The 57671-nt window shown below is 70.6% G+C and carries 37 protein-coding genes and 1 pseudogene (2 of these 38 cut by a window edge); 22 read left to right on the top strand and 16 right to left on the bottom strand.

Annotation, left to right across the window (positions count from 1 at the left end; translation table 11 throughout):
• A protein-coding gene (locus tag HZS56_RS01275) for an N-6 DNA methylase (RefSeq protein WP_216718745.1) crosses the window boundary here: on the bottom strand, positions 1 to 1074 show its 5' portion. It extends 912 nt beyond the left edge of the window; the window shows 1074 of its 1986 coding nt (coding positions 1-1074); the start codon lies at positions 1072 to 1074; its stop codon lies off the left edge, out of view.
• Between the two features lie 166 nt (positions 1075 to 1240).
• Here HZS56_RS01275 and HZS56_RS01270 point away from each other — a divergent pair, with 166 nt between their 5' ends.
• The 4 genes from HZS56_RS01270 (at position 1241) to HZS56_RS01255 (ending at position 11268) form a co-directional block, all read left to right on the top strand.
• Entirely contained in the window at positions 1241 to 2182 is a 942-nt protein-coding gene (locus HZS56_RS01270) for a serine/threonine-protein kinase (RefSeq protein WP_216718744.1), read from the top strand.
• A gap of 104 nt (positions 2183 to 2286) precedes the next feature.
• On the top strand, positions 2287 to 3549 hold the full coding sequence (locus HZS56_RS01265; RefSeq protein WP_216718743.1) for a serine/threonine-protein kinase: 1263 nt from the start codon (positions 2287 to 2289) through the stop codon (positions 3547 to 3549).
• Between the two features lie 142 nt (positions 3550 to 3691).
• Positions 3692 to 6955 (top strand): DISARM system SNF2-like helicase DrmD, encoded by a 3264-nt coding sequence (gene drmD, locus HZS56_RS01260; RefSeq protein WP_216718742.1) that lies wholly within the window; start codon positions 3692 to 3694, stop codon positions 6953 to 6955.
• The gene (locus HZS56_RS01255; RefSeq protein WP_216718741.1) at positions 6952 to 11268 is read left to right on the top strand and encodes an Eco57I restriction-modification methylase domain-containing protein; all 4317 of its coding nucleotides are present in this window, start codon (positions 6952 to 6954) and stop codon (positions 11266 to 11268) included. The genes drmD and HZS56_RS01255 overlap by 4 nt, the downstream gene beginning before the upstream one ends.
• An 84-nt stretch (positions 11269 to 11352) precedes the next feature.
• On the opposite strand, the gene HZS56_RS01250 is transcribed toward HZS56_RS01255, so the two are convergent.
• Entirely contained in the window at positions 11353 to 11559 is a 207-nt protein-coding gene (locus tag HZS56_RS01250) for a DUF397 domain-containing protein (RefSeq protein WP_216718740.1), read from the bottom strand.
• On the bottom strand, positions 11556 to 12410 hold the full coding sequence (locus tag HZS56_RS01245) for a helix-turn-helix domain-containing protein (protein ID WP_216718739.1): 855 nt from the start codon (positions 12408 to 12410) through the stop codon (positions 11556 to 11558). The genes HZS56_RS01250 and HZS56_RS01245 overlap by 4 nt, the downstream gene beginning before the upstream one ends.
• Before the next feature lie 226 nt (positions 12411 to 12636).
• On the opposite strand from HZS56_RS01245, the gene HZS56_RS37925 reads away from it, so the two are divergent.
• Positions 12637 to 13587 (top strand): hypothetical protein, encoded by a 951-nt coding sequence (locus HZS56_RS37925; RefSeq protein ID WP_253913537.1) that lies wholly within the window; start codon positions 12637 to 12639, stop codon positions 13585 to 13587.
• 68 nt (positions 13588 to 13655) lie between these two features.
• Here HZS56_RS37925 and HZS56_RS01235 read toward each other — a convergent pair whose 3' ends face one another.
• Together HZS56_RS01235 and HZS56_RS01230 are read right to left on the bottom strand one after the other, a co-directional pair.
• Positions 13656 to 13862, bottom strand: coding sequence for a DUF397 domain-containing protein (locus HZS56_RS01235; RefSeq protein ID WP_216718738.1), 207 nt, complete (start codon positions 13860 to 13862; stop codon positions 13656 to 13658).
• Positions 13859 to 14716, bottom strand: a complete 858-nt coding sequence (locus HZS56_RS01230; protein WP_216718737.1) for a helix-turn-helix domain-containing protein — start codon at positions 14714 to 14716, stop codon at positions 13859 to 13861. Before HZS56_RS01230 ends, HZS56_RS01235 begins: the two co-directional genes overlap by 4 nt.
• A 191-nt stretch (positions 14717 to 14907) precedes the next feature.
• Here HZS56_RS01230 and HZS56_RS01225 point away from each other — a divergent pair.
• The 4 genes and pseudogenes from HZS56_RS01225 (at position 14908) to HZS56_RS01210 (ending at position 19824) form a co-directional block, all read left to right on the top strand.
• Positions 14908 to 15448: pseudogene (locus tag HZS56_RS01225) on the top strand (ATP-binding protein).
• 83 nt (positions 15449 to 15531) lie between these two features.
• Positions 15532 to 17460 (top strand): hypothetical protein, encoded by a 1929-nt coding sequence (locus HZS56_RS01220; RefSeq protein ID WP_216718736.1) that lies wholly within the window; start codon positions 15532 to 15534, stop codon positions 17458 to 17460.
• Positions 17461 to 17584: 124 nt separating this feature from the next.
• Positions 17585 to 18781: an ATP-binding protein gene (locus HZS56_RS01215; protein WP_216718735.1), complete on the top strand. Its 1197-nt coding sequence runs from the start codon at positions 17585 to 17587 to the stop codon at positions 18779 to 18781.
• Complete coding sequence (locus HZS56_RS01210; protein WP_216718734.1) at positions 18778 to 19824, top strand: ParA family protein; 1047 nt, start codon at positions 18778 to 18780, stop codon at positions 19822 to 19824. Before HZS56_RS01215 ends, HZS56_RS01210 begins: the two co-directional genes overlap by 4 nt.
• A gap of 219 nt (positions 19825 to 20043) precedes the next feature.
• Here HZS56_RS01210 and HZS56_RS01205 read toward each other — a convergent pair whose 3' ends face one another.
• Positions 20044 to 20412 (bottom strand): hypothetical protein, encoded by a 369-nt coding sequence (locus HZS56_RS01205; protein ID WP_216718733.1) that lies wholly within the window; start codon positions 20410 to 20412, stop codon positions 20044 to 20046.
• 261 nt (positions 20413 to 20673) lie between these two features.
• Here HZS56_RS01205 and HZS56_RS01200 point away from each other — a divergent pair, with 261 nt between their 5' ends.
• Positions 20674 to 21327, top strand: coding sequence for a PASTA domain-containing protein (locus tag HZS56_RS01200; RefSeq protein ID WP_216718732.1), 654 nt, complete (start codon positions 20674 to 20676; stop codon positions 21325 to 21327).
• A 250-nt stretch (positions 21328 to 21577) separates the two neighbouring features.
• Positions 21578 to 23347 carry a hypothetical protein gene (locus tag HZS56_RS01195; RefSeq protein ID WP_216718731.1) on the top strand — a complete coding sequence of 590 codons (1770 nt, stop codon included), beginning with the start codon at positions 21578 to 21580 and terminating at the stop codon, positions 23345 to 23347.
• Between the two features lie 611 nt (positions 23348 to 23958).
• On the opposite strand, the gene HZS56_RS01190 is transcribed toward HZS56_RS01195, so the two are convergent.
• The 3 genes from HZS56_RS01190 to HZS56_RS01180 form a co-directional block, all read right to left on the bottom strand.
• Positions 23959 to 24564, bottom strand: coding sequence for a hypothetical protein (locus tag HZS56_RS01190; RefSeq protein WP_308407957.1), 606 nt, complete (start codon positions 24562 to 24564; stop codon positions 23959 to 23961).
• A 34-nt stretch (positions 24565 to 24598) separates the two neighbouring features.
• On the bottom strand, positions 24599 to 27148 hold the full coding sequence (locus tag HZS56_RS01185; RefSeq protein WP_216718730.1) for a GmrSD restriction endonuclease domain-containing protein: 2550 nt from the start codon (positions 27146 to 27148) through the stop codon (positions 24599 to 24601).
• Between the two features lie 117 nt (positions 27149 to 27265).
• Positions 27266 to 28108: a hypothetical protein gene (locus tag HZS56_RS01180; RefSeq protein ID WP_253913536.1), complete on the bottom strand. Its 843-nt coding sequence runs from the start codon at positions 28106 to 28108 to the stop codon at positions 27266 to 27268.
• A 311-nt stretch (positions 28109 to 28419) separates the two neighbouring features.
• Here HZS56_RS01180 and HZS56_RS01175 point away from each other — a divergent pair, with 311 nt between their 5' ends.
• On the top strand, positions 28420 to 34416 hold the full coding sequence (locus HZS56_RS01175; RefSeq protein WP_216718728.1) for a PDDEXK-like endonuclease domain-containing protein: 5997 nt from the start codon (positions 28420 to 28422) through the stop codon (positions 34414 to 34416).
• Between the two features lie 108 nt (positions 34417 to 34524).
• Here the strand turns inward: HZS56_RS01175 and HZS56_RS01170 are convergent, their stop codons facing one another.
• Positions 34525 to 36696: a UvrD-helicase domain-containing protein gene (locus HZS56_RS01170; RefSeq protein ID WP_216718727.1), complete on the bottom strand. Its 2172-nt coding sequence runs from the start codon at positions 36694 to 36696 to the stop codon at positions 34525 to 34527.
• A 188-nt stretch (positions 36697 to 36884) separates the two neighbouring features.
• Here HZS56_RS01170 and drmA point away from each other — a divergent pair, with 188 nt between their 5' ends.
• The 6 genes from drmA to HZS56_RS01140 are packed head-to-tail and all read left to right on the top strand — an operon-like array spanning position 36885 to position 45824.
• Positions 36885 to 40721 (top strand): DISARM system helicase DrmA, encoded by a 3837-nt coding sequence (drmA, locus tag HZS56_RS01165; protein WP_216718726.1) that lies wholly within the window; start codon positions 36885 to 36887, stop codon positions 40719 to 40721.
• Positions 40718 to 42613: an MrfA Zn-binding domain-containing protein gene (drmB, locus tag HZS56_RS01160; RefSeq protein ID WP_216718725.1), complete on the top strand. Its 1896-nt coding sequence runs from the start codon at positions 40718 to 40720 to the stop codon at positions 42611 to 42613. The genes drmA and drmB overlap by 4 nt, the downstream gene beginning before the upstream one ends.
• Positions 42610 to 43374, top strand: coding sequence for a DISARM system phospholipase D-like protein DrmC (gene drmC, locus HZS56_RS01155; protein ID WP_216718724.1), 765 nt, complete (start codon positions 42610 to 42612; stop codon positions 43372 to 43374). Before drmB ends, drmC begins: the two co-directional genes overlap by 4 nt.
• Positions 43371 to 43826: a CBM20 domain-containing protein gene (locus HZS56_RS01150; protein ID WP_216718782.1), complete on the top strand. Its 456-nt coding sequence runs from the start codon at positions 43371 to 43373 to the stop codon at positions 43824 to 43826. The genes drmC and HZS56_RS01150 overlap by 4 nt, the downstream gene beginning before the upstream one ends.
• Positions 43823 to 44914, top strand: coding sequence for a C40 family peptidase (locus HZS56_RS01145; RefSeq protein WP_216718723.1), 1092 nt, complete (start codon positions 43823 to 43825; stop codon positions 44912 to 44914). Before HZS56_RS01150 ends, HZS56_RS01145 begins: the two co-directional genes overlap by 4 nt.
• A gap of 4 nt (positions 44915 to 44918) precedes the next feature.
• The gene (locus HZS56_RS01140) at positions 44919 to 45824 is read left to right on the top strand and encodes a hypothetical protein (RefSeq protein ID WP_216718722.1); all 906 of its coding nucleotides are present in this window, start codon (positions 44919 to 44921) and stop codon (positions 45822 to 45824) included.
• A gap of 39 nt (positions 45825 to 45863) precedes the next feature.
• On the opposite strand, the gene HZS56_RS01135 is transcribed toward HZS56_RS01140, so the two are convergent.
• Genes HZS56_RS01135 through HZS56_RS01125 form a run of 3 tightly spaced genes read right to left on the bottom strand, consistent with a single transcriptional unit; the run spans position 45864 to position 48882 of the window.
• The gene (locus HZS56_RS01135; RefSeq protein ID WP_216718721.1) at positions 45864 to 46505 is read right to left on the bottom strand and encodes a DAK2 domain-containing protein; all 642 of its coding nucleotides are present in this window, start codon (positions 46503 to 46505) and stop codon (positions 45864 to 45866) included.
• Complete coding sequence (locus tag HZS56_RS01130; protein WP_216718720.1) at positions 46502 to 47509, bottom strand: dihydroxyacetone kinase subunit DhaK; 1008 nt, start codon at positions 47507 to 47509, stop codon at positions 46502 to 46504. The genes HZS56_RS01135 and HZS56_RS01130 overlap by 4 nt, the downstream gene beginning before the upstream one ends.
• On the bottom strand, positions 47506 to 48882 hold the full coding sequence (locus HZS56_RS01125) for an MFS transporter (protein ID WP_216718719.1): 1377 nt from the start codon (positions 48880 to 48882) through the stop codon (positions 47506 to 47508). The genes HZS56_RS01130 and HZS56_RS01125 overlap by 4 nt, the downstream gene beginning before the upstream one ends.
• A 197-nt stretch (positions 48883 to 49079) precedes the next feature.
• Between HZS56_RS01125 and HZS56_RS01120 the strand changes: the two genes are divergently transcribed.
• The 4 genes from HZS56_RS01120 to HZS56_RS01105 all read left to right on the top strand — a co-directional run bounded on the left by HZS56_RS01120 (position 49080) and on the right by HZS56_RS01105 (position 53609).
• A complete protein-coding gene (locus HZS56_RS01120; protein ID WP_253913535.1) occupies positions 49080 to 49940 on the top strand; it encodes a dihydrodipicolinate synthase family protein in 861 nt (286 codons plus the stop codon).
• A 117-nt stretch (positions 49941 to 50057) separates the two neighbouring features.
• Positions 50058 to 50756, top strand: coding sequence for a GntR family transcriptional regulator (locus HZS56_RS01115; protein ID WP_253913534.1), 699 nt, complete (start codon positions 50058 to 50060; stop codon positions 50754 to 50756).
• Between the two features lie 120 nt (positions 50757 to 50876).
• Positions 50877 to 52283, top strand: coding sequence for an aldehyde dehydrogenase (NADP(+)) (locus HZS56_RS01110; protein ID WP_216718717.1), 1407 nt, complete (start codon positions 50877 to 50879; stop codon positions 52281 to 52283).
• A 156-nt stretch (positions 52284 to 52439) separates the two neighbouring features.
• The gene (locus tag HZS56_RS01105; protein WP_216718716.1) at positions 52440 to 53609 is read left to right on the top strand and encodes a DUF418 domain-containing protein; all 1170 of its coding nucleotides are present in this window, start codon (positions 52440 to 52442) and stop codon (positions 53607 to 53609) included.
• A gap of 406 nt (positions 53610 to 54015) precedes the next feature.
• Here the strand turns inward: HZS56_RS01105 and HZS56_RS01100 are convergent, their stop codons facing one another.
• The 3 genes in view from HZS56_RS01100 to HZS56_RS01090 are tightly spaced (at most 56 nt apart) and all read right to left on the bottom strand, a layout consistent with a single transcriptional unit that may run on beyond the window.
• A complete protein-coding gene (locus tag HZS56_RS01100) occupies positions 54016 to 55467 on the bottom strand; it encodes a short-chain fatty acid transporter (protein ID WP_216718715.1) in 1452 nt (483 codons plus the stop codon).
• A gap of 5 nt (positions 55468 to 55472) precedes the next feature.
• Positions 55473 to 56432 (bottom strand): bifunctional Delta(1)-pyrroline-2-carboxylate/Delta(1)-piperideine-2-carboxylate reductase, encoded by a 960-nt coding sequence (gene lhpI, locus HZS56_RS01095; RefSeq protein WP_216718714.1) that lies wholly within the window; start codon positions 56430 to 56432, stop codon positions 55473 to 55475.
• A gap of 56 nt (positions 56433 to 56488) precedes the next feature.
• On the bottom strand, positions 56489 to 57671 hold the 3' end of the coding sequence (locus tag HZS56_RS01090) for a molybdopterin-dependent oxidoreductase (RefSeq protein WP_308407956.1). 2183 nt of this gene lie beyond the right edge of the window; only the last 1183 of its 3366 coding nucleotides appear in the window; its start codon lies beyond the right edge, outside the window — the gene reads right to left on this strand; the stop codon is at positions 56489 to 56491.

The following is a 57671-nucleotide window of genomic DNA, read 5'->3' as shown; positions in this document are numbered from 1 at the left end:
CCCCGGGCCCTCGGGAGTGGCTCTGAGGATCCACAACTGGAGCGAGACGCTGTGCGGTTGAGCGCTGCCGGGCGGGAGAGCCACCACGGCTCGGAGTGCGCCGGTACGCAGCAGGGAGCCTCTGATGCGTCGGCCGGCCTTGCGTGAGGCGACCGCGGGAGGCAGGACGACGACGGCTGTCCCGCCAGGCTCGAGGCGGGCGAGCAGGTGCTGCACCCAGGCCAGTTCCGGCTCGGTGCGTGGCGGGAGACCGTACGTCCAGCGCTGGTCGGTGGCGAGTTCCTCGTAGCCCCAGTCACGTTCGTTGAACGGCGGATTGCACAGTGCGACGTCCGCCCGCACATCGGCGAACGGGTCCTCGCGCAAAGAGTCGGCCGTGGCGATCTCCGCGCGGACGTCGTGGTCGTCCCCGACGAACGCCAGGCGGGCGGAGGCCAACGCGGCGAGTGAGGGGTCCCGCTCGCACGCCAGCACCCGCACACCCGGACTCGCGCACTCCTGCACGGCAGCTGCCGCCAAGTGCCCGGTGCCGCAGGCCGGGTCGAGGACAGTGAGTCCGTCGTCGAGCCCGCCGACGCGGAGGTCGAACCCGATCCGTGCCATCAGGGAGGCGAGCGGCGGAGGCGTCGTGCTCAACTGACGCACATGGGTCTCGAGCCACCGCTGGAGCAGGAACTCGAACGTCTCGCGCGCCCCCTCGTTCCGCCCCAACTTCGCTGCCTCGACCGCTAGCCGTTCGGCCTCCGCGGAGAGTTTCACCCGCGAAGAGCGTGCGCGTGGCGAACGCATGCGGTGCGCCGCCTCGGCGATGGCCAGGCCCGACTCGTCCCTGCTGCCGAGCACTTCGAACCGGGGCCACAGAAGCTCACGCCCCGCGATGCTGTCGAGCTTGCCGTTGTCCCGCAGCCACTGCTCGACCTCCGCCAGGGAGAACTGGGGACTGACGTCCGTGCCCCCGATGCGCGTGGGGAAGGAGCCGTGACGCCGCCGCCAGTTGCTCACCGCGGCACGTCCCACCCCGGCGATCCGGGCGATCTCGGCAAGGCTGACGGGTACGGAACCGGTTGTACTCATCGACAAACTCCGAGGTGCTGGGGACGTGCGTACGGGCCGGAGTGCCGACCGGTGGCAGGCGGGTCTCTGCAGTGGGGCTGCACATGAGAGGCTACTACGCTCATTGACTTTGTTCACAGTGAAGATGCCTGCGTGCGTTGTGTGGATCATGTGGAGGACGGGCCAAATGCAGAAATTCACGCCTGGGGCAGTGCTCATGGACCGCTACCAACTCACATCGGTGCTCGGCCGAGGGCTGATGGGCCACGTGTGGCAAGCACGGGACATCCGCCTGGAACGGCCCGTGGCCGTGAAAACGGTCGCCGCCGACCTGCTCGCCGTTCCCCCGAGCAGGGAAAAGGCCCTGCGGCGATTCCGGCGGGAGGCGAAGGCCGCGGCGCGCCTCCACCACCCCAACACGACCACCGTCTTCGACGCGTCGATCACGGACGGCACCTGCTGCCTGGTCATGGAACTGATCGAGGGCACCACCCTCGAATTCCTCTTCGACCAGCAGGACGACGGCCGGTTCGACGTGCCCGCGGCCGCGGCCGTCGCGGCCCAGCTGTGCGCCGGCCTGTCGGCCGCCCACGCCGCCGGTCTCGTCCACCGCGACCTCAAGACCCAGAACATCATGGTCCGCGGGGACGGCGTGGTGAAAATCCTGGACTTCGGGCTGGTGAAGGTCCTGGGCGACACCGACCCGCGGCTGACCATGACGGGCGAGAGCATCGGCAACATCGCGTGCGCCTCGCCCGAACTGCTCACCGGGCAGGACCCGCTCGACGGACGCAGCGACCTCTACGCCGTCGGCTGCCTGCTGCACCACATGCTCACCGGCGAGACCCCCTTCGCCACGGACCAGCCGGCCCTGCTGGCGACCCACCACCTCACCTCGCCGCCGCCCGTGATCGAGGACTCCGGAGTGGACGTCCCGCGCGGCCTGCGGGAACTGGTCACCGCCCTGCTCGCCAAGCGACCGGACGACCGCCCGTCCCGCGCGGCCGAGGTGTACGCGGCCCTTGCCCCCTACCTGCCGGCCCCCGACCCCCGGCTGGCCGTCCGGCCCGGCCCACCGGAGGACCCCCGCCGCCCCTTCCTGGTCCCGCAAGGCCCGAGCCTTGCGTGAAGGGTGCGAAGATGACCCCACCGACCGGGTGCACGAGCCGGCCCCCGGACACAGGGGAGTGAAGGGCGCCACGGGCGCCGGGACTGGAACTGGGGACGGGCGCGATGCGGCGAAGCCTGGGACGTTACGAGCTCACCCGGGAGCTGGGCCGGGGCGGCATGGGCGTCGTGTGGGCGGCGCACGACCCGGACCGCGGCGGCGAGGTCGCCGTGAAGCTCCTCGCGCCCAACCCGGGGGCCGCGGACTTCACCTCCCTGGAGCGCCGCTTCCTCCGCGAGGCGAGTCTCACCAGCCGCCTGCGCCACCCGGGCATCCCCGCCGTCCACGACCACGGCAGCCACGAGGGCCGGCTCTACCTCGTCATGGACCTCGTCCCCGGCCGGGCTCTCGACGCCGTCCTCGAGAGCGACGGCCCGCTGTCCGTCGAGCGCGCCGCGGCCATCACCCGGCGCACGGCCGAGGTGCTCGCCTACGCCCACGCCGAGAACGTCGTGCACCGCGACCTCAAGCCGTCGAACCTGATGCTCACCCCCGACGGTGACCTCAAGGTCCTCGACTTCGGTGTCGCCGCCGCCCTCGACCCGCAGCCCGGCGAGACCCGCTTCACCGCGGCGAACGGCACGCCCGGCACGGTGATGTACATGGCCCCGGAGCAGGCCGTGGGGGAGACGGTGCCAGCCAGCGACCTCTACTCGCTGGGCTGCGTCCTCTACGAACTGCTCACCGGCGACCCGCCCTTCGCCGCTGGCAGCCAGTTCCTGCTCTACCACCGGCACGCGCACGACCCTGTGCCACCGCTCGACGAGCGCCGCCCCGGCGTCCCGGCCGGACTGCGGGAACTGGTGGAGGCGCTGCTCGAGAAGAAGCCGCAGGACCGGCCCGCCTCCGCGACCGAGGTGGCCGCACGGGCAGCCGTCTGGGCACCTGCCCCGCCGCGCTCGCCGAAACCGGTGATCCCGCACCCCCGGCTGGCGGAGATCGACGGCGTCCGCCGGTCGGGTCGGCCCGCCCGCGCCCTGGAGGAGTACGGCGACCTCCTGGCCGACCCCGGCCTCGGCCGGGCCGATGTCCTCGCCGCCCGCGCCGGGCACGCCCTGTGCGTGGGCGGCCTCGGCCGCAGCCGAGAGGCACTGGACGAACTGAAGTCGGTCCTCGCCGAGCAGCGCAGCCTCCTCGGTCCGGACGACCCCGGCGTGCTGGACACCCGGTACGAGATCGCCGTACTGCTGGCCCGCACGGGCGAGCGCCACGCGGCCAGGGAACTGCTGAAGCGGCTGGCCGACGACGAGGACCGGATCCTTCCCGCTCCCGCACCCCGGCACGGGCGGGCCCGCACCCTGCTGGACCGGCTCGGCCGCATCGCGTGACCTGACTTGACCGGACCCCGATGGTTTCGTAATCTATGTTCACAGGCAATGCTGCGTGTTACGCTGCGACCGCGCCGCCCGGAGGGGAGACAGGACACTGTCTACGGACGGCCGCAGGAGACACCCGAGGGGAACAGCGCCCATGACGCCAGCAGCCCAGCGCGACACCGAGCGGACAGAGGCCGAACAGCTCCCCGAGGAGGGCAACCTCGTCGAGGTGCGCGGCCAGTCCTGGGTGGTCGCCCGCGTCGAGCCGTCCCAGGCCCCCGACGCTCCCGGGGCCGGCGACGGCGTCGAGACGCGCAGGCCCGCCACCCTCGTCCACCTCCAGTCCGTCGCCGACGGCCGCTTCGGCGACACCCTCTCCGTCATCTGGGAGGTCGAACCAGGCCGCCGTGTCCTGCCCGCCGGCTCCCTCCCCGACGCCTCCACCGGCGCATACGACTCCCCGAGCCGCCTCGCCGCGTTCCTCGACGCGGTCCGCTGGTCCGCCGTGGCCTCCGCCGACGCCAAGACCCTCCAGGCCCCGTTCCGCTCCGGCGTCGCCGTCGAGCCGTACCAGCTGGAGCCGGTCTCCCGCGCCGTCGGCGCACCCCGCGTCAACCTCCTCCTCGCCGACGACGTCGGCCTCGGCAAGACCATCGAGGCCGGACTCGTTGTCCAGGAACTGCTGCTGCGCGGCCGGGCCCGCCGCACCATGGTCGTCTGCCCGGCCGGCCTCACCCTCAAGTGGCGCGACGAGATGGCCGAAAAGTTCGGCCTCGAGTTCACCATCGTCGACTCCGAGCACTGCGCCCGCCTGCGCCGCACCCACGGCACAGCGGCCAACCCCTTCCGCGTCCACCCGCTCACCATCGTCTCCCTGCCCTGGCTGCGCGGCCAGAAGGCCCAGCGGCTCCTCGACGAGGTCATCGGCGCCCCCGAGGAGAGCACCGACGGCGAGCACAAGCGCTTCTTCGACCTCCTCGTCCTCGACGAGGCCCACCACGTCGCGCCCGCCGCACCCAAGCAGGTGTACGCCGTCGACTCCCAGCAGACGAAGCTGATCCGGCGCCTCGTCCCGCACTTCGAACACCGCCTCTTCCTCTCCGCCACCCCGCACAACGGCTACCCCGAGTCGTACACCGCCCTTCTCGAACTCATCGACGACCAGCGCTTCGCCCGCGGCGTCGACCCCGACAGGGAGGCGCTGAAGGACACCGTCGTACGCCGCCTGAAGTCGACGGTCACGAACGCCGACGGCACGCCCCGCTTCCGCACCCGCGTCACGCGCGAGCTCTCCGTCGACTACACGCGGCAGGAGCGGGCGATCCACGAACTGCTCGGCTCGTTCGCCGAGCTGCGCCGCAAGAAGCTCACCCCGAAGGCCCGGGGCGGGCGCCGGGCGGCCGACCTGGTGACCCTGCTGCTGAAGAAGCGCCTCTTCTCCTCCCCGGCCGCCTTCCTGCACACCGTCCAGGTCTACCTCTCCCACCTGGAGGACACCGGCGGCCCCGCGCGCGGTCGCTCGGCCGCCGCCGAAGTCCCCGAGTGGCTCGAGGAGTTCGCCGACCTCGTCGCCGACCTCGACGACACCGGCCTGGTCGACGCCGAGGACGATGCCCTGACCCGCTCCACCTCCCTCACCCCCGCCGAGGACGGTCAGGAACTCGACCTGCTCCAGGAGATGGAGCGCTGGGCCCTCACCCACGAGGCCGCCCCCGACTCCAAGGCCGAAGCCCTGATCCGCGAGATCAAGGCCATCTGCCGGACGTCCGACGGCAAGCACTGGACCAACGAACGGGTCGTCGTCTTCACCGAGTACCGCGACACCCAGGAGTGGCTCCACGACCTCCTCCAGCAGGAGGAACTCACCGACAACGGCCGCGTCGAGCGCCTGCACGGCGGCCTGTCGACCGAGGAACGCGAGCGCATCCGCCTCGGCTTCCAGACCGAGCCGTCCCGCGCCGAGGGCAGGGTCCGCATCCTCCTCGCCACCGACGCCGCCGGCGAGGGCATCGACCTCCAGAACCACTGCCACCGCCTGGTCAACTACGACATCCCCTTCAACCCCAACAAGCTCGAACAGCGCATCGGCCGCATCGACCGCTGGGGCCAGAAGAAGGACCCGGAGATCGCCCACTTCATCGGCTCCGGCTGGCAGCAGGCCCAGGCCGGCTCCTACGAGGCCGACCTGGAGTTCCTCTCCCGCGTCGCCAAGAAGGTCGCCCGCATGGAGCAGGACCTCGGCTCCGTCAACGCCGTCCTCGCCGACGCCGTACAACGACGCATGACCGGCGACAGCGCCCCCGTCGACATCGAAAACGCCAAGCCCAAGCCCATCAAGGGCCGCCGCACGGGCGGCGACGTCGCCCCCGAGCAGAACGTCACGGCACAGACGAAGCGGCTCGCCGACCAGTACGAGGAGACGGTCGGCACGCTGGGCCTGACGCCGGTCAACGTCAAGCGCGTCGTCGACACGGCCCTGGCCCTCGACCACCAGCCGCCGCTCCTGCCGTCCACGGTCCGCGCCGAGGACTTCGAACCGGGCGACCTCTTCGACGTACAGCCCCTGTCCGGCAGTTGGGAGCGAGCAACCCGTGGCCTCGCCCACAAACTCCGCGAGGGCGAGCAGCGCCCCCTCGCCTTCTCCCCGTCCGTAGCCGCACAGGGCAGGGACGACGTGGTCCTCGCCCACCTCAAGCACCCCCTCGTCGCCCTCTCGACGCGCCTGCTCACGGCGGCCGTCTGGAACGCCGACTCGGTCGGCCTGAGCCGCGTCACCGCCGTCGTCACCGACGACCCGGCCGTCACCACGACCCTCGTCTCGGCGTACGCCCGTTACGTCCTCGTCGGCACGGACGGCACCCGCCTGCACGAGGAAGTCCTGTACGCGGGCGGCTGGTTCGGCGACACGGGACGCTTCCGCCGCTGGGAGTCGGTGGGGGAGCAGGGCCGAGTCCTGTCCCAGGCCCTCACCCAGGGCACGGAGGCGGCCCCGCACCTGCGCAGGGAACTGACGGAGGCCTGGCCCAAGCTCCGCGACCCCCTGTACCGCTCCCTGGAGGCACGCGCCGCCGAACTCGGCCGTCAGCTGGAGAGCCGCCTCGCCGACCGCAGGACGGAAGAGGAGCGCCGCATCACGGCCACCCTCGACCGCTTCGAGGCCACCCTGCGCGCGAAGCTCAAGGAGGAGGGTGACGGTGAAGGCGAACAGCTCGCTCTCCTCACCACCCACGAACTGACCGGCCACGAACGCCGCCAGTTCGAGGAGGACCGCCAGCGCTGGGACTACCGCCTCAAGGGCCTCCCCACCGAGCGCGAGCGTGAACTCGCCGCCATCGCAGCCCGCTACCGCGAGCCCCGCTCCCACCTCTTCCCCGCCGCCGTCGTCTTCGTGATCCCCGCAAAGGAAGCCCGCCGATGAGCCCTCGCCGTGCCATGAGCCGTGGACTAGCCGCCGCCAAGGCCCAGGCCGCCGACGGCCGCCGGCAGCACCAGGAGTGGCTGGACCTCACCGAGGTCTCCGGCCCCTTCCTCACGATGCCCGTCCTGCTGCGCGCCTGGCCCCAGCTCGACACCCTGGAGAAGGACGAACGCGCCCGCCTCCGCGCCCACCACGCCGACTGGCAGACCGACACGGTCGCAGGGCGGGACGCGTGGGTGGTTTACGTCCTGCGCCGCCTCCTGGGCTGGGACGACGCCCTGACCTTCCGCGAGGGCGACTCCGAGCACCACGGCCTGGACCGTCTCACCCTGCGGGTTGCAGAGCACAACACAGAGGTCCGCCCGGACTTCGCATTGGTGGAACCGGGCACCGACCTCGCCGCCGAGCCGGACGCGGACTCCGCCGCCAAGCGCGTACGACTGCTGGGCGTCACGGTCCCGGCGGGTACCGCGCCCACTGCGCGAGCGGGGGGTGGCGGCGACTGGGCGGCGGCTCCGGCCGACCGCCTGGCGCGTCTGCTCCGCCACCACGGCGTCCCGCTGGGCCTGGTCACCGACGGCCGCTGGTGGTGCCTGGTCTGGGCCCCGCTCGGCGGCGTGACGACCACGACGGTCTTCGACTCCATCGGCTGGAACGAGGCGGCGGAGCGCAACGTCGTCCGCGCGTTCGCGTCCCTGCTGAGCCGCCGCCGCTTCTTCGAATACGACGATGCCGAGACGTTGGTGGGGCTGTTGAAGGCGAGCCTCGCGGCCGGCGAGGACGTCACCGAGGCGCTGGGCGTCCAGGTCCGGCAGGCGGTCGAACTCCTCGTCGACGCGATCGGGCGGGCGGACGTGCGTGCCGTCGAGAACGGCGCGGCAGGACTGCACGCGTCGGGAGTGCCGGCGAGCGACATCTACCGCGGCGCGGTCGCGGTGATGATGCGCGTCGTCTTCCTCCTCTTCGCCGAGGAGCGCGGCCTGCTGCCGGCCGACAACGAGGTGTACGCCCGCTCGTACTCGGCCCGCTTCCTGCGCGACGAGCTGAAGGCACGGGCGGACGAGGAGGGAGAGACGTCCCTCGAGCACACCACCTCGGCCTGGCACCGCCTAATCGCCCTCTTCCACGCCGTGCACGGGGGAGTGGACCACCCCGGCTCCGGCTTCCGCCTCCCCGCCTACGACGGCTCGATCTTCGACCCGGACAAGTACCCGTGGCTGGAGCGCACCACCCCGCTCCTCCTCATCGACGACCGTACGGTCCTGCACATGCTCCAGGCCGTGCAGGAGGTCCGCGTCGGCAAGGGCAAGGACCGAGAAGTCCGCACGCTCAGCTTCCGCGCGCTGGACGTCGAGCAGATCGGCTACGTGTACGAGGGCCTGCTGTCGTACGACGGACGCCGGGCCACCGAGCACATGGTGGGCCTGATCGGCCCGGAGGGCCTGGAACACGAGGTCCCGCTGCGTGAACTGGAGTCCCTGGCGGCGAAAGCGGGTGGCTCGCTGTCTGTGCTGGCCAAGTCCATCCACGAGAAGTGGAAGGACCCCAAGCCTCCCGCGACGGCCGGCCAGTTGGAGAAGAAGCTCGCCCCACTGGGCACGGAGGAGTCGGCGGAGGCCCGTCGCCGCCTGAACGCGGTGACGAAGGACCCGGCGCTGACGGAGCGCCTGCTCCCCTTCGTCGGCATCCTCCGCGACGACCTGCGAGGCCTGCCGACGGTCATCCCGAACGGCACCCTGTACGTCACCGAGTCCTCACTGCGGAAGAACACGGGCACGCACTACACGCCCCGCTTCCTGGCGGAGGAGGTCGTGCTGCACGCGCTGGAGCCCCTGGTGTACGAACCGGGCCCCCTCCAGACGGCGGACACGGGGGAGTGGCGCCTGAAGTCGGTCGACCAGATCCTGGACTTGAAGGTCGCGGACATCGCGATGGGCTCGGCGGCGTTCTTGGTGGCGGCCTGCCGCTACCTCGGTGACCGCCTGATCGAGGCCTGGGAGAACGAGGGTCGCACGGACGCGATGGTCTACCGGGCAGGGCGTGCGGTGGACGCCGTGACGGCGGCCGACGCCGAGCAGGACCCGGTGGTGGTCGAGGCCCGCCGCCAGATCATCGAGCACTGCCTGTACGGCGTGGACATCAACCCGATGGCCGTGGAGATGGCCAAGCTGTCGCTGTGGCTGGTGTCGATGGACCCGGAGCGCCCCTTCACGTTCCTGGACGACCGATTGGTGTGCGGCGACTCGCTGCTGGGCGTGCATAGCATGGAGCAGCTCCAGTCCGTCCATATGAAGCCGCAGGGGCAGACCGACGTCCTGGCGGAACAGGCACGGCAGTTGGTGGACGAGCTGACGCACGAACGCCTGGCGATCACCGCCATCAAGGGCGTCGACCTGCCGGCGCTCCAGAAGAAACGGGAGCGGCTGGAGGAGGTCAACCGGCATTCGCGGCGACTGCGGTTGGTGGGTGACCTGATCGCGGGGGCGGCGATTGCTACTTGTGCTTCGGGTCGGGTGCCTTGGTACGAGGAAGGGGGCGGGGAGCGGGTCCGGGATCTGTTTCCTCATGCGGCGTGGATCGTCCAGCGGATTATGGAGGAGGGGGTCGAAGACGACTCCGAGGTGGTGCGGGCGGCTCGGGCGACAGCGGAGGAGTGGCTGGAAGCTGAGTTGCCGGAGGGGGGCTTGGTTCGGAAACCCGTTCACTGGCCACTTGCGTTTCCCGAGGTATTTTCTCTAGGGAAGGGATTCGATGCGATTGTAGGAAATCCTCCGTTCTTGGGTGGCAGTAAAGTTACAGGGGCGTTCGGTGAGGCTTATCGTGAAGAGCTCATCGAATACGTGGCTAGTGGGAAGCGAGGTAATGCTGATCTCGTCGCCTACTTCGCCCTGAGGGTTCATCAGCTACTGAATGTTAAGGGGCAAGCGGGGCTCATTGCAACGAACACGCTAGCTCAAGGCGATAGTCGCGAAGTGGCGCTAGATCAGTTGGCGAGTGGCGGTACCACTTTTCGGCGAGCGGTAAAAACTGCGCCATGGCCAGCGAGTTCGGCGGTGCTGGAATACTGTGCGATTTGGACAACTGGCTCTATGGGGGGTGACGCTATTCCCGTTCTGGCGGGTGTTCCAGCACTTAAAGGTATTTCAACTTCACTCACTCCTGTAACTCGCGAGTCATCGCTGGTTGAGCCTCTTGCGGCCAACGCTGGGATTTCTTTCACTGGGAGTAAGGTCGATGGTATCGGTTTCACCTTGCCGCGCGACGAAGCTGCGCGATGGATCGAGGAAGACGAACGATACAGGGAAGTCCTCTTCCCGTTCATCAACGGGAAGGATGTTAATAATCGGCCCGATCATGTATCGGATCGATGGATTATTGACTTTCATGACTGGTCGGAAGGTCGGGCTAAAGAATATCCGCTGGCGTACGCCAAAGCGCTTCGTGATGTGAAGCCTGAGCGGGACAAGAATAATCGCAAGGTCTATCGCGACTATTGGTGGCAGTACGCTGAGAAGCGCCCCGCGATGCTCACTGCTATCTCTGGCTTGCCAAATTGTATCGTGATGACTATCCACACGCCGACCGCTATGCCGGTTCTCGTGCCGACAGGGCAGGTATTTTCGCATGCACTGGCTTTGTTTGCATCCGGAGATCGCGCACTTCTCGCTCTGTTGAGTAGCGCTCCGCATTATTGGTGGGCCTTGGATCGTGGCTCAACAATCAAGGGCGATTTGCGTTATACGACCACCGATGTTTTCGAGACTTTGGTTCGTCCCCCTCTGTCGGAACGACTTCGTGAGGCAGGGGAGCGACTGCACTCGCATCGGCGGCAACTGATGCTCTCTCGTGGAATGGGGCTTACTGACACCTGCAACCTGGTCCACCAGTCAGAGTGTCAAGATCCAGAAATCATCGAACTCCGCCGAATCCATCAGGAGATCGACGAGGCCAGTGTTGAGGCATACGGTTGGCGAGACCTTCTGGATGACTCCGGGCACACTTCACCGGCTGACCCGACCCACGAGACCTTCCCCCTCGATCACGGCTTCCACGAGACCGACCAGGGGACCCGCTACACCATCGGGTTGCTGGCTCGGACCGAGATCATTGACCGGCTGCGTCAGTTGAACCACCAGACCTATGCGGACGAGGTGCACCTCGGTCTGCACAAGGGAGTGACGGAGAAGAAGGCCAGGGAGAAGCGCCCCGGCCTGCCCCCGCCCTCCCTAGAGGCCGTCCGGAAGCGCAAGGAACAGCTCGCTGCGCGAGGTGGGTCGGATTTCGGTGAGGGCGCCGAGGGCGCCCTCTTCTGAGTCGGCGGAATGACAACGGGCTGGTGCACGTCACCTCAAGTGACGTGAACCAGCCCGCTGTTCGCTCGGGAGTCCTGGTCGGCGTTATCCCGCTGTGAGCTCGACGAACGTCGCCCACTCGTCCCGGCCGACCCGCAGCATCGGTCCGTCGCCCGCAACCTTGGAGTCCCGTACGTACACGGCGTCGAGACCGGCGGCCACTTCCACGCAGTTGCCGCCCCCCGAGCCGCTGTAGCTGCTCTTGAACCAGCGCAGCCGGTCCACGTGCTCGGGTACCTGTTCCACGCTCATGTCTCCTCCACCAGCCGTTCGATCAGCCGCGCAGACTCGACGCCGTTCAGAGCCTGCGATCGCAGCTTGCCATACCGCAGCCCGAAGGCGCTGACCTCTGCTGACTCATGGACAACGCACCCGACTTCCTGGGACTCGATGTATCCGAGGTGCTGGTGCCCACTGGTCTCCAGCACCACGAACGGCCCGTTCAGACCTGAGTGGAACCCGGGAGCGGCCGGCATGACCTGCACCTCGACGTTGCGCAACGCACCGACGTCCAGCAGGCGTTGCCATTGTCCGCGCATGACATCCCTGTCACCAACCGGATTTCGCAGGGCCTCCTCGCCGATGATGAAGGACAGCTCCGCGAGCGGCACCCGTGTTAGCAGCTTCTGCCGACCCAGCCGCGCCTCCGTGTGCTGGTCAACGACTTCTTCGCCGAGCGGCGGGCAGTGCCCAGCAAACAAGGCTCGCGCATACCCTTCCGTCTGCAGCAGCCCCGGAACCAGCAGTGGCTCATGTTCGAACCTGCTCACCACCTCCGCCTCGATGACCGCGAAGTTGCGGAAGAAGCGCGGCAGCTTCGCCCGATCCACTTCGTCCTGGAGCACCTCCAGCACTCCACCCGCCTCCAGCACCCGGTCCGCCGCCCGCGTGAACGTCGCCTTCGCCGGCCGCCGCCCCTGTTCGACTGAGGCGACCTGCTCCAGCGAGTAGTCGATGGCCTCCCCGAGCTGCTGCTGGTTCAGCCCGGCCCGCTTCCTTAGATGCTGGAGCAGCCTCCCGTACGCCGCCCACGCGCCCGGCAGATCGCCCCCGCCCTCCTCCTTCGCCGCCTGACCGCTCCGCGTCTCCCGTACCGTGCTCATGCCTCACGCCCTTCCGTCCCGGAACGCACCCCGCCCACCGGCTGCCGCAGCCACGCTCAGCCCGCAGCCGGGGGACCTTGTCCAACGCGAGTCGTAGCGGCGTGGGCACGGCCCCAGGCCCGTACAAGGCTCGTACGGAAACCCGTATGACACTGTTCCCATGACCAGTAAGGTGGGGACCTTCGGACGGCGTCGGCCTCCGGAGTACCTGAGGTGACCGATCTCGATGACGCGCCATTCGACAAGTCATCACGCCGACGCCGCAGTGCACGAGGCATGGAGCGTGCCCGCCGCCGACCTCGCGCAAGGGCGCAAGGCACTGTGGTGGAGCGTCGGCCCGGCCGGTGAACTCTCGGTACTGCTCGTCCACCGGCGGTACTTGGAGCACATCCCCTACATCAAGGGGTGGGTTGGTTGGCAGCCGAAGGGCCCGTTCACCGGCGAGCTGGTCACCGTGACGGGACAAAGAGAGCGGCGCATCACGGTGGAGAACATCCAGGGCCGCCCCAGCCACCTGGCCCTGCTTCCGGACTCGCGGTTCCTGCTGGTGAGCGGACGTACGTCACGGAACAAGACCGACGGCCTCTGGGCACCCAACGCCGTGGTGTACTCCGCGTCAGGCACGCCGGACGGAGAGTTCTGCGTTGGCGACGACATCCCCGCACTCGTGACCGACCGCCACGGACGGGTCTGGACGACCTACGGGGACGAGGGCATCTTCGGGGGGCACCCCGAGTCCGGTGCCGGCCTCGCGGGCTGGGACACCGACGGCCGGGCGATCTGGCGTCTGCAGGACCGACTGCCCAGCTACCCACTGGAAGGCTGCACGGCCGCGACCGACGGTGACCAGGTGTGGCTGGTCTGGTACGCGGGCGGTAGGTTCGGCACCTTCCTGACCCGCATCACCCCGTCCACCGGCGAAGTGACGACCTGTCCCAGCCCCGTCCGTGACCCGGATGGTTTCGCGATCCGCGGCAACCAGGCGGTACTGACCCACCGCCACCACAACCAGCGCACCGTTGAACTCACTCGCGCCGAACTCGACGGCGCCACCTGGACGGTGACTGATCACCGCGTACTCGATGTACCCGGCCGGGTCGTCCTCCGATGCGGCCAAGGCCGTGACGGCATCCTCTGGCTCCGCACCGGCGACACCTGGCTGCGCATCGAGGCGTGACGGCCTCGACGCTTCGGCGACTTCCTCGGTGGCCGGTGTTTGTGCGAGTACGGCGGAAGCCGGTGATGTCACACGGCCGCGAGCGCCACGAACGCGGCCCACTCGTCCCGACCGACCCGTAGCACGGGCCCGTCGGCTACGGCCTTGGAATCCCGCACGCACACGGCACCCGGGCCGACGGCCACCTCGACGCAGTCACCGCCGTTGGTTCCGCTGTGGCTGCTTTTGAACCAGACGAGGCCGCCGGGCTGCTCAACGTGCTGATCGATGCTCATAGCTCCCCTGCCAAGCGCTCGATGAACCTGGCAGACTCCTCGGTGTTGAGGGCCTGTGAGCGCAGCATTCCATACTGGAGGCAGAACTCGCTCACCTCGTTCCGGTCAGAGCGGATGTTCACGATTCCCTGGGCCTCGATGGACACGAACTGCCGTCGTTCGACGGTCTCCAGCAGGACGATCTGGCCGTTGACCCCACTGTGCGCGGCCCGCTGGGTCGGCATCACCTGAACTTCAACGTTCCGCATGCGGGTGTGGTCCCGCAGCCGCGCGAGTTGCTCCCGCATGACGGCCCTACCACCCACCATCCGCTGAAGGGCGCCTTCTTCGAGGATGAACGAAAACACGACACACGCATTCCTGCGCGTCAGCAGGGACTGCCGGGCGAGCCGGGCGCTGAGGTGCTGCTCGATGGCCTCCTCTTCGAGGGGCGGGAAGTGCGCTTCAAGAAGGGCACGGGCGTACGCCTCCGTCTGCAACAGCCCCGGCACCAGCATCGGGTCGTACGAGAAGCGGCTGACCGCCTCTGCCTCCAAGGAGGCGAAGTCCTGGAAGAACAGCGGAAGTTTCGCCCGGTCCACGTCCTCCTGGAGCACCCGCAGCGCCCCGCCCGCCTCCAGCACCCGCTCCGCGGCCTCCGTGAAGGCCGCCTTCGCCGGTCTCCGCCCCTGTTCGACGGAGGCGACCTGCTCCAGCGAGTAGTCGATCGCCTCGGCGAGGGCCTGCTGGGTGAGGCCGGCCCGTTCACGGAAGAGACGGACCAGCTTGCCGTAGGCGCTCCAGGCCGCCGGACGTTCCGTGTCCGGTCCGCGCCGGCCGGTGGTCCCGCATTCTCGCTGGGTGGTCCTGCCCATCGCGCTCCCTCGTTCCGCGCAGCGTCCCGTCGTGAGCGACAACGACCGACCCGGTGTTCCGGCCACGCGCCCGCTCCCGTACACCTGCCGTACGAACCCGTACAGCGGCCGTACCGCATGACCGGGTACGGAGGTCCGACCTCGTCTCCGCTGTCCGCTGTCCGCTGTCCGCGTGACGGGACGGTAACCCTGTGAAGCCGACCAACATCAGAGTGGATCCGCCCGCCGGCGCCCCACACCTCACTGTCCGTCTCAGCAGCACCGCACGCGGAGCCCGTCTCGCCCGTCGCCTCGCCGGACAGCAACTCGCGGCCTCGGGCATCCCCGTACGACTCCGAGACGTCACGGGCCGTCGCCCTCGTCACGGCCGAGCTGGCGGCCAACGCGGTCACCCACGGTCGCACTCCCGGCCGGGACTTCCGCCTGACGCTGTTCCACCTGCCCGAGCACGGCACCGTCCGCGTCGAGGTGACCGACACCCGTCCGGGGCACCGCCCCCGCGACCCTGCGGCCGAACCGGCGGCGCCCGACGCCCCGTCGGGGCGTGGACTGCTGCTCGTCGCGGCGTACGCCGAACGATGGGGCTGCGAGGTGCGGGACGCGTACACGAAGACCGTCTGGGCCGAAGTGGCCCTCTCGCCGGCGTCCGTGTCGCGTCCCTTCCGCCGCGCTGCCGCGGAGGAGGACCAGGCGATGGCGGATCCGTCACGGCGATCTACTCTTGTGAACTGAGTGCATGGGGAAGATACTGTTCCCGTTCGCGTCGCCCGTGCCCGGCTGGGTGAAGACTTCCCGGGCGTTCCCTGCGAGGTTCCATGCTCGACCACCGTCTCGTACAGACAGCCGTGATCGGCAACAGCAAGTCCGACCACCCGGTGATCCTGCCCATGGAAGCCTCGGAGCTGGAGGTCTGGCGCCGGCGCCACCTGAAGTACACCTACTGGTGCGGCTATGAACTCGGTGGATGCGGCGGCAAGCTGATGGACCGCCTTTACCACGACAAGGTGTGCCACTTCGCCCACGTGGCCGGTGGACCCACCTGCGGACGTGCCGCCACAGGCGAGTCCAGTGCCGACCACCTGTTCATCAAGCGGAGCCTGCGCAGGCTGCTGGACAGGCACGGACAGCGGGGCGAAGTCCGGACCCGTGACCTCGGCTCGGGTCCCGGCGGCGCGGTGGACCTGCACCTGCCCGCCGCCCGCCGCAGGCTCCGCTTCCAGCTCTCGTCCCTCGACTACCGGAGCTGGCGCACGGCGAACCTCGACCTCGCCGGCGACGTCGACGAGGTCGACTGGTTCTTCGGCGCGGACGGGCCACTCACCGAGGAGATCCTCGCCCGTAACGGCTACACCCTGCGCTTCCGACTGGAAACCCGGGGCGGTGAGCGCCGCGTGTACATCGGCACCCGGACGCACGACCGGCCATCCGTCCGCTGGGACCCTCTGGAGGACTGCCGGATCGAGCAGGCCGGCCTGCTGGCCCCCTCCGCCGGGGCCACGCTGCCACTCGCCAGGCGGACGGAGCCGTTCACGTTCCCCCTCGCCGGCCCCCTCGTCTTCGCGCTGGACGAGGGAGCCGCCGTCCCCGACGGGTCACCGTTCGCCTCCGAGGGGCGGCGCCTGGTCATGGCGGACGTCAGACCGGCGGGCAGCCCCGTCGTGCGCGCGATGCTGTCCCTGCCCGACGACACCGCACCGCCGTCCGCAGCGCACGTCTACCGCGCCGTCGACCGCGCGAGCATGCTGGTTCGTGAAGGCGTCGACGGGTGGGCCGTCCGCCTGGACCGCTTCGTACGCCTCGACGCCCACGAGGTGGCCCGCACGGGCCTCGCCGGGGTGCTTCCCGCGCCGCCCGAGAAGAAGCCGGTGCCGGCACCCGGAACACGTAAGCCGGATCGACCGGCACCCGGCGCGCCCCCGCACGCGGTGCCGTCGGCGGCGGTCCGGAAGCAACAGCCGAAGGCAGACGCGGTGGCCCTCACCCGGGACCAGGCCGTCGTTCGTGTCCGCGAGATCCTCACAGACGCCGCGGCGGAAGGGCGCACGCTGCGCTGGCCTGACCTCCGAGCACAACTCGGCAAGCCGCTCCAGGGCATGTCGGAGCGCGAGCTGGTCGACTTCCTCGTCGAGGTCGACAGCCCGCTCTGGGACTCCAAAGCCGTCCTGTCGGTGCTGCTGCTCGGCGACAACGGCGGCCTCCTGTCCTCCCTGCCCGCGGTACTCCACCAACTCGGAATTGGGGGCGCCCAGGGCCTGTCGACCGATTCGCCGCCCCTGCACGCCTGGGTGAAGCAGGAGAGGGAACGGGGCATCGCACTGTATGGAACGTCACCACGTCTGGTGCCACGTCGGCGTCCCGTCACCGCTCCGACACGCACTCTCACCGCGCAGCAGTGGAGGGACGTGGGCGCGTCACTCAGAGGCGTTCAGCAGCACAAGACCAAGCAGGAGCAAACCACTGCCCGGCACGCGACTGCCGGAGAGACACGACAGGTCCGTGCGCTGTACGACCGCGTGGAGCGGAAGATGTCCGACCTCGGTGGCGCGTACAGGAGGACCAAGCGGACGAAACGATTGATGCGCCTCGCTCGCGCATGGCTGGCCCTCACCGCTCCGGAATCGGAGCTTCCCGCCAGCCGCTCCCCGGAGCATGGGCAGGCCCTCAGGACGAGCGCTGCCGAGCTGTTGGCAGAACTCAACGCAGTCGCAGCGGAGCTGCAGGCGGTGAAGACTTGGCAACGGTGATCAGCCGGCCCGCGAGTTCACCGAGGAGGCCGGGCCAGAAGATTGACGGCCGAGCAGGTGGTCCACGTCTTGAGGGAGCCGACCCGGCGTTCCCACGTACGAGAAAAACGGCAGAATACCCGGTGTGAACGCACACGACGCAGACCTGGCCGACGTCCTCGGAACCCGTGAGAGCGCGACCCTGGAGTTCAAGCGGACTGCGAAGAGGGAGGGTAAGCGCGGTGACGCCATCGGCAATGCGGTCTGCGCGATGGCCAACGATCTCGCCGGCAAGGGCGGCGGTGACATCCTCATCGGCGTCGCCGACGACGGGACCCCGGTCGACGAAGTGGACGTCGGCGACCGCGCCCTCCTGGCCCTGACCGACCTCCGGGACGACGGCAGGATCCTGGACCGGCCGTCCTTCACCGTGCAGGCCGCGGTCTATCAGGGCAAACCGGTGGTCCACATCCACGTGGAGGCATCGGCCGCGCTGCCCGTACGCTTCGACGGCGTCGTTTGGGTCCGGCCCGGTCCGACCACTCGCAAGGCCACCCGTGAGGACGAGCGGGTCCTCACGGAGCGCCGGCGGGCCGGAGACGGGCCGTTCGACAAGAGGCCGGTGCCGTGTGCGAGCCTCGACGACCTGGACCTCGATCTGTTCCGGACGGCCTATCTGCCCTCAATGGTCGGTCCCGAGGTCATTGAGGAGAACGGGCGGCCGGTGCGCCAACAGCTCTCCTCGCTGCACCTCACCACCCCGGACGGACGGCCGACCACCCTCGGAACGCTCATCGTCGGGCTCGATCCGAGCAGCCACATTCCCGGTGCGTACGTGCAGTTCGTCCGCTACCAGGGCGTGGACCTCGACGCTCCCGTCGCCGACGACCAGGAACTGCGCCAGAACATCGTGGGGGTCGCGTCCCGGCTCGAACCCCTTCTCCGCAGCAACATCCGTACGCGTCTGGTGGAGGAGGGCTTCCGCGAGACACCGCAGCCCGACTACCCGCTGGAGGCGCTGCGTGAAGTGACGATGAACGCCCTGATGCACCGCAACTACGAGACCTCGTACGCGCCCGTGCGTATCGCCTGGTTCGACGATCGGATCGAGGTGACCAATCCGGGAGGACCTTACGGGCAGGTGAGGGACGACAACTTCGACAGGGTGAACGACTACCGCAACCCGTCCCTTGCGGCGGCGATGAAAGGGCTCGGCTACGTGAACCGGTTCGGACGGGGGATCGGGCGGGTGCAGGCGGCGCTCGCCCGCAACGGAAACCCGCCGGCCGAATTCCAGGTCGACGATTCGTCGTGGGCCGTCGTCCTCCGGAGGGCCTCATGAACCGCACGTCGATCGCACTCTTCAACAACAAGGGCGGGGTGGGGAAGACGACTCTGACCTACCACCTGGCCCACATGTTCCGCAGGCTCGGACTGACGGTCCTCGCCGTCGACTTGGACCCCCAGGCGAACCTCACCTCGATGTGCCTGGACGAGAACGAGATCGAGGAACTCTGGGACAATAAGTCCGAGCTGATCGCCCAAGGGGCGGTGTCCCCGGCCCTGCCCGGCACCGGTCGGGTGCGCAACGGGCAGACGATCGCCGACGCGGTGCGTCCCATCCTGGAAGGAACGGGCGACGTCGCCCCCATCGAACCCGCCGAACTCCAGTCGGGCCTCTGGCTGCTGGCCGGAAGCCTCGACCTCAGCCGTTTCGAGGACAAGCTCTCCAGCGAGTGGTTCAAGACGTTCGCGGGTGACATCGCGGCGATCCGTACCACCACAGCCTTCCACCGCGTGGTGGAGCAGGCGGCCGAGGAGATCGGCGCGGACATCGTCCTGATCGACGTCGGGCCCAACCTCGGGGCGATCAACCGGGCGGCGCTGATCGCGGCCGACAGCGTGCTCATGCCGCTCGCGGCCGACCTCTTCTCCCTGAAGGGCCTCAGTAACCTCGGCCCCACCCTGCGCGCCTGGCGCAGGGACTGGCAGCAACTCGTCCTGCCCCGCGTCCCCGTCGGCTTCTCCGCACCACGCGCGGAGATGCGCCCTCTCGGCTATGTGATCATGCAGCCGGAGATGCGGCTCGACAGACCGGTGAAGGCCTACGAGCGGTGGTTGCAACGCATTCCGTGGGTCTACTCGGCGGCCGTGCTGGACGAGGGGGCGCCCCAGGCCGATGAAGACCAGAACCGCATCGCCACCCTCCGTAACTACCGCAGCCTCATGCCGCTCGCACACGACGCCAGAAAGCCCATGTTCGACCTGAAGGCCGCGGACGGCGCACTCGGCAGCACCCAGAAGTACGTGCAGACCTGCTACCGAGAATTCCGTGGTCTGGCGGAAGGCGTCCTGGCCCGCGCCGAGGAACTCTGCGGCGGGTGAGGGTCCCGAGGCGGTGGGCGCCGTTCTTCCGCAGCCGCCACCGCAGGCGGTGTGGCCCGGTCCGCACCGCCAGGGTGGCTCGAGCCCGTTGTGGGGGCGCGGAATCGGACACCCGGACGTGGGATGGGGGCGTTGGTTCAACTCGGAGCCGTGCTCACTCACAGATCGCTCCCCTCGTACGGGACTGCGGCGGTCTGTCCCACACCTGCCGGCAGGTCCTCAGCGAAGGGAGAAGTGACTCGCGAGCCGGTTGATCTCCTTGATCCACAGCTCCATGTCGTCACCCGGTCGCTTGTACGGCGCACGCCGGGCCAGTTTGAAGAAGCCGCCGGACGGCCGGCCGGTCTCCCGCAGGACCACGAGTGCCGAGAGCAGGGGCAGTGACCCGTCCGGACTCTCCCGGACGGAAGCGGCCTCGAGCAGGTAGGGCATGGGACCCTCGAATGCGGGGACGTGGTGGCCCCTCCGAGCCAAGTCGGTGCTGAGATCGCCGTACGTCAGCGGTGCCGCCCCGGCGCGTGCCCGCTCCCGCAGGATGTCGACCACGGCGTCCAGCGCACGCTCGTACTCCAGCGTGTCCTTCTTCATAGCCCTCTCCCACCCTGGTGTTCGGCTCTGAACGGGCTCAGAGCCTATGCGCCCCGCGCGCCGAAGGGCAGGGGTGCACGGGAGATGTCCAACATGTAGTTGTGAACTGAGTGCACGAACTGCATACTGGATGGGTCGGTGCCGCAGAGCTGGTCCGACTCACCGGTGGAGCACCTTTCCGGGGGCGACCCGCGGGGCAACGCGTCCCATCCGTGTCCGCACAACGGGCCACTCTCATCTGCAACCGCTTTGGGGTTCAACATGCGCATCACCCGTGTCTCCGCAGCCGCGACGCTGCTGCTCGCAGCCCTCACCGCCTGCGGTCCGACCACCGACCCCGGCACGGTCGACGCTGCATCCACCGCGCCCTCGGCTCCCCGGGCGTCGGCCATCGGCCCCGGCGAGTCGGCCGAGGAGCCTGCGGTCGACGCCGAGTCCACTGCGAAGCTGCCGGACATGGCAGGAAAGGGGCTGCAGAGCGCTCAGGACGAGGCACAGGCCGTCGGCTTCTACCACCTCACGTCCCACGATGCGCTCGGCCGGGGCCGCAATCAGATCCTCGATCGGAACTGGAAGGTCTGCTCCCAGAGCCCCGCCTCCGGCACGCAACCGACGGACACAGAGGTAGATTTCGGTGCCGTCAAGCTCGAGGAGAGCTGTCCCGCGGGCGGTGACCAGGGCGAGCCCGAGGAGGCCGGCTCCACCATGCCGGACTTCACGGGTAAGTCCGTCAAGGTCGCCCGCCAGGCGCTCGACGGCTCCACCGGCATCAGGGTCAACGACGTGTCCGGCCAGGGCCGGATGGTGCTCGTCGAGTCCAACTGGCAGGTCTGCTCGACCGCTCCCGCGGCCGGGGCGAAGCTCGACGGGCAACCGGTGACGATCGAGACCGTCAAGTTCGGCGAGAGCTGCTGACCGTGTGCTGGTTCCGGAGCAGGTCGGTACCTTAGTCATACTTCGCGAACGGCTTCGGCGGCCTGCAGAGGTGCTGGTCGGAGTCGAATCACGGGGTGGGGGTGGGGGGATGTGCTGGTGCGCGGTCAGGCTTGTCCGGACTCGGCGCCGCCTGGATTCGGGCCGGACCGTAGGTTGCCGAGCCATAGACTTTAGCCAGGGAACGCCGACGATGTCTGTCCGTCGCGCGTCCTCGTGGGGAGGAGATCGTATGCAGGAATCTGAGGACTCGACGGGGAGCACCCGGCCTGAGGAGAACGGCTGGGGAAGTACCGCCGACTCACCTGATGTGGACGGTTTGACGTCCGACTCGGACATCGACCCGGCGACGGTATCGACGGTCCTGGTGGAGGTGCTCCCAGGGGTGGCTCTTGTCGCCGGTGAGGTCCCGCCGGAGCTGAAGCCCGATCTGATCGACTTCGGGATCGTTCCGGCTGCCGACCGCAAGCAGCTCTCAGAGATCCTCGCCTCGATCGGGAACGCGGCGACCGTGGTCGGCAACCTCGGGAACGCGTTCGCCGGCGTGCAGGGGCTCTACAGGATCGACGCCACGACGCAGGCCCTGCTGAACGGCGGCGCGAGGCTCGCCGTCAAGGACGGCGGGAATCTCGCAGCGGTGATGGTGGATGGCCGCATCATGCGTCAGGCCCGCCTCTACTCCGTGAACGCGGTGAGCAAGGCGCAGACCGCGGCCTCGATCGGGCCGGCGCTGGCCATGGTCGCTCTTCAGATGATGCTGAGCGAGGTCTCGGGCCTGGTCAGGACCAACCTCGCGGTGACAAGCCAGGTACTGACCACCATCCGCAAGGATCAGTGGGCCGAACTGACAGGGCTCGTCGCCGCCATCGATCGCGCGGTGGACCAGGCGCGGGAGATCGAATCGGTCCCGACGTCCCTGTGGGAGGACGTCGCAGGGAGTGGAGCGCAGCTGCAGAAGCAGCTTGAGCGCTTCCAGGGGAACGTTCGCGACCACATTGAACAAATCGGCCGGCCTGACGTACGCAGCCACCGTGAGTATCTGCAGACGAACGCCGAAGCGATCGCCTTCGACGCCCACGCCCTCCTTTCCTCCCTCAGGGCATGGACCGGCTACCACGCCCTGCGCGCCGCGAGGGCAAGGGCCGCTGGACGTGAGGACGCGGCCGAGGCGCAGTACGCCGAGGTCGTCGCGCGCGACACCCGCACGGAGTTCGACTCCGCTCTCGCCGAGGCAACGCGCCTCGTCGACGCACTGACGCGGGAGCTGCGGATCGCGGCCGAGCTCCCCGGCCCCGATGCATGGCCGCTGTCAGGGAAGCGGAAGGACGTGAAGGCAGCCCGCGAAACCTCCGCCCGTCTTCTGGAAGCGATCGAGCCTCTTGCCGATGCTCTTCATCCACCAGCGGCTCCGCTCGAAGCTCCGGGCGTCGTCTGCGCGCCCAAATCATTGGAGCTCAAGCCGTTCCTTCGCATTCTGCGATGGTTCATCGAGGATGGTGAGAACCTGCGTGTCCTCGGCTTCCCCGACCAGCCCGACGCCCTCAGTCCCGTTTCTGCGCTCCTTGGCGGGGCGAAGGAGAAGTTGGCGGTAGCGAGGGACAAGACCGCGGTAAGGGAACTGGTCGCTGTCACGGATCGCCGCATCATCACGGCCAAGACGAACGCATTTCTTGAGCAAGGCGAGATCGGTCAAGACATTCCGATCGACCGAGTGCGATACGTTCGAGCAGCGACCACACAGGACAGAAGCGGGCGCTTGGCGATCGACCTCATCACGCGCGACGAGAACATCCGGTGGCTCTTCCCCGCCGACATCGATGACACTCAAGTGGACGTGCTCGCCGCCGTGCTTGCGGAGTCGATGTCGATCCCGGACGTGGAACGCGACGCGCTTCAACAGCGGCGCCATGCCCCCATCGAGCCGGGCAGTGCGGGCGTGAGTACTGGCACGAGGTCTGCGGAACCGGCTGGAGCCCAGCCCACGGCCCACGATGCCCAGTAGGGCCCGAGCCGATTGACCACTTCGTGGCCGGGGCCGATGGAGAACCGGCGTGGACGACCCACGCCCTTCTCCCTCGCCGGGCCCTTCGAGCACGACGGAGCCGCAGGACGCGCCGACCCGTGCGCGTATCTCACCGTCACAAGTCCGGGAAGCCAGGAGCCCACGTAAGCCGTATGCCGGCGGATCGGGCCAATGAGGACCACCGAGGGCCCGCCGGCCGCTTCTCCAGCACCAGGACGGGACGCAGGCGGCGGTCGGGGTGGGCGGTCCGGAGCTGGTTCGCGTAGTCGAGGACCTGCCCGATGCCCAGGCGGATCTGCTTGATCCTCCCGCGCTCCCGTCAGGCTCTTTACCTCGGCGATGAACACGTTCCCCCCCCGCGTGACCACCCCGCGTCGAACGCGGGAGCGCCCGATGCATGAGTGCGTACGTCGATGCCTTCTTCGCGAGAAGTCGGTCTTGGCCGTCGCGCCGCGCTCCTCGGCCAGTTGCGCACAGCGCGACCTGAACGTCCACTCGCCGTCGACGAGCACGCGCCCCGTGAGGCAGATCGTGTGGCCGGCGAGGCCGCGGACGGTTCCTTGGCACGTCCTGCCCGGTACCACGCCCCCTCAGCCGCCGTCTGAGCCCAACCAGCCGATGTGACGGAGCACAGGCACGGCACGGAAGTGGACGAATCCGAGTACCGGCGTCTCGTCGTCCTCGGCCGGGAAGAACAGGGCGTGCTGGAGGGGCTTCTCGTCCTGTGGGTCGTCCAGATCGACGAGCGGCAGGTCCGGGCGGTCGTGAGCGGGCTCCAGCGTGACGCCTTCCCGTGCGGTCAGCTCCCGCAGTGTGAACAGTCCCATCCGGTCGGCGAGGTCCTCGGTGGTCAAGGACTTGTTGATCCGCGGCCTGTCGTGCTCGTCGACATACGTCGGGTACACCATGACGCGGAGCTCCCGCCGGCCCGGCGTGGGAGCGACGCCGGAGCGCAGCCGGCCGTGCAGATTCGACAGGGCCGAGGGCATCTCGGGCATGACCTGGGGTTTCTGGAGCACCAGGTCCCGTTCGCCGTTGCGCCAGTGGTTGTCATGGATCTTCAGTGCCGGACGTCCGGGGAGGTGCAGCTCCCACTCGACGGCGCTCGCCACCGACGGCTCGCCGGACAGCGTCGTGCCGGTCTTCGTCACTCGGCCACCGCCGCGCGTCAGCTCGAGCGCACTCAGTACATGCACGGGTGTCTCTCTCATTCGTGATGGTCGCTTTCGCTCAGTCCCGCTGGGCCAAATCCAGCGCTGCCGTGTGCACGAACCAGTCCAGCACCCCGCAGATCTCTTCCTCGTGCTCCGCGAACACCCGCACGGGGAAGGACGGACGCAGTTCCAGCTTCGCCTCGGGCAGGTCGATTCCCTCGATCTTGTTGAGGCGGTTCAGCAGCTCGCGGCGCTGTTCCGTGTCGTCGAAGGGGCTGCGGTCCTTGAGGTACTGGAAGACGACCTCGACCGTTCCGCTCACCGGGTAGATCGCGACCGGCCAGATCAGATGGGGCCGGCGACTGGTCCCCGCGTCCAGCATCGGGAAGCAGCTCGTCTCCTCGTGTCTGCCGTAGGTGACGTGACCGCCCTGCAGGCGCCAGAAGTCGAGCGTGCTCAGAACCCCGGCGGACGCCTCAGGCGAGTGCTCCTGCAACTGCGTGCGGAAGCGCTCGGCCGCCGCCGCGTCCTCCCCGTCGGGAAGCGGATCGTGCGATGCGGGCTGCGTGACGTCCTTGCCCAGCAAGGTCGCCAACTCCGCCGCGCTCAGGCGCTGCGAACCGTGGGCCCGGCCCGACGGGTCGAACCTCACCCCTTCGCTCATCAGCAGCTCCCGTGGCGGCTTCCGGTCACTGCCGTCCGCCCACCGGAACGCCGGGGAGATCTTGCCGTCCGCGGTGAGGACCCGATAGGCCCCGATCACCGTGGGGTTGGACCCCAGATGCGTACCGACCGGAACCGGGTGGCTGCCGATCAGCTCGGCGACGTCGCCGTACGTCGTCCATGTGCCGCTCGGCATCGCCACCAGGGCCGCCCGTAGTTCCGCCCAGCCGGACCACTCCTCGCCGGTCGGCTTGACTCCGCCGATCGGTCCGGGCCACAGCTTCACCGCCCGCTCCGTCAGACGGTCGGCACGGGCCAGGATCTCCGCCTTGCCCCAGCGCTGCTCCGCGGCGATCTCCTGGTTCATACGCAGGGCACTGGAGTCGAGGAGTTGCTGCTTGCGTTCGAACGGGCTGTTGGACAGCTTCGTGTTGTCCCCGGTGAGGGTGAGATTGCCCAGAGTGTGCACCAGCAGGTCGTGCAGTTCCTGGGGGGTCTGGTTCGGTTCGGTCTCGTCGGCGAGCAGGTCGAACCACGAGGCGGCCGGTCGCTGCGGGAGCACGTGCTCGACGCTCAGGGACGCCTTGGCGAAGTCGACGGGCTCGGTGGAGCCGTGGCTCTCCTCCAGACGGCGCAGGATGTAACTCCGCTGCGGGGGACGGCCGCTCCAGTAGAAGGGCTTGCTGCGGACGGCCTGGCGCAGCTCCTCGTCGCTCGGCCAGCGGCGGCGCCGCCCGGACAGGAACCGCCGGACCGCGTCGGCGGCGGGGCGGTCCGTCTCCAACTCCTTCGGGGCCTCCATGAAGATGCGGTTGAGGCCAGTGGTCGATGTCTGGCAGATGAGCCGCCGCACCAGATAGGACTCGACGTACCGCAACGCCTCCGCCGCGTCCTCGGATGTCGTGCTTCCGCCGTCGACGAGGTCCAGCAGGTGAAGGGCGAGCGGGTAGTGGGTCTGGCCGCCCCAGGCGGTGAGGCGCTCCAGTACGGCGCGCAGGGCGGGTGACCGCTCACGCCGGGGTTCGATGATGCGGAGGAACCGGCGCCCGCGTTCCGCCAGTTGCGCGACCTCGCGCTGCAGCGCGTCCTCGTCGCCGGCCAGCGGTTGGAGCCGCTTCTGCTGCTCCCGGTAGATCTCGCTCTGCTTGGTCTTGTGGTGGCCACGCACCACCAGGTCCAGCCAGACGAGGAGTTCGAGGCTTTTGGGGCCGAGTGTCTGCTGCATCGGCAGCCACAACTCCGAATAGACCCGCTCGCCCCGCTTGGGCAGGAGCATGAACACGTAGTTGCGCAGCAGGTCGCTCTGGCTCAGGCCGACCCCCGTGTTGTTGATCGACTCGAAGATCCGGTAGACGTTGTCACCGGGTTCGGCTGTGATCTCCACAATCGACAGCAAGTCCTTCAGGACGGTCTCGACCGTCGCGATCCACCGGTCGTCGCCGGCGGCCTCCCGGCCCTCGGCGAGCGCGCCGAGGAAGAACCGGTAGGCGGCACCGATGTTGTCGCCGCCACCGGCTTCGGCGCGGGACTGGACACAGGCCGTGTATGCCTCGCGGTCGGCCTGCGTCGGCAGCAGACGATAGTGGTCGAGGCCCTCGTGGAACTCGTTCACCAGAGTCTGTCGGTGGACCCGGTCCACACCGCGCGCGTCGCCGTGCTCCTTGAGATGGTCGCGCAACGCGGTGAAGGCCAGCATCAGGGTCGTCAGTCGCTGCTGTCCGTCCACGACCAGCCACCGCTGGACACCGCCGGCCTGGATCTGGCCGGGGGCCAGCACCACGGAGCCCAGGAAATGCGGGGCGGTGACCTCTCCCGACAGGTGCTGCTCGACGAGCTCGCCGACATCCTCCCAGAGACGCTTCAGCTGTTCCCTGCCCCAGCTGTACGTGCGTTGGTAGAGGGGCACCTGGAACTGCTTGTCGCCCTGGACGAGCTTGAGGAAGGTGATCTCCTGCGCGCGCATGCGCTTCCTTTCCTGCCGGGTGGGCGCGGTCTGACGGCTTGTCCGACGGTCTCCAGGCCCTCACGGTTCCGTCAATCTACAGTGAACTTAGTCAACGGTGGTGGCTTTCGGGGCTACTTACGGTTGACGGAGTACCCCGTGGCTCACGACTGCGGTCGTCTGCTTGGTGATCCGGGGCATGGTCTCGTTGGGGGACCGGCGCAGCAGCTTGATGGGCCGGTCCTCGGCCCACGCGTTCCACGCCTTGAGGTAGTAGAGCAGGTGCTCACGTGAGTCGTCGCGGCGTCGGTGGGCCTTTCCCGTGGCGAGGCTGAGCATCGTGTTGCGCAGGGTGAGGCGGGGGTCGCCGGGCTCGAGTCGTGCGCCGGTGACGATCCCCTCCTTCCACGAGGTCTGGTCGATGTCGGACCGGGCCTCCGTGGTCACGTACCAGCCGATGGTCGCCGCTGTGACGGTGATGCGGCAGGCCCGGTTGAGGGCGATGCCGTGCTGCAGTGCGTCACGGATGCCGGGGTGCTGGTCGAGCATGGTCAGCAATTGATCGTTGCTGGTTACGGACGATCCGCCGCTCCAGGCAGAGTTGGGCGCGTTCAGATACAGGTGGAGCCCGCGCAGGGCTGCCGCCAGGTGCGTCGAGTTGGCCTCTCCCACGAGTGCGAGGGCGTCCCGGCCGGTGCGCTTGCGTCCGGTGTCCATCACCGTGAAGGAGCTGCGCGGGACGCCGTGGGTGACGGTCAGCGGCACCGTCGCTCCCGCCTTGGTGATGGCCGCCAGGCGGTGCTGCCCGTCGATCAGCACGCCGTCCTCGTCGAATGCGATGCCCTGGTGTGTCAGCTGCCACTCGCCTCGCTGGATCCGGCCGGCCAACTGCTGTACGGCGCTCTTGCTGAGGGGCCGGTTGCTGGTGTTGCGGGTAAGCCACTCCGCTGCCAACTCGGGACTGACCTGGAGTACTTCCATGTGCATGGCGTACGGCCTCTCTTCTCTCGGGATGTGGGGCAGGATCTCGGGCGAGTGCGACGCTTGGATCCATCATGGGTATTGCTGTGAACAGAGTCAATGAGGTAAATCTACTGTTGCTTGAGATTCGATGCAGTTGTCCCGAAGGTGCCCGACGGGTCCGTACTTTCGGCGCCACTGGTACTCTCGCGTGCGCTCAGTTCACACTCGAGTCGGCGTGCCGGGGGGTGCGTAGTGTGGTGCTCGGGTTGGTCGGGGCGGGATGACATCAAGTGGCCACCCATGTGGCCCTGAACAGCAGGGGGTGGCGCGTGAGTCAGGGTGAGAGTGGCCTCGGCGACGGTGTGTGGCCGGTCGGCTCGGACTATCAGTACGGCGACGGGCTGCACGTCCGCGTCGACGACGTGGTGCCGTACGAGCTGGTCGATCCGGAGGAGTCGGACGGGTACCGGAAGGGCGACGACCTCGTCCGGTGCACGCTCCGCCTGAGCAACGGCACCGCCCGGCCCATCGACGTCGAGGGCATCACCCTGCTGGTGCGCGGCGGGCCGTACGGCAAGACGGGACGGCAGGTGGAGGACTACCGCGGAGAGCTGCTCGACGAGGGACTCGAGGGCACCCTGCGCAAGGGCCGCCGAGCCTCCGTGACCTGGGCCTACAGCATCCCCGCCGGTACCATCGCCGAGCTGGACATCGAGGTGCGGTTCCCTTACGCGCACGAGCGCGAGAGCATCACCTTCACCACGGCGAGGGCCGCGGTGTCCGCACCGGCCGGGTCCCGCACGACGGCCGTGCGTACGGCGTCGGAGGTGCTCCCGGACCAGGGAGCGCTGTTCGGCGAGCAGCAGCCGTCCCTGTTCACCGACACGGAATCGCCGGACGACCGCTACGGCACCGATGGCGTGCAGGGAGGCCGGGCCGCCGGCCGACTCGAGCTCGGGGCCGTACCGGCACGACCCTCGGGCTCCGACCGGCCGGGCGCGCCCACCACGGCGCAGCCGGCGGTACCGCGGGCGACCGCCGCGCCCGCCAGGCCCCCGGAGTTCTCCCCCGACGAGCTCGACGCGGCCCGCGTGCGCCAGATCTTCCGGTTCCTCGCCGAGGCCGAGGAGTCGAAGGCACGGCCCGTCCGCACGCTCGACGGTGCCGCCGGTACCGTGTGGTTCGAGGAACTGCCGGACGCTCCCGAGGTCGCCGTGATGCTCGACGGTGCGCTCGGCACCGACATGCCGGCCTGGCTGACCCTCGGCCGTCCGGATCGTGAGGACGCCCCGCACCCCAAGCCGCTGCTCGCGCCCTGGATCGACGAGAGCCGTGTCCGGGACTTCCAGCAGACCCGCGCTCCGCATCTGCGCCGCAGGATCGAGCCCGAATTCCCCGACTGGTCCGGGGGCATCCCGCTCGACAAGACCTACCACGAGCTCGACGACCACCCGAAGCGGGAGAAGATCGAGAAGCTGTACGCCGCCTGGGAACAGGAGTGGCTGGCCTGGGCCGGGCGGCGGCGCGCCATCGACCCCGTCGTCAAGCTGTACGACCGGCTGCACAAGATGCACGAGGACGCCGCCAACCTCGGTGAGGCCTACGAACTCGTCCTCGGGCTCGGCAGGCTCACCTGGCAGACGGCCGGCGGCCAGCGCGTGGAACGCCACCTCGTCACCCATCGGGCCACCCTCCACCTCGACCCGGCCACCGGCACCCTCACCGCGGCCCCCGACCCCACCGGTCCGGGCCTGGAACTGGAAGAGGGCATGCTGGAGGGGGCCCAGCACGTGCCGGGTCCCGTGCGTGAACAGATCGTCGGCGTCCTGGAGGAGGGCTTGGACGTCACCGACCCCGCCCACCTCGATGCCGTGCACACCGCCCTCCGGAGCTGGGGCAACGCGGCCCACAGCGCGGCAAGTTACTCGCCGACCGTGGAACGCGCCCGGCCGCGCACGCTCGAGGTGCCCCAGGTGGGGCTCACTCCCGCACTCGTCCTGCGGGAGCGCAACCGCCGTTCGACGATGGACGCCCTCAAGGCCATCGCGCGACAGATCGACTCCGGCACGGCTCCCAACGAGCTGCTCGGCTACATCGCGGGTCGCGACGGGGCGCTGACCGCCGCCGACCTCGCTGCGGCCGAGGACGACGGCGCAGACGCCGGCACCGGCGAGATGTACTTCGCGCTGCCCGCCAACGAGGAGCAGCGGACCATCGCCGAACGGCTGCGCGCCAACCGGCTCGTCGTGGTGCAGGGCCCGCCCGGCACCGGCAAGACGCACACCATCGCGAACCTGGTCACGGATCTGCTCGCCCAGGGCAAGCGGGTCCTCATCACCAGCCACACCCCGCGCGCCCTGCGCGTCCTGCGGGACAAGCTGCCCGAGAGCATCCGCGACCTGTGCGTGAGCCGCACCGAGGACGGCGCGGCCGCCCAGCGGGAGCTCGAGGCGTCCGTGCAGAGGATCCTCAGCGAGTACGCCGGTTACGACCCCAAGGCCTCGCAGAGCGAGATCCGCACGCTCCAGGCACGACTCGCCGCGGCCCGGTCGGCCCAGCGCGCCATGCTGCGTGACCTCGCCGTGCTGCGCGAACAGGAGACCCACCGCTTCGAGGCGGAGATCGGCGACTACACCGGAAGCCTCCAGGAGATCGCCGAGCGCCTCACCGCCGAGACACAGCGGTACGACTGGCTGGGGCAAGTTCCCCGGGAACAGCCCTCCCTGACCGCCGACGACACGCTGAGGCTGCTGCACACCACGCGAGCCTTCACACCACACCATCGGGCCCTCGCGGCCGAGGTACCCAGCTCTTCCGAACTGCCTGGCCCGGGTGACTTCGAGGAAGCCGTCACGGTCGTGCGCTCCGCGGACGAGGCACACGAGGCGGTACGGCAGGACCCGATGAGCCGGCAGTACGACACGGCCGTGCGAGATCTGAGCGAGGCCGGACAGCAGCGTCTGACGACCGCCCTCGACGCGTTCTCCACCACCAGGGCACGTGCCGCGTCCCTCGCGGCCGCCGCCGGCGAGTGGGCCGGAGTACTCCTCAGGGAGGTGACGGCCGGGCAGGACTGGCAGACGCGCAGCCGGCACGCCGCCGTCACCGGCGCCCTCGCGGCGCTCGACACCTCGCTCGCCACGCTGGGCACCGCCATGGTCAGCGGTCTGGAGCAGTACGATCCGGCCACCGCGCTGGGCCAGGCCACCACCCTGCACGACGGCCTCGCCCAGGGACAGAGGCTGCGCGGTCCGCTCGGCACCCGATCGAAGCTGGCCAAGGCCGTCGGCGCGTTCGTGCAGGCCGTGCGGGTCGATGGGCGGTCTCCTGAGGACGTCGCCACCGCGACGGTCGTCGCAGCCCGTGTCCGGCTCGAACTGCTCCTGTCTCAGGTGGAGTCCGAGTGGGGAACCCCCGCCGGTGCCTGGCAGGGACACGGGCCGCGCCTGGCCCGCCTGCGACAGGACGCCGACGTGCTGGAGGCACTGCTCGCCGTCGCCGCCGCCCGCACCGACGTACTCGCCGCCGCCGCCACCTCGCCCGAACTCGCCGTCGCCGCCTGGCACGACGCCCCGGTCGAACACGCCGTACGGGCCCTGCTGCGCGCGGCGACCACGCTGCGTGCCGCCGGGCAGTCCCGCAAGGTGATCGCGGACACCGGTGAACTGCTGCGTACGTGGAGCGACCGGCCCGGCGCGGCACCCGCCGTCACCCGGGCACTCGACGCCGTGCGCGCCCAGGATCCGCAGGGCTACCGGGAGTTCAGCGACGAGATCGCCGAGGTACGTGACGCCGCCCGGCTGCGGGCCGACCAGCACGCCGCACACACCCGCGTGCGCGAGGCGTTCCCCTCGCTCGCCGAACGCGTCACCGGGTCCCCGCAGGACACCGCGTGGGACGCCCGGCTGCCGCTGCTCGCCGAGGCCTGGGCCTGGTCGGCGTGGCGCGAGCGGATCGAACGGCTGACCGACCCGGAGGCCGAGCGCGGCCTGCGCCGACGGCTGACGGAGGCCGACGACGAGGCGCGCATCATGCTCGCCCGGCTCGCCGCCGCCCGCGCCTGGCACCGCTGCCTCGGGCTGCTCACCGGCGACCAGTCCCGTGCCCTCAGCGCGTACCAGCAGGCCGCCCGCCGCATCAAGGGCAAGTACCAGCACCGCTACCGGCGCGACGCCCAGGCGGCACTGCGCAAGGCCCAGACGGCGGTGCCGGCCTGGATCATGCCGCTGCACCAGGTGGCGGAGACCGTGCCCATGGACCGGCCCGGCATGTTCGACGTCGTCATCGTCGACGAGGCCAGCCAGTCAGGCCTGGAGGCCATGCTGCTGAGCTGGCTCGCCAGCCGGATGGTCGTCGTCGGCGACAGCAAGCAGGTCAGTCCGTCCAACGTCGGTCTCAAGCAGGACGAGTACTTCCATCTGCGGGACCGGCTGCTGACCGCGCTGGAACCGGACGTGCGCAGTCTCTTCGGTCCCGACTCCAGCTTCTTCGACCTCACCGAGGCGCTCTCCGCGGGCCGTGGCACGCTCATGCTCAAGGAGCACTTCCGGTGCATGCCGGAGATCATCTCCTTCTCCAACGACCTCTGCTACACCGGCCGACTCCAGCCGCTGCGGCAGTACGGCGCCGACCGGCTGCCGCCCGTCCGTACCGTGTACGTCGAGGACGGCGAAGCCGTCGGCGGCAACGACCGGCTGATCAACGCCGCGGAGGCCGACGCCCTCGTCGACGCGGTCGTGCGCTGCTGCGCCGACCCCGCGTACGAGGGGAAGACCATGGGCGTCATCAGCCTCCGCGGCGCCAAGGGCCACCTGACGGAACTGGAGAACCTGCTCGCCGAGCGCCTCGACTACGAGCAGCGTGAGGAGCGGCGCATCCGGGTCGGCGACGCCGAGGACTTCCAGGGCGACGAGCGGAACGTCATGTTCGTCTCCTGCGTCAACTCGGCGACCACCGCGGCCGGGACCGTGCCGGGCGGCTTCAACGGCAAGACGTACGAACAGCGGCTCAACGTGGCCGCGTCCCGCGCCCAGGACCAGGTGTGGGTGTTCCACAGCGCCCGCCCGGAGCAGTTCCACGAGAACGACCTGCGCCGGAGCTGGCTCGACCACCTCACCCGGCCCGCGGAGGAGGACACCGCCGCCGTGGAGGGCGAGGTACGGCCCGATGTACGCCATGAGGCGTTCGACGGCCTGTTCCAGCAGAAGGTGTACCTGGAGCTGACGTCCCGCGGCTACCGGGTGCGGCCCGGTTACCGGGTCGGCCGCCACACCATCGACCTGGTCGTCGAGGGCGGCACCCGCAGGCTGGCCCTCGCCTGCGACGGCGACACCTTCGCCGACGGCGAGGACGCGTCCACCGCGGCCGCCCGGCAGCGGGATCTCGAACGCGTCGACTGGACCTTCGTCAGGATCCGCGGCAGCCGCTTCCACCTTGACCGGGAGCAGGCTCTCGCCCCGCTCTGGGTGGAACTGGAACGGCTGGGCATCGAGCCGCTGCCCGAACATCCGGAAGTGCCCGACTGCCCGGCCGAAGTCCCCGGTTCCCCGGCCGAAATGCCCGGCTCCCCGGCCGAGGAGGCGGACTTCCGGCTGCCGCCGGCCGCCGGCCGGGACGAGGACGACGGCGCAGGGGGGTCGCGAGAGGGCGCGCTTGCGCAGGACCCGATGCCGTTGACCGAGACGGCGCCCGGCGTGGCTCTCCACGCGGCGCCGGAAGCGGCACCCGACGTGGCATCCGTCGTGGCGGCGGAGGCGATCGCGTCCTCCGCCGCCGGGCCCAAGGACCCGCGCGCGCCCTGGCCGGCGCCTGCGGTGGACGCGGCCACGCAGCCAGCGTCCCGCTCCGGACGCTCCGTCGCCCGGAGCGCCTTCCCCGTCCAGGAGATCCCCGCCGCCGCGTTCCACCGGCTGGTGCGCGAGATGCAGGATCTGCAGGTCGCCATCGACACTCCCGACGAGACACCCGTGGACGCAGACGCGGCGAACCTCGCCTTCCTCCGGAAGACGTGGGCCGATCAGCGGGAGCGCCGGACGAAGAGGCTCGGCTTCCTGCGGGCCTTCCTCGACGCCGTGCGCGTCGGCCAGGAGGAGGGAACGCCCAAGGCGGTGTTCCCTGGTGCGTTGCTCGTCCTCGAGTTCGACGGTCAGGCCGACGAGACGACCCTGTACACCGTCGCGGAGCTGCCCACCGACGACGCGGACGTCATCTCTCCGTCGTCCCCGCTGGGGCACGCGCTGATGTGGCAGCCGACGGGCCGGGAGATCTCGTACGACGCTTCCCGGGGCGCGGCCCACTCGGTCGTCGTCCGGGAGATCCGGGTCTGACGCCGCCCGCGGGGCTGGAACGGGAGCGCGCAGACGCCCGCGACGACAGCCTCGGTGCCTCTGACCCGAAACAGGGGCCGAGGCGCCGAGGGCCCGCCGGCACCCGTGTCAGCCGGCGACCGGATCCAGCATGGGGCTGCGCTCACCGCTCCACGAGATCGCCAGCGCGTCGCGGGCCCGCGTGCACGCCACGAACAGCAGGCAGTGCTCGGCCAGCAGATCCGACTGGTGCTGGACGGGATCGGCCTCGGCGGGCGTCACCTGTGGGGCGAACGGCAGCACGCCGGACGTCACGCCCACCACCGCCACGCACCGGAACTCCAGTCCCTTCATCGCGTGCATGGTGGCCACACGCACGCCGGACACTTCCGGCCCGGGATTGTCCCTGACCGCCACCGCGGGGACGCGCTCCCGGCGCAGCCGCGTGATGACGGCGTCGACCAGTGTGTTGAACCGGGCGCACACCGCCACCTCGGACGGCTTGACCCCGTCCTGTTCGATCCAGGCGCGCACCTGCTCGACCAGCGCCCGCAGTTCCTCGTCCTGGCTGCCGTGACCGCGCGCCACCGGGACGCGGCCGTGCAGCTGGGACCGGTAACCGCGCAGGGAGTCCCGGCCGCCGTCATCGTCGTCGTCCTCGCCGAGCCGGCCCACCGGTTGCCCGTCGAGGAGGGACGCGGACCAGCGCAGGATCTCCTCCGTACTGCGGTAGTTGAGGCGGAGCCGGGAGGTGCGTCCCCGGACGTTGACGCCCAGCGAGCGCAGCGAGACGCGGGAGTCGTAGATGCGCTGGTGGGGGTCGCCGACCAGGAAGATGTCGTCGGCCTGGACGGCGACGCAGGCGCGCAGTACGCGCCACTGCGCCGGATGCAGGTCCTGCGCCTCGTCCACGATGACGTGGCGGTAGCGCGGTGCGCTCTCGGCCAGGACGCGCGCCGCCCGGTCGCACAGTTGCGTGTACGTCGCCGAGTCGCGGGAGGCGAGGTCCGCCGTGAACCGTTCCATCACCCGCCACAGCCGGGCCCGTTGCACCCGCCCGACCTGGGTGCCCCGGCCCCGCCGGACACAGCGCAGGTACTCCTCCGGTGTACGCAGGCCCTGCGCCAGGACGACGTTGCGGAACTCCTGGGCCAGGAACTGCTCCGTCCAGGGCAGTTCCTCGCGTGCCACGGCGCGGGTCCAGGCGCTCTTCTCGGCGGCGGCCGAGAGGAGTTTGGGGGAACCGCCCCTCGCCTCGCGGACGGCCCGCGCGGCGAGTGAGTCCACTGTCGTGATGTCAACGCGCTCCAGCAGGTGGGCGTCCGCGTCGCCGAGCAGCAGCGCGAGGCTGTCCCGCAGGGCGGCCGCCATCGCGTTGGTGAAGGTGGTCAGCAGGATCCGGTCACCTTCGCGGCCGGTGCGCAGCAGGTGCCGTACGCGGTGCAGGGCGACCACCGTCTTGCCGGTGCCGGGACCACCGGTGACCTGGGCGGGGCCGTTGAAACCGGGGTGGTAGGCGTAACGGCGCTGGGCGGGGTGGAGGAAGATCCGCCAGCGGGCGAGGTCCTCGGCGAGGATGCGCTCCAGCTCGCCGGGGCCGGTCACCTCCACGATGCGGTCGGGTGTGTTGAGGATCGCCTCGGTGAGCGTGACCGCCTGCCGTTCCTCGGCCGTGCGCACGGTCTGCCCGCGCGGGGCGATCAGCTGTTCCCAGACGTCCTCGGGGGAGTTGCCGTCGGCCAGGAACCACAGAGCCTCGTACTGGTCGGCCGGCATCATGGGCGGTGCCATGACCGTCAGGTCGTCGACCGTGACACAGACGCGGGCCAGCCGCAGCACCTGGTCGTCGATGCCGAGATCGCGCAGAACGGTGTCGGAGTGCGCTTCGAAGAGGCGGGCGGGCGGGGTGTCCGCCTTCGTCTCGAAGTAGGTCTCCATCTGCTCGAGGGCCTCGACGTTGCGCACCTCCAGGCCGCCGGTTGCGCCGTTGACGGAGTAGGCGCGCTTGCAGGCCCAGTTGATCGCCTCGTCGTGCTGCGCGACCCGGAGCAGCATGAACAGGTCGCTGCCGTCGTCGGGGGCCAGGAGGACGCCCCGGTAGGACTTGGTGACGCGTATGGTGCGGATCCGGGGATCGCGTGCCCGCTCGAGCTTCTCCAGATGCATGCCCTTGCTCGCGTGCAACTGGGGGACGGTCATGCTCCGGAACATCTGGATCGCGTCGGTGAGCTCCTTCTGGACCGGCCTCTGCAGCGAGATGAGGTCCGTGACGAAGTCGTCGGAGAGAGCGAGTCGGGGCATCGGCGTCCTCGGTGACGGGTGGGCGACGGTCGGGACCAGCCTAGAGACTACGGCCGACCGGAATGACCAAGCATCACATATTCGTTGTGTGAACTGAGTCAACGGTCTATTCTTCAGTGCTGTCACACCTGTGATCCCGCTCGTGCTCCACTCGTGCTCCATCGGATCCGTCCGGAAGGACCCACCGCATGCCGGCCCAGCCTGCCCAGGCCGCTGTCCCACACCCGCTCGACGAAGTGCCCCAGACGTTTCGTGCCGGGGACTCGTACGACGTGCGGGACGGACTCGTCACCTACGTCCGCCGCGATCTGCTGGGCCCCTGGGACGGAGCGACCGAAACCCTGCCGAGCGCCTCGTCCGGGCCGCGCGACCGGTATCTCGTGGGCATGCTCGGTCCGCGGCCCCAGACCGGCACCGCCGACCGGATCGCCCTCGTGGCCGCGCAGAGCGCGGACGGGGAGTCGGGCGACGAGCAGGAGGGCGACGACAGCGAACTGCAGGAGCGGCTGACCCCGCAGGCCGCCGGGCACATCTGGGCCTCCTCCATGGGGCTGTCCTTCACGGTCCCCGCTTCCGTCGGCACGCTCAGCGTCACCGCCCGCTGGGGCCGCTACACGCAGTCGGAGGAGGCCACCGACCGCGGCACGACGCGCAGGGTCTGGTCGCGCGAGCCGGTCGAGCACCCGGTGGACATCGACGTGACGGGCGCGACGGACCACACCGTCGGACTCGAGGAGGGAGAGGCCGTCCTCGACGTACAGGTGCGCCGGCACACCGGCCGGGCCGGCACCGAGGACCTCCGGGTCGTCGAACTCGCCCTGGTGAACCGGCAGGAGGACAGCCGTGAGGCCCGGGACGCCCGCTGGCTCTTCCAGACGGAGATCGACGTCACCGCCTTCCCGGACGACCAGGCGGCGGTCTTCTGCCCGGTCGATGACCCACTCGACCCCGCCGGCCGCGGCAACGGCACCGAGGACGCCGAGGAGGACAGGCTCCGGCTCCTCTACCGGGACAGCCTCAGCCACGCCAAGGGCCGCAACGTCGCCGTGCACGCGCAGGTGCGCGACGGCGAACGCAACGCGCACCGCCTCACGACCGCCTGGCTGCCCGAGTACGACGTCCGGGCCACCACCGCACCGACCGTCGGGGAGCAGGACCTCCTCCGCGGGCTCGAACTCGGCATGGACGAACTCGCGGCCCTCGCGGTGCCCGCCCGCCGGACCGAACTGAGCGCCGCTCTCGCCCCGCTCGCCGACGGCTACGGAGCCTGGCTCGAACAGCAGCGCGCCAAGGCCCGTTCGCTCCCCGACGACCTGCGCGCCTCGGCCGACGTCGCTATCGACCAGGCACTGGAGATCTGCGACCGCACAACCCTCGGCATCGACCGGCTAGTGGCCGACGACACCGCTCTGGAGGCCTTCCGGTTCGCCAACCGGGCCATGGCACTCCAGCGCCGCAACACCGCGATCGCCACCGCCCGCGCCGGACGCGAGGACGACCACGCCTCCTACCAGGAGGCCCACGATCGGATCCACGCGCAAGGCAAGCAGGCAGCCAGCTGGCGCCCCTTTCAGCTTGCCTTCGTCCTGCTGAACCTCGACTCCCTCAGCCGGCCCGGGCACCCCCATCGCGGCACCGGCCGCGAAGCACTCGTCGACCTGCTGTTCTTCCCGACCGGTGGCGGCAAGACCGAGGCCTACCTCGGCCTCGCTGCGTACACGTTCGCGCTGCGGCGCCTGCAGGGCACGATCGGCTCCGGCACCGAGGCACGCAGCGGTGAGGCGGGCGTCGGCGTCCTCATGCGCTACACCCTGCGCCTGCTGACCGCCCAGCAGTTCCAGCGTGCCGCCGCCCTGGTCAGCGCCTGCGAAGTGCTGCGCCGCGAGGAGTTCGCCCGGGACGCCCGCTGGGGCGCCACCCCGTTCCGTATCGGACTGTGGGTGGGAACCTCCGTCTCGCCCAACTGGTTCGGCGAGGCCAAGGACCAGATCGCCGAGGCCCGGGAGAACGCGAGTGACAAGCACGCCCGCGTCCTGCAGGTCCTCACCTGCCCGTGGTGCGGCACCGGACTGACCGCCCGCTCCCACATGGAGTACGACGAGGCGCGGCGCCGCGTCCTGCTGTACTGCCCGCGCGGGGAGGGCGAGGACCGCTGCCCCTTCTCCCGGCGCACGTCGCCCGGCGAGGGCATCCCGGTGCTCACGGTCGACGAGGAGATCTACCGGCTCGCCCCGGCCCTGCTGATCGCCACCGTGGACAAGTTCGCCCAGCTGCCCTGGAACGGGTACGCCGGCCTGCTGTTCGGCAGGGTCACCGAACTGTGCCCGCGGCACGGCTACCGCCACGACGACCTCGACGCCAAGACCGGCTGCGGCAGCCGCCACAACGCCAGGGGAGACCTGCCCGGCGTCACCGCACAGCCGGTGACGCGCCTGCGTCCCCCGGACCTGATCATCCAGGACGAGCTGCACCTGATCTCCGGCGCCCTCGGCACCACCGTCGGCCTCTTCGAATCCGCCGTCGATCAGTTGTGCACCTGGAGCGTCACCGACGCCCAGGGGCTACGTCACGAGACCGCGGCCAAGATCGTCGCCTCCACTGCGACGACCAAACGGGCCGCCGACCAGGTGCGGGGCGTCTTCGGACGCAAGGTGGCCGTCTTCCCGCCACAGGTCCTCGACGTCGGGGACACGTTCTTCTCCCGGCAGGTCGAGCTGAGCCGCGCCGCCCCCGGCCGGCGGTACCTGGGCGTGTGCGCGCACGGCACCCGCCTCAAGGCCGCCGAGATCCGGGTCGCCGAGATCCTCCTCCTGGCCGGACAGCAGCTCTTCGACGACTACGGCAAGCCGGCCGATCCGTACATGACCCTGGTCGGCTACTTCAACGCGACCCGTGAACTCGCGGGCATGCGGCGCTACATGGACGACGACATCACGACCCGGGTGCGTTCCAACGGCAGCCGCCGGGGCCAGAACACACTGGCCGACCGCATCGTGAGCCGCACCGGCATGCTCGGCATCCAGGAACTGACCTCACGCATCTCCTCCTCCGACATCGGTGCCGCACTCAAGCGCCTGGAGACCGAGTTCGATCCCGAGCGGGACACCTCCGACCGCCGACGCGCCTTCCTGCGGGAGTACGCGGTCGCCGCGAAGGAGAAGCGGGAGCCCCGGGCCGCCATGACGCCGCTCGCCCGGCAGGCGGTCGACGCCGTCCTGGCCACCTCCATGCTCCAAGTGGGTGTCGACGTCTCCCGGTTCGGACTGATGCTGGTCGTCGGCCAGCCGAAGAACACCGCCGAGTACATTCAGGCGTCCTCGCGCGTCGGCCGTGACGCCTCGCGGCCCGGTCTCGTCGTCACCCTCTACAACTGGTCACGCCCCCGCGACCTCGCCCACTACGAGGACTTCGAGCACTACCACGCCACCTTCTACCGCCGGGTCGAGGCTCTCTCCGTCACCCCATTCACCCGCCGCGCTCTCGACCGGGGGGTCGCCGCCACCTACGTGGCGGCGCTGCGTCAGGCGTCCCCCGACACCTCACGCAACCTGGACGCCCAGCATGTCGATCTCGACGGGTCGCTCGCCAGGGACGTCGAACGCCGGCTGCTGGAACGCGCGGAACGGGTGGGAGACGACCTCTCCCGTCAGTACCTGAGCGAACGGCTGGACCGGCTGAAGGACGAGTGGCGCCGCAAGCGGGACGAGAACAGCGCGGCTCTCGGCTACCGCAAGGAGAAGCACAAGACCACCGTCGTGAACGGGCTGCTCCGACGGGCGGACGGATCCCGCTGGACCGAACTGACCGTCGGCATGTCGATGCGCGAGACGGAGAACGAGATCAACCTCCTGCTGCCCGGCGGCGGAGCCTCCCTCGAAGACCCCTCGGGCGGCGGCCCGGACTGGGACTTCGGAGCGGCCGACACAGACACCGGCGCCGACACCGACTCCGACCTGGCGGCGACCGTGGACAGCGACGAGTACGGACCCACCACCGCGGACACGCCCAGGAGGGCACAGCGATGACCACTCGGACGAACCGCAGGGTCGGAGCTGTCCGCCCCAGTCACCTCATGTTCACCGCCGGTGTCGGCTCCCTCGTCGACCTGCCGAACTTCTCCGTACTCGTCAGGGGACTCGACGCCTGGAGCTACTCCGGCATCACCGACTACGACATCGACGAACCCCGGCTGCGCGCGGCCGTCAACCGCTCGCTCCAGCGCTACGGACGCGGGCAGATCGAGCAGTTGCGCGCCGCCCCGTGGCTGGAGGGGGCGGACACGGATCCCATGGGCTGGGCGGCGCAGGGGGTCGGAGTGCCCGCCGCACCGTTCCCGCAGTGGCTGCGCTGCACCGCCTGCAACGTCCTCGCCGCCATCGACTCCGACGAGTTCACCTTCCTCAACGGCAACGCGCGTGCGCCGCACGAGGCCAAGTTCGTCCACGACTGCAAGCGGGGCAAGCCCCCGCTCGCCGTGGCCGCCCGCTTCACCCTCGTGTGCACGGAGGGCCACCTCGACGAGTTCCCCTACACCCCGTACGTCCACCACGGGCAGGCCTGCGGCAGGATCCCCCGGCCCAAGCTGCGCATGAAGGACCACGGCGGCAACCAGGCCGCCAACGTCACCATCGAATGCGTCGCCTGCGGCGCCAAGCGCAACATCCGGGAGGCCATGGGCGAACGCGGGCGCCGCCATCTGCCCCACTGCCGCGGCCGCCATCCGCACCTGGGCACCTACGCGCCGAACGGCTGCGACCAGAAGTCGGTACTGATGGTCGCTGGCGCCTCCAACCAGTGGTTCCCGCTCACCCTCAGCGCCCTTGCGCTGCCCAAGGCACAAGGGGGCGACATCGACAAACTGCTCGACGACCACTGGCCGGAGCTCGAGAAGGTGGAGGACCGGAGCGAGCTCGCTTTCATGGCGCGGCTGCCCCAGTTCGGTTTCCTCAAGGAGTTCGACGCCGACGCCGTCTTCGCGGCCGTCGCGGCCCGCAAGCAGGGGACCGAGGGACCGGCTCCGTCCGCCCCTGACGTCCAGGCCGACCTCTTCCGACCCGAATGGGAGGCTCTGTCCGGCCCGGTCCCGCCGCCCAGTGACGACTTCGCCCTCAGACCCGTCTCCGTCCCGGCGCCGCTGGGCGAACTCCTCTCGGACGTCCGCCAGGTCGAGCGGCTTCGCGAGGCGCGCGCCCTGATCGGTTTCACCCGGCTCGACGCCCCCGACCCCGAGTCACCTGAGATCGCCACCCGCGTCGACCTGTCGCGGGGCACGCAGAACTGGGTGCCGGCCAGCGAGGTCCGCGGAGAGGGGGTCTTCGTCCGGGTGCGGGACGACCTCATGACGCAGTGGGTGGCGCGCATGGAGAAGTCGCCGCAGATGGAGGCGCACCGGGAGGCCTACGGCCGGTTCCGCACCAACCGGAAGTCGGACCGCAAGACGAGTGACTTCGACCCGTTCCACGGTTGGCCCGGGGCTCGCTACATCGCCCTGCACACCCTCTCCCACCTGCTGATCCGCACCATCGCCCTCGAATGCGGTTACAGCTCGGCCTCCCTGGCCGAACGGATCTACGCCGGCGACGAACAGAACCCGAGGACGGGAATCCTGATCTACACCTCCGTCCCGGACTCGGAGGGCACCCTCGGTGGCCTGGTCTCCTTGGCCGAGGAACGCGAGTTCGGCCGGATCGTCCGCAGGGCCCTGGCCGACGCAGGGCACTGCTCGGCCGACCCGCTCTGCTCGGAGCGCCTGCCCCACGACCCGGGTGACTACCTCCACGGGGCGGCCTGCCACGTCTGCCTCTTCGTCTCCGAGACCACGTGCGAGCGTGCCAACCGGTTCCTGGACCGCCGCTTCCTCGTTCCGCTGTCCGGGGACAAGGAGCAGATACTGACACCGGTCGGTCTGCTGCCGTGAGCCGGCGCGAGTTCGAGACCGCGGCGGAGTCCGCCGTCGCGGTCCTCGGCCTGTCCCGGAGCAAGGACCTAGCCGGCCTGCTGGCACGTCGAGGAAGCAGGGAGCGTGCCCGGGCCGAACTCACCGGCCCCGGAGCCGACATGGCCGTGGCAGAGCTGTACGACGCGATGGAGCGAGCCTCGGTGCCGCTCGCCGAGGCAGCTGCCTACGTGCGGGGCTATGTCGCGGCCATGCTGCGGGCCCGGGACAGGGTACGGGTCCGCACGGTGTGGAGCGGCCCGTCCACGCCGGGCGTACCGGTGCGGGCGACCGCCCAGGTGCTGGCCGACGTCATCGACGAGGCCCAGGACGAGCTGCTCGCCATGACCTATGCGGCCCGCCCGTACCCAGCTCTGACCCGGGCTCTCGCATCGGCTGTGGCACGGGGCGTGAGGATCCATGTCGTGGTCGAGACGCTGGCCGGCGCGAACGGACTCCTGGGGGGCCGGGAACCGGCCGAGGCGTTCAGGTCCGTTCCCGGACTGAGCGTGTGGCACTGGGCCCGGGACCCCGACGGCCACCCTCACTCGCGCCAGCACGCCAAGCTCGCGGTGGCCGACCGCCGTACGCTGTTCCTGGGCAGCGCCAACCTGACCGAGTCCGCGGTCCACCGCAACATCGAGGCAGGAGTGCTGGTGAACGGGGGCGAAGCACCGCGACGAGCGGCTGAGCACATCATCGAGCTGCAACGTCTGGGCTCGCTGAAGCCGTTGCGGCCGTGAGCAACCGTGCGGCGCGACGCGTGGGGCCGACAGCGATCGCCGGTGGCCTCGACGACCTGCTCTCCCTCGGTGTCGACGACTTCCTCATCGACGCGGCCAAGCACGTGGCCGCCGCCCACCTGGCCGTCACGAGTACCGACATGTCCTTCGAGTGCGAGTACATCCGCAAGGGTGAGTCGGGCAACGGCACCTGGCAGAGCGGTGTCAACCGGGCCGCTACGGCGTATTCCACCAAGATCACCCTCTATGACATCGGGTGCAACTATTCTTTGGCCCTGCAAGAGTTGCCCGTGAGCAAGGTGACACGCGTGGGCACGTGGGGAGGGGGTGATCGGGGGAAGGTAGTGTGTTCAAGGCTCGAACGGCCCTCCACGCGACCCGTGGTGGCGACCGCGGTGGCAGCCGTCCGTCTGAGCCGCCCGCTCGCGACGTCTGGAATCTGGAGAGCATGAACGTGTCGACCGGCGGCAGACGCTCACGGACCCGGGGCGCCACCGCGGCCCTCGTCTGCGCGATAGCCCTGTTCCCCGGCCCCAGTTACGCGGACCCGGGCGAACCCGGCTCGCCGAACGGCAAGTCGATCGAGGACATCCGCGACGAACTGGACGGCCTTTACCACGAGGCGGAGATCGCCACCGAGGCGTACAACGCCGCCAACGAGAAGGCCACCGAGCAGGAGAAGCGGCTGGCGTCGCTGCGCAAGGACCTGACCCGCGCCGAGAAACGGGTGGAGAAGCTGCACGCCCTCGCGGGCGCCGCCGCCCGTACCCAGTACCGCGGCGGCGATCTCGCCGCCACCGGCATCCAGTTGCTGCTTGGCGACCACCCCGAGCAGGCCCTCGACGAGGCGTCCCAGGCACGCCAGGCCATGCGGGGCGTGGCCAACGTCGCCGAGACCCAGGAGGCCGCCCGCAAGGAACTGGACGGGCAGACCGAAGCGGCCGACAAGGAACTGGGCAAGCTGAAGAAAAGCCGTTCGGACAAGGCCGCGTCGAAGGAGAAGATCGAGAAGAAGATCGCCGCGGCCGAGCGGATGGAAGCGGGACTGGAGGAGGAACAGACCCGCAGGCTGGCCGAGTTGGAGGAAGAACGGAACAGGCAGGCCGAGGCCGAGTGGACCGGCCCCTCGAAGTCCGGTGGCGGCGGTGGCTCGACCGGCACCGGGAAGGGCGGCGGGACACCTGCGAGCGGAGCGGCCGGCAAGGCCGTGGGCTTCGCCATGGCGCAGATCGGCAAACCGTACGTGTGGGGCGCCGTGGGCCCCTCGTCGTACGACTGCTCCGGACTCACCTCCGCCGCGTGGGCCGCGGCCGGCCACCCCATCCCCCGTACCTCGCAGGCACAATGGGCGGGGCTGAGCCGCGTGAGCCTGTCCTCCGCCCGGCCCGGAGACCTGATCATCTACTACAGCGGCGCCACCCACGTGGGCATGTACATCGGAGACGGACAGATGGTCCACGCCCCGCGGCCGGGCCGCAGCGTGACGACCGCGCCCGTCGCCATCATGCCCGTCCTGGGCGTCGTACGACCCGGAGCCTGAGCGGATGACCCACTCGCTGACCCCCCGTGACGAGGGCAACCTGCCCGTGCTCGGCGCCACGCCGCTGATCCGGCTCGACGCCTACGTGGCGGAGGACGGGTCGACGGTGGTCAACGGTCACCTGCTGGAGATGGGCGGCATGCGGCCGCCCAACGAGGCGATCCTCGACGCCGTCGCCATGTTCGCGCGCACCCTGCGGGCCCCCGTCGCGGCCACCGTCATCGACCGCACCGTGCAGCAGGTGGCGCGGCTGCGGGTCCACCCCGACGGCTCCAGCCGGACCATCGCCGACGAGGAGGACCTGCCGCCCGGTCGCGAGCGCACCGCCGCCGAGGAGGAGTCCTTCCCTCCGCTGGCCCGCGTCGAGCGGATCATCCAGCACGCGCAGCGCGAGGAGCTGCACGCCGCGTTCGTCCTCGCCAGCGCCCTGCGCGAGCACCTCACCCTGCGCCGGGGCGCGGAGGACGAGCTCTCGCTGGAGGCGAGGGCGATCGAGGCGTACCTGGCGTTCCTGCGCGGCGACTACATGCTCTCCACCGTGCTCGCGCTGACCGTCGCCCGCATCCGCTGCCGTACGGACATGACCCGCGCCGCGCCCGAGGTGGCGCGCGCGACCGCGGCCTGGCAGCGGCTGTTCGACGAGGGCCAGGTCGCCACCCGCGGGCAGGAACTGCTGCACATGTGGGAGCGGCTGTCCGAGGCGAACCTGCTGCAGGACCCCGCCCACCAGGCCATGGCCCAGGCGGTGCGTCACCGGCTCGCGCACGGCGACCGGCCCGTGCCGCCTCCCGCTCCCGCCACCGCGGCGGCCCTGCCCCCGGGCGGTCAGGGACCGGCGGCCCCCGAGGACAAGCCCCTCAAACCCACCCGCCGAGGACTGCGCCGCTTCACCCGCCGAGCGGCCCGCTGAAAGCGGTCCGGTCGGGTCCCGCGGCCGGCCGCCGCGCGGTCAGTTCGGCGGCGCCTCGTCCGGCAGGCCGGGCAGGTGATCCGTGAGCTCGCCCGGTGCCCGGCCGTCGGCCCGCGCGCGGGACCAGAACAGCAGGGCGACACCGAGGGCGCCGGGGTCGGGGTGACCGACGGCGCGCTCGCCGACGTAGGAGGCGCGTCCGCGGCGGGCGCGCAGCGCGGCGGTGGACCGGGCGCCGTCGAGGGCGGCCACGGCCACGTCCCGGGCATCGGCCCCCGCCTGGAGGGCGTCCCGGGCGGGAGCGAGGGCGTCGACCATCGTGCGGTCGCCCGGTTCGGCCTCGCCGACGCGCTGGATCGCCGCCAGGCCCTCGCGGACCCCGGTGACCCACGCGTCCTGGCCGGGAGAGGCCGCGTGCGCCCGGGCCAGCTCCTGGAAGAGCAGACCGATCAGGGGGCCGCTGGTGCCGCCGACCTCGTCGAGGAACACGGCGGCGGCCACGGTGTAGGGCGGCTCGTCCGGGTGGGCGTCGAGGGCGCCGGTGACGCGGTCGAGCCCCTCGCAGAGGTTGTCGCCGAAGTCGCCGTCGCCGGAGAGCTGGTCCAGTGCGGTGAGCGTCTCGTAGGCGGTGTGTGCCGCGTCGGCGTAGGTGCGCAGCACGAGGCTCGGATCGGTGGTCATCGGACGGCCTCCTGTGCGGGGAAGGCGACGGTGCGGGCGGGGGCGTGCCAGTGGGCGGCCCAGTCGTCGCGCAGGGCGGTCAGGGTGAGGGAGAAGCCGCTCATGTCGAGCGCGGGCACGTAGGAGCCGACCAGGCGGCCGGCCACGTCCAGGCCGCGTTCGCCCAGCAGCCGGGAGACCCGGGCGTGGACGGCGTGCAGCTCCAGCAGGGTGGTCGCCCCGAGGCCGTTGACGAGCAGCAGGACGGACCGGGCCGTGTCGGGCAGCGCGTCGGCGACCTGGTGGGTCATGCGGTCGACGAGCTGCTCGAAGCCGGGGTGCTCCACGGTGGTGGCGGCGCGCTCGCCGTGGATGCCGACGCCGTACTCGAGGGTGCCCTCCGGCAGCGGGAACGCCGCTCCGCCGCGTGCGGGCGAGGTCTGGGCGCGTGCGGCGACCGCGAGGCTGCGGGAGGCCGCGGTGATCCGGGCACCCAGCTCGGCCAGCTCGTCGAGTCCGGCGCCGGCGTCGGCGGCGGCGCCGAGGAGCTTCTCCACGATCACGGTGGCGCCGGTGCCGCGGCGGCCGGTCGCGGTCTCGTCGCTCTCGGTGGCGAGGTCGTCGTCGACCAGGACGCGGGCGACGGGGATGCCGTCGGCCCGCAGGCGTTCGGCGGCGATGCCGAAGTTGATGCGGTCGCCGGTGTAGTTCTTGACGATGTGCAGGACCCCGTCCGGGCCCGCTACGGCCTTGGACGCCTCGTAGACCTGCCGGTTGTGCGGGGAGGCGAAGACGCGGCCGGGCGCGGCGGCGTCCAGCATCCCGGCGCCGACGAATCCGGTGTGCAGCGGCTCGTGGCCGGAGCCGCCGCCGGAGACGAGCCCGACGCGCCGGCCGGGGTGCCGTTCGCGGGCGGTGACGTAGAGCGGGTCCTCGTGGAGGGTGAGCAGCCCCGGGTGGGCCAGGGCCAGGCCGCTGAGGGCCTCCTCGACGGGCTTTTCGGAGGGAAGGAACAGGCGGTTCACGAGACCTGGGTCCTTTCGGCGCGGTGACTGGGATCCGGTGCGGTGTCCGGTGCGGTGTCCGCCCCGGACAGGGCGGGTCCGGGCGTCTCGCCGGCCCGCAGCCGGGTGGCGGCCAGACCGGAGAGGACGGCGACCCCGACGCAGTAGGCGATCAGCCACGACCAGTGGCCGCCGGCCACGGACAGCAGGGCGGTGCCGATGAGCGGGGAGAGCCCGCCGCCGAGGGTGGCGCCGATCTGCTGGGTCACGGACAGCCCGGTGTAGCGGACGTTGACCGGGTACAGGTTGGCGAACAGCGCGCCCTGCGCGCCGTACATCGCGGCGTGTCCGACGCCGAGTCCCAGCGTCATGCCGACGGCGTAGCCCCAGAACTGGCCCGTCTCGATCAGGAGGAAGAAGGGCAGGGCGAGGACGGCCTGGAAGGCCGCGCCGAAGACGTACACCTTGCGCCGGCCGATGCGGTCGGAGAGTGCCCCGAAGTAGGGGAGCGTGAAGCACTCGACGGCGCAGGCGATGAGCACGGCGAGGAGGACGGGTCCCTTGGCGAGGTCGAGTTCGGTGGTGACGTAGGTGATGGCCACCACGTAGTAGATGTTGAACAGACCGCTCTCGGCGATCTTGGCCAGCACGGAGAGGACGACCGTGGCCGGCTGGCGGGTGAGGACCTGCTTCACCGGCAGGCTCTGCACCTCGCGGTCCTCGCGCATCTTTTCGAACTCGGGGCTCTCGGTGACGTGCAGCCGCATCCAGATGCCGACGCCGACCAGGAGGATGCTGGCGAGGAACGGCAGGCGCCAGGCCCAGGAGTCGTAGGCGCCCGAGGGCAGGGTGGAGTCGAGGACGGTGACCAGGCCCACCGGGATCAGGACGCCGGCCGGGGTGCCGATGTGGACCAGTGAGGTGAAAAAGCCCTGGCGGGAGCGGGGACTGTACTCCAGGGCCATCAGGACGCCGCCGCCGTACTCGCCGCCCATGCCGAGGCCCTGGACCAGCCGGATCAGGACCAGCAGGATCGGCGCCGCGATGCCGATGCTGTCGTAGGAGGGCAGCAGGCCGATCGCGAACGTGCCGATGCCCATCATGAGCATGGTGATGATGAGGACGTTCTTGCGGCCGAGGCGGTCGCCGAAGTGTCCGAAGAGGATGCCGCCCAGCGGCCGGGCGGCGTACCCGACGAAGTAGGTGGCGAAGGCGGCGAGGGTGCCCACCAGGGGAGAGGCGTCGGGGAAGAAGATCTTGTCGAAGACCAGTGCTGCGGTGGTCGCGTACAGCGTGAAGTCGTAGTACTCGACGGTGGTTCCCAGGGCGCTGGCCGTGACGACCTTGCGCAGGGAGGTCTCCCGGGAAGCGGGTGTAGCGGCCGGTTGGGGCATGCTCGCTCCATTGCGATGGCGGCTCGGACGACACGGTGGGACCTCCCCTCAGTGTGGGAGAACGGGCCGTGTCCGGAAAGCGGTGGTTCTGCTGGGGCAGTACCGCGTGCTAGCATCTGATGCATCAGACATTACATCCGCACTTTGATTGCGGCAATACCCGGGAGGCGCACGTGAAGGACGTCAAGCTCGGCGGGATGATTTCCACCGTTGTCACGCCGTTCGACGAGAACGACCAGGTCAACCTCGACCTGCTGCGCGGCGAGGTCAAGTACCTCCTCGACCAGGGTGTGACCGCCATCTGCGCCTGCGGCAGCACCGGCGAGGGCCAGACGCTCTCCCTGGAGGAGAGCGCCGCCATCTGCGCCACCGTCGTCGACGAGGTCGACGGTCGAGTTCCGGTCATCGGTGGCGTCATCCAGAATTCCACCGCCCAGGCGAAGCGCTACTCCCTCGCCCTGAAGGAGGCGGGCGTCGACGCGCTCCAGGTCACTCCGGTGCACTACGTCTTCGCCCCCTCGCCCGAGGAGACCGTCGCCCACTACCGCGAGATCGGCGAGGCCACCGACCTGCCGATCGTGCTGTACAACGTGGTGCCCTGGGCGCTGGTCCCGGTGGACACCATCGAGCTGCTGCGCGACGTCCCGCAGGTCACCGCCGTCAAGCAGTCCGGCGGCGACATCCACCTCCTCGCCGACCTGCTGCACCGGATGCGCGACCGGTTCACCGTGCTCGCCGCCCTCGACGACCTGCACTACCCGGCGTTCGTCATGGGCGCCCACGGTGCCCTCGCCGCCATCCCCACCGTCACGCCGCGCCTCAGCGTCGAGCTGTGGGACGCCGTCCAGGCCGGCGACCACACCAGGGCCCTGGAGCTGCACGAGCGGATCCTCACCGTCTGGCGGGCCATCGACGCCCCGAACCTGCCCGCCACCATCAAGGCCGCCCTCGAACTCCAGGGCCGCTCGGCCGGCCTGCCGCGCCGCCCGTTCCGGCCCGCCACGGACGCCGAGCGCGAGCGCATCCGCACTGCCCTGGAAGCCGCTAGGCTGATCTGACCGATCTCCATCTGATCGATCAGATGCTGTGTTTCACCGGCGCCGGAGCCGCGTCGTCCGGCGCCGGAGCGACCGTATGGAGAAGACCGGAGCGACCGTTGGAGAAGAAGGGCGATCATGGCCACCCCCTCCGTCCGTAGCCGCAGCGGCCCCGCGCCCCTGGTGGTGGAGTCGATCTCCGAGCAGCTCTACACGATCCTGTGCGAGCGGATCACGACCGGTGTGTACGCGCCCGGCTCCCGGATGGACCCCCAGGCCATCGCGAAGGAGTTCGGCGTCTCCCGCACCCCGGTCCGCGACACGCTCGTACGCCTGGAGCACGACCGCCTCGTGGAGACCCGCCCCCGCTCCGGCACCTTCGTCACCCGGCCCTCGCGCCAGGACGTCCACGAGGTGTGCCAGCTGCGCAAGGGCCTGGAGTGGCTGGCCACCGGCGTCGCCGCCCGGGCGATGCCCCTGGAGCAGATCACCGACCTGCGCGAGGAGGCCGTCGCCGCGCTGCGCGCCGCCGAGCGGGGGGACTACGAGCCGTTCTTCGCGAGCGACACCCGCATCCACCGCGAGATCATCACGCACACCGACAACAGCCGCCTGATCGCGGCCCGCGAGTCGGTCGAGCCGTTCGTGTACTGGCTGCGGGTCCTCGGCGCCACCGGCCCGCACCGCCTCGCCGGCTCCACCCGGCGCCACCTCGAGATCCTGGACGCCATGGCCGCCCGCGACATCGCGACCGCCCAGGAGGCCGCCGCGCTCCACCTCAGCGAGGTCGAGGAGTGGACACTGGCCGACATGGCCTCCCACGACATCGTCACCTGAGCCGTCGGCACACCGTCACCCGAGCCGTCGGCACACCGTCACCTGTTCCGTCGACACATCGACATGCTGACCCGTCGACGGGTCGCCCCGTCGCCCCGTCGACCGTTACGAGGTCCCCTCATGAGCACCACCCTGCCCGCGACCGCCCCGACCCTCGACACGGTCCTCGCCCGGGCGGCCACCGCCGCCGCCCCCGCCCGCACCGTCCCGCCCGCGGAACGCGCCCGCCTGCTGACCGCGGTCGCCGACGCGCTCGACGTCGCCACGGACACCCTGGTCCCCGTCGCCCAGCGGGAGTCGCACCTGCCCGAAGCCCGCCTCACCGGCGAACTCGCCCGCACCACCTTCCAGTGCCGGCTCTTCGCGGAGCGCCTCGCGTCCGGCGCCCTGGACGACGTCCGGGTCGACCACGCCGATCCCGACTGGCCGATGGGCGCCCGCCCGGACATCCGCCGCACCACCGTGCCGCTCGGCCCCGTCCTGGTCTTCGCCGCGAGCAACTTCCCCTTCGCGTTCAGCGTCCTGGGCGGCGACACCGTCAGCGCGCTCGCGGCCGGCTGCCCCGTCGTCGTCAAGGCCCACCCCGGCCACCCGGAACTCTCCCGGCTCACCGCCTCCGTCGCCACGGCGGCCCTGGACGACGCCGGAGCCCCCGCCCACCTGCTCCAGCTCGTCGAGGGAGAACGCGAGGGCGCCGACGCCGTACGGGACCCCCGCATCAAGGCCGTCGGTTTCACCGGCTCCACGCGCGGCGGCCGGTACCTCTTCCAACTCGCCGCCGACCGCCCCGACCCCATCCCCTTCTACGGCGAACTCGGCTCCACCAACCCGGTGGTCGTCACTCCGGCGGGCTGGGCCGACCGCGCCGCGGACATCGCCACCGGCTTCGCCGCCTCCTTCACCCTCGGCTCCGGCCAGTTCTGCACCCAGCCCGGCGTCGTCTTCGTCCCCGACGCCGACGCCTTCCTCGCGGCCCTGCCCCCGCTGACGGCCGGCCCGATGCTCGGCGACCGCATCGCCGAGGCCTACGCGACCGCGCTCGACGAGCTCGCCGCCCGCGACGGAGTGACCATGGCCCGGCGCACCGGCGGCGACGCGGACCTGCCGGAGATCGCGCTCCTGCGCACCACCACCGAGGCCGTGCGCGCGGACCCGTCGCTCATCTCCACGGAGGTCTTCGGCCCCGCCTCGCTCCTCGTCGAGTACGGCAGTGTGGACGAGGTCGAGACGGTCCTCGCCGGGTTCGACGGTGCGCTGACCGGCACCGTCCAGGGCGGCCACGCCCTCGACGAGGACGGCCGGCGCCTGCTCGAAGCGCTGGCCGGGCACGCCGGACGCGTCATCTGGAACGAGTGGCCCACCGGCGTCACCGTCAGCGACGCCCAGCAGCACGGCGGCCCCTGGCCCGCCTCCACCGCACCGACCACCACGTCGGTCGGCACGGCGGCGGTGAACCGCTTCCGCCGCCCGGTCGCCTACCAGAACGTCCCGCAGCAGGCCCTGCCGGCGGAGATCCGCGACCGGTAGAACGGCGGCCCGCACGGGGCGTCACGCGCTCGGGCCGGCCCGACGCCAGGGTCCGTCGGTGGGGCAGGCCCCGCCCCGGCCGGTGGGGCAGGCCCCACCGCGGGCTCTCGGGCACACCGGCTCGTGCCGGGCCCCCGCCGTTCCTAGCGTTGTCGCATGACGGACACCCTGCGACCGCGCACCGCACCCCGGTTACTCGATGTCGACGCGCTGCGCGGGTTCGCGCTGTTCGGCATCCTGGTCGTGAACCTCGCGTATTTCGCCTCCGGTTACCCGTTCCACCTCGTCGCCGATCCGGCACACGGCTCCTGGCTGGACCACTCCGTCGAGTTCGGGGTCCGGTTGCTGTTCGAGATGAAGTTCTATCTGCTGTTCTCGTTCCTGTTCGGCTACAGCTTCACCCTGCAGCCGGCCTCCGCGGCCGGTGCCGGCGCGAACTTCACCGCGCGGTTCCTCCGCCGGCTCGGCGGGCTCTTCGTGCTCGGCGGTCTGCATGCGGTGCTGCTGTTCCAGGGCGACATCCTGACCACCTACGCGCTCCTCGGCCTCGTTCTGCTCGCCGTGCGCCGGATCAGGCCGAGGACCGCGGTCGTCGCTGCGGGAGCGATCGTCGGTTTCATGGCGGTCGGGATGGCCGTGGCTGCCCTGGGCGGCGTCGAACTGGTCACCGACCAGAACGTCGCGCTCGCCGACGGTCGCGCGTCGACCGATGCGCTGGCCGGCGGCCTGGGTTCGGTGATCGGCGAGCACCTGCGCTCGCTGCCTGCGATGGCCGGAACTCTCGCGGTGCAGGGCCCGCTCGCGTTCGCCGCGTTCCTCGTCGGGCTGGCCGCCGGCCGGCGGAAGCTGCTCGCCGAGGGAATCGGCAGGCACGCGGTCGCGCTGCGCCGACTGGAGGCGGTCGGGTACCCGGTCGGGCTCGCCGGCGCTCTGGTGTTCGCGATCGGTGGCGGCACCGCCGACCCGGCCGGGCTGGCGGCGAGCATCCTGACCGCGCCGCTGCTGGTCGGCGCCTACGTGGCGACCCTGCTACGGGTGTTCGCCACCCCGCGCGGCAGCCGGCTCGCACGGGCGCTCGCGCCGGCCGGCCGGATGGCGCTGTCGAACTATCTCGGTCAGTCCCTGCTTGGCGTGCTGGTCTTCACCGGCGCAGGCCTCGGGCTGACCGGAGACACGCCGCCGGCGGTCGTGCCGGTCGTCGCCGTCGGCATCTTCGCGGTACAGCTGGAGCTGAGCCGTCGTTGGCTCGGGCGGTACCGGTACGGCCCGGCCGAGTGGGTACTTCGGGCCGTCACGAACGGGGAACGCCCACGGATGCGCTGCTGACCCGTGGCCCACGAGCCGCACTCCCCGACACGGTCCGGGTCGGGGTGGCGCCGGGGGTGGTTCCGGCGGCGGGGTGAAGTGCCCGGTGCCTGGTGCCCGTCCCGGCACCGGGCTGACACAGTGCCCCGACCGCCCGACCGCCCGACCGCCCGACCGCCCGACCGCCCGACCGCCCGACCGCCCGACCGCCCGGCTCCGGCCGCCCCGACGGCCCGGCCCCGACCAGCCGTCCCGGTTGCCCCGGGCCGCCAGGCGAAGCGAGGCCCGGTGAGACGCATGCTTCGGCATCACCGGGACAGACCTCCACGGAGCCGACGGGCGGCAGCGGCCAACACGTCGCCGTCGCCGGGGACATGAGCGGCCGGGTCCGGGCCGGCGCTGCCGCCACCGGCCCGGTGCGCCCCGGTCAGGGCTGGACGGGGGGTGTGTAGGGCAGTGTCAGGGACAGCAGGGTGAGGAGGCCGAGTACCAACGGCAGGAGCGCCACCAGGTAGAGGAAGGTGTAGCCGATGATGTCGCGGGCCTTGAGCTTCAGCACGCCGAGCAGCGGCAGCATCCAGAAGGGGTTGACGAGGTTGGGCAGGGCCTCGGCGGCGTTGTAGATCTGCACCGTCCAACCCAGGTTGACGTGCAGGTCGTTGGCGGCCTGCATCACGTACGGCGCCTCGATGACCCACTTGCCGCCGCCCGACGGGATGAGGAAGCCGAGGACGACGGAGTAGACGCCCATCGTCACCGGGAACAGGCCCGCGGAGCCCGTGCCCGTGAACATCGACGCGAGGTAGTGCGACAGGCTGTCGCCCGAACTGTTGGTGGCCTCGGTCATGATGGCCGCGATACCGGCGTAGAACGGGAACTGGATCAGCACTCCGCCGGTCGCCGGCACGGCCTTCGCGACCGCGGCGACGAACCGGCGCGGACGCCAGTGCAGCAGCATGCCCAGCGTCAGTACCAGCAGGTTGTAGGTGTTGAGGGCGGAGATCGCGACGATGGGGTTCTGGGACGTGAACTCCTGCACGGCCCAGCCGCCGACGAGCGCGACCACGACGAAGGTCAGCAGCGGGCTGTACTCCAGCCACTCCCCGGGCCGGGTGCGCGGCCTGTCCTCCTCCACCGGGTCGGACGGGTCGATGCCCAGGTCGGCGGCGGTGCGCACGCTCTCGCCGCGCGGCGCGGTGACGTAGGCGACCGCGATGCAGGTGACGATCACCGCGGCGGCGAGGGTGAGGGACTGCCAGGTGAAGATTGTCTGGCTGAAGGGGATGACGCCGGTGATGTCGAGGAGTGAGTCGGTCAGGCTCTCGGGGTTGGCCTGCAACTGGGCGGCGGAGGAGCTGAGTCCGAGCGCCCAGCTGCCGCCCAGGCCCAGGTAGGCAGCCGCGGACGCGGCGCGGTAGTCGACGCGCAGGTCCTCCCGCTCCGCGAGCCGGCGCACCAGCAACCCGCTGAAGATGAGGCTGAAGCCCCAGTTGAGCAGCGCGGAGGTGAGGCTGACGGTGGCCACCATGGCGACCGCGGTGCGGTTGGTGGCCGGTATCGCGGCGAGCCGGACGATGACCCGCTGCACGGGACGGGCGGTGGCGACGACGTAGCCGCCGATCGCCACCATCGCCATCTGCATGGTGAACGGGATCAGGTCCCAGAAGCCGTCGCCGAACACGCCCGTGACCTTCGCGGGCGACGAACCGATGGCCAGCGCGGCGACGGCCACGACCGCGACGGCGAGCAGGGCGAAGACCAGCGCGGTGGGGAACCAGCGCTCGGAGAAGGCGGCGCTGCGCGCGGCGGCCCGCGCGAAGACGTTGTCGGTGACGGTGGGACGCTGCGGCTCAGCAGGGGGGACGTGCTGCTGGGTCATCGGGCTCACTCCTGGGACATGGTGCTCTCGGACGAGGGACCGCACGCCTCGTAGACCGCCGCCGCTGCGGTGAGGTCGGCGAGCGCGCTGCCCACGGACTTGAAGACGGTGATCTCGTCCGGGGCACGCCGGCCGGGCACCGCGCCCGAGCAGAGGCCGGACAGCGTGCCGCGGATGTCGTCCGGGGTGAGGACGCCGCTCTCCAGGGGCTGGGTCAGATCACCGGACTCGTGCACGGCCTGCGGGGTGTCGATGAACACCGCACCGCGGCGCACGCACTGGTCGTCGGACTCCCGCATGGTGGGGCGGAAGCTGCCGACGAGATCGAGGTGGGTGCCGGGCCGCAGCCAGTCGCCGCGGATCACCGGCTCGGTGGCGAGGGTGGCGCAGCTGACGACGTCGGCCTCGGCGACCGCCGCGGGCAGGTCGGTGACGGCCCGCGCGCTGACGCCCTGCCCGCTCAGCCGGTCGGCGAGCCGCTGTGCGCTGCCGGCGGACCGGCTGTGCACGAGGACGGTGTGGATGCCGAGGACACTGCGGTAGGCGTCGGCGGTGAGGCTCGCGATGTGTCCGGCGCCGACCACCAGCAGCACGCCGCTGTCCGGGCGGGCGAGATGGGTGGCGGCGAGCGCCGACGTGGCCATGGTGCGGCGCCGGGTCAGCTCGTTGCCGTCGATGACCGCCAGGTGCTCCCCGGTGACGGCGCTGGCCAGGACGTACGCGGAGGACAGCGCGGGCCGGCCGAGGGTGGCGTTGCGGGGGAAGACGTTGACCAGTTTCACGCCGAGGAAGCCGCCCTCCGACCAGGCGGGCATCAGCAGCAGAGTGGCGTCGCCGCCCCCGTCGACGGCGTGGTGGTGCCGGTCGGGGCTGTGCGCGCCCCGCACGAACCCGTCCCGCAGAGCGGGGACGAGCCGGTCGAAGGGGAGGGCGGCCACGGTCTGTTCGGCGTCGATGTGCAGCATGAAGGTCTTTCACTGGTTGTGTGCGGGCGGGCGGCGGACGTTCGGGCGGGTACGGCTCAGGCGTCCAGGACGACGTCGGCGGAGACGGGCAGCGCCTGGCAGGTCAGGCACTGGTCGTCGGGCAGGTCCTCGGGCGGGTCCACGAGATGGGTGACCTGCCCGCCGAGAACGGTGACGGCGCAGCTCTCGCACTGGCCGAGCCGGCAGCCGCTGGGCAGCCGCACACCTTCCCGCTCGGCGAGCCGGAGCAGCGTGCCGTCGGCGCGGGTCCAGGTCAGCCGGGTGCCGCTGCGCCTCAGCTCGACGGTGGCGCGGGCGTCCTCGGGGACGGGCACCGCACGGGCGGCGGCGTGGAACTTCTCGGTGAAGATGTCGAAGCGCGGCACTCCCCGGGCGACGAGCCCGGCGGTGACGTCCGCGAGCATCTCCTCGGGACCGCAGAGGTAGAAGCGGGCACGGCGGGCGATCAGCCCGGCGTCGACGTGCTCGGCGCCGACCCGCCCGTGGTGGGCGGGCCGGTCGGCGGGGCCGCTCCTGCTGTAGTGCGTGTGCACGCGCAGCCGCGGCAGCCGCCGGCGCAGTTCGGCGACGCGGTCGGCGAAGGCGTGCGAGGCGGCGTCCCGGCTGCCGTGGTGCAGCACGACCTCCGGGACACTGCCCCCGCTGTGCGCCAGCGTCTCCAGATACCCGAGGAACGGTGTGATCCCGACACCGGCCGCGAGCAGCACGACGGGACGGCCGATGTCGGTCGGGACCACGAAGGGACCGGACGGCGCGGTGAGCCAGACCCGGGTGCCGGGGGCGGCGGCGTGGGCGAGGCCGGAGACCTCGCCGCCCGGCACCCGGCGCACCGCGATGCCGTAGCCCGTGCGGTCGGCGTCCCGGGCCGGACCGGTCAGGGAGTACGAGCGGGCCGGGTCCGCCCCCCGCGCGCCGGGGCCGCTGAAGGAGACTCCCACGTGCTGGCCGGGCCGGTAGTCCCCGGGCGAGGTGCCGTCGGCGGGCTCCAGACGCAGCGCGACGACGCCGGCACCTTCCGGGCGGGTGTCCGCCACGACGAACTCCTTGCTGCCCGACCAGTGCGTCAGCGGCAGCGCCCGGACGTCGCAGGCACCCGAGCGCATCGGGACGGAGCCGCTGACCGGATCCCGTACGTCGTCCTCCACGAGCAGGTTGTAGTTGCTGCCGCCCTCGACGAGCGGATCGGAGCCGGGCAGCCCGAGGTCGGGGGCGTCCTGC

Origin of the sequence: Streptomyces mayonensis (assembly GCF_018982965.1) — a bacterium.
GTDB classification, from domain to species: domain Bacteria; phylum Actinomycetota; class Actinomycetes; order Streptomycetales; family Streptomycetaceae; genus Streptomyces; species Streptomyces mayonensis.
Note: the sequence above shows the minus strand (reverse complement) of the source record. Positions and strands in the feature narration are given on the sequence as shown.

What these genes read in the sequence shown, in the direction of transcription:
- HZS56_RS01270 (WP_216718744.1), top strand. Translation starts at nt 1,241, where the DNA reads ATGCAGAAATTCACGCCTGGGGCAGTGCTCATGGACCGCTACCAACTC.
- HZS56_RS01265 (WP_216718743.1), top strand. Translation starts at nt 2,287, where the DNA reads ATGCGGCGAAGCCTGGGACGTTACGAGCTCACCCGGGAGCTGGGCCGG.
- drmD (WP_216718742.1), top strand. Translation starts at nt 3,692, where the DNA reads ATGACGCCAGCAGCCCAGCGCGACACCGAGCGGACAGAGGCCGAACAG.
- HZS56_RS01255 (WP_216718741.1), top strand. Translation starts at nt 6,952, where the DNA reads ATGAGCCCTCGCCGTGCCATGAGCCGTGGACTAGCCGCCGCCAAGGCC.
- HZS56_RS01250 (WP_216718740.1), bottom strand. Translation starts at nt 11,559, where the DNA reads ATGAGCGTGGAACAGGTACCCGAGCACGTGGACCGGCTGCGCTGGTTC.
- HZS56_RS01245 (WP_216718739.1), bottom strand. Translation starts at nt 12,410, where the DNA reads ATGAGCACGGTACGGGAGACGCGGAGCGGTCAGGCGGCGAAGGAGGAG.
- HZS56_RS37925 (WP_253913537.1), top strand. Translation starts at nt 12,637, where the DNA reads ATGACGCGCCATTCGACAAGTCATCACGCCGACGCCGCAGTGCACGAG.
- HZS56_RS01235 (WP_216718738.1), bottom strand. Translation starts at nt 13,862, where the DNA reads ATGAGCATCGATCAGCACGTTGAGCAGCCCGGCGGCCTCGTCTGGTTC.
- HZS56_RS01230 (WP_216718737.1), bottom strand. Translation starts at nt 14,716, where the DNA reads ATGGGCAGGACCACCCAGCGAGAATGCGGGACCACCGGCCGGCGCGGA.
- HZS56_RS01220 (WP_216718736.1), top strand. Translation starts at nt 15,532, where the DNA reads ATGCTCGACCACCGTCTCGTACAGACAGCCGTGATCGGCAACAGCAAG.
- HZS56_RS01210 (WP_216718734.1), top strand. Translation starts at nt 18,778, where the DNA reads ATGAACCGCACGTCGATCGCACTCTTCAACAACAAGGGCGGGGTGGGG.
- HZS56_RS01205 (WP_216718733.1), bottom strand. Translation starts at nt 20,412, where the DNA reads ATGAAGAAGGACACGCTGGAGTACGAGCGTGCGCTGGACGCCGTGGTC.
- HZS56_RS01200 (WP_216718732.1), top strand. Translation starts at nt 20,674, where the DNA reads ATGCGCATCACCCGTGTCTCCGCAGCCGCGACGCTGCTGCTCGCAGCC.
- HZS56_RS01195 (WP_216718731.1), top strand. Translation starts at nt 21,578, where the DNA reads ATGCAGGAATCTGAGGACTCGACGGGGAGCACCCGGCCTGAGGAGAAC.
- HZS56_RS01185 (WP_216718730.1), bottom strand. Translation starts at nt 27,148, where the DNA reads ATGCGCGCGCAGGAGATCACCTTCCTCAAGCTCGTCCAGGGCGACAAG.
- HZS56_RS01180 (WP_253913536.1), bottom strand. Translation starts at nt 28,108, where the DNA reads ATGGAAGTACTCCAGGTCAGTCCCGAGTTGGCAGCGGAGTGGCTTACC.
- HZS56_RS01170 (WP_216718727.1), bottom strand. Translation starts at nt 36,696, where the DNA reads ATGCCCCGACTCGCTCTCTCCGACGACTTCGTCACGGACCTCATCTCG.
- drmA (WP_216718726.1), top strand. Translation starts at nt 36,885, where the DNA reads ATGCCGGCCCAGCCTGCCCAGGCCGCTGTCCCACACCCGCTCGACGAA.
- drmB (WP_216718725.1), top strand. Translation starts at nt 40,718, where the DNA reads ATGACCACTCGGACGAACCGCAGGGTCGGAGCTGTCCGCCCCAGTCAC.
- HZS56_RS01145 (WP_216718723.1), top strand. Translation starts at nt 43,823, where the DNA reads ATGAACGTGTCGACCGGCGGCAGACGCTCACGGACCCGGGGCGCCACC.
- HZS56_RS01140 (WP_216718722.1), top strand. Translation starts at nt 44,919, where the DNA reads ATGACCCACTCGCTGACCCCCCGTGACGAGGGCAACCTGCCCGTGCTC.
- HZS56_RS01135 (WP_216718721.1), bottom strand. Translation starts at nt 46,505, where the DNA reads ATGACCACCGATCCGAGCCTCGTGCTGCGCACCTACGCCGACGCGGCA.
- HZS56_RS01125 (WP_216718719.1), bottom strand. Translation starts at nt 48,882, where the DNA reads ATGCCCCAACCGGCCGCTACACCCGCTTCCCGGGAGACCTCCCTGCGC.
- HZS56_RS01120 (WP_253913535.1), top strand. Translation starts at nt 49,080, where the DNA reads ATGATTTCCACCGTTGTCACGCCGTTCGACGAGAACGACCAGGTCAAC.
- HZS56_RS01115 (WP_253913534.1), top strand. Translation starts at nt 50,058, where the DNA reads ATGGCCACCCCCTCCGTCCGTAGCCGCAGCGGCCCCGCGCCCCTGGTG.
- HZS56_RS01110 (WP_216718717.1), top strand. Translation starts at nt 50,877, where the DNA reads ATGAGCACCACCCTGCCCGCGACCGCCCCGACCCTCGACACGGTCCTC.
- HZS56_RS01105 (WP_216718716.1), top strand. Translation starts at nt 52,440, where the DNA reads ATGACGGACACCCTGCGACCGCGCACCGCACCCCGGTTACTCGATGTC.
- HZS56_RS01100 (WP_216718715.1), bottom strand. Translation starts at nt 55,467, where the DNA reads ATGACCCAGCAGCACGTCCCCCCTGCTGAGCCGCAGCGTCCCACCGTC.
- lhpI (WP_216718714.1), bottom strand. Translation starts at nt 56,432, where the DNA reads ATGCTGCACATCGACGCCGAACAGACCGTGGCCGCCCTCCCCTTCGAC.